We start from the raw sequence: 56649 nt of genomic DNA, 5'->3' as shown, positions 1-56649 counted from the left end.
CCAGCGTCAGCGCAATGTTCTTCAGGCCCAGCGGCAACTTGTCCATATTGGACGTCCATTGCTTGACCGTCAGCGTCGAGCTGCTCGTGGAGGACTCCGCGGTGCCGGACAATTCATGCGACACCGCCAGATCATCGAGGGTCAGCGTGTTGGGATTGCCCCTGATCACTTCGGTCAGCGAGGCCTTGTTGACGGCAAGTGACATTGTGTCGTGCGAGCCGTCGCCGGCATGTTTGACCTGCATCTGCAAGCCCGAGAAGTCGAACGTGATCGGAGCGTCGGCATACTTCACCGGCGCCAGCGCCAGATCGCCCGAGAAGTCGCGGTCATACGCGATCAGGAAGTTCGCCGTCAGCGGCGCCGACCCACCCGCGGCCGCAAACCAGGCGGCTGCGTCGGGCGTCTCCGTCATGTGCAACCGGCCCGCCGCCATCACGGGCGCGACAGCGCCAGACGCAAGCCGAGAGGCAGGAAACGGACCGTGTTCGATGTGGCTCGTGAACGCGAATGTCTTCTCGGCCGGCTTGCGTCCAGACTGCACATTGAGCTTCACCCCGAACCGCGCATCGGAAGAAAACACGCCGCGTTCGAAAGATTGCAGTTCGAGCGTCACGGGCACGCCCAGCTTTGCACTCAGGCGCTGCGCCTCAGCATTCAACGCCTGCACGTCTTGCGCCAGCCGGGCTTCGATCTGCTTGCCGGTGTACCACGCGGTGCCGACCCACGCCGCCGCCACCACCGCCACCAACACGCCACCCGCCACGATCCGCTTGTTCATGATGCCTCTGTCCGTTTGAGATACGCCGAGATTGCCGCAAGGGCCGATCATAAAGAAAAACGGGCTGTCGCAAGGACAGCCCGTCGCAGGCGGCGCCGAGAAGATCGCGGCGTGCCAATCGTGATGCGGCAGCTTAGCGCATGCCGCCCAACACGCCGCCCATCGCCATCATCAGGAACTGCTGCAGCGGCATCTTCTTGCCGTTGAAGTCGACCTGGCCGTCGGCGTAGTTCAGGTAGGAGACGATGTTGTTGTTTTCGATCTTGCCCAGGCCCATTGCCGTGGCCATGGTGCCGACCATTTCAACCTGACCCTTGGCAGTCTGCACGGCTTGTTCGGCCGCCACACCGCGCATTTGCGGTTCGATGGCCATCAGGTCCGTCAGGTTGCCCTTGGACAGCACGAGCTTGGCATCCAGCTTCTTCAGGGCCTGCAACGCCATGTCGGAAGCGTCGCCTTCCAGCGCGGCCGGCTTGACCAGCGCCATGTTCAGGTTGAACGTCGACGTGCCATTGGCGGTGCGCACTTCCAGCGGCGACACGGCCAGCGTCGGGTTGCCGGCCAGCAGTTGCTCGAAGTTCGTCTTGAGCAAAGCCTTTTCTTCGTCCGTGAATTGCGGCGTCTGTTCTTCGCCCTTGCTTTGCAGCATGCGGCGCGAGCCGGCCTCATAGACGTCGTTCAGCGACTTCAGCGCCTTGGAGTCCAGATTCTGCGCGTCGATGACCAGCTTCATGCCGGCCATGTCCTTGGCCTGCACGTTGATCATGCCGAAGTCCACGGCCATCTTGGCGCCCATGGCCGAACCGTTCTCGGTCATGTCCACGGCGATCGACGTGTCCTTGAGCTGGACGGGCGGCTTTTCGCGGGACGTGATCGTCCAATCCTTGAACGTCACCTTCTGGCTGCCCACGTACATGTCGTTGGCGGCCGGCTTCAGGTCGCTGACCAGGGTGATGCCCTTGACCGCCATGGCGGTGATGTCGCTGTTGTCGGACGGGCCCGACAACTCAAGGCTGTCGACGGCCACGTCGAAGATGCCGCGCTTGGTGGAAGTGGCGTAATCAAAGTCGCCCTTCATGCCCGAGAACACCAACTTGGTGGTGTCCTTGGCGACTTCGACCGGGGCCAGGTTGAACTTGCCGCTGATGTCCTTGCCGTAGCTGACGCTGTAGTGGCCCGACAGCGGCACGGCGCCCTTGGCGGCGGCGAACCACTCCTTGACCGTGTCGGTCTCTTCCAGCGCGAAATCGCTGGCCACCATGGCCGGCAGGAACTTGCCCACCTTCAGGTTGGAGAACGGCAGGGGACCGTGGCTCAGGTGTTCAACGAAGACCACGTCGCGCTCCTGCGCGGGCTTGCCTTGCGCCGCAGGCGTGGTGAACTTGATGCGGTAGCGCGAGACGGACGAGAACACGCCGCGCTCGAACGACATCAGTTCGGCAACCCCGTTGATGCCCCACTTGTCGCCGGCCTTCTTGAGTTCGACGTTGGCGTCGACGATGGCCTGCTTGACGAATTCCTCGGCCTTTTGGCCCGTGTACCAGGCCGTGCCGGTCCAGACCGCGCCCAGCGCGACGACGATGCCAACTAATGCCGATTTCTTCATTGCATCCCTTTTATTTTGAATAGATGAAAGCCGACGGATTATAGGGAGGGCCGACTAGGGAAAACACTTATTTTGTTCGAATATAATACAAAATATTGCTGAATGATTCTATAGAGACCTTTCGAGCGCTTGCTGCGCCGCCACATCAGCTACAATTCGTTCCGTGCGCCAAGCCAATCTGCGCACGTCCGCTCGGCCCTTCGCCGCCAAGCTTCGCCCTGATGGGCGCTTCCCCTTTTCTCCTTATTCGACCGCCTGGATTGGAGTCTCTCAAATAGAGCGACAGGCTGCCGCTGGAGCTGTTTTGACTACCAATTCCCCTTTCGCCGACCTCGGGCTGGCTGATTCGCTGTTGCGCGCCATTGCCGACACCGGCTACACCGCGCCCACGCCCATTCAAGCCCAGGCCATTCCGCAAGTGCTGAAAGGCGGCGACCTGCTCGCTGCCGCTCAGACCGGCACCGGCAAGACCGCCGGCTTCACGCTGCCGATCCTGCACCTGTTGTCGCAGAAAAAGCCCGAGGCCCGCAAGCCCGGCCGCCCCCGTTGCCTGATCCTGACCCCGACGCGTGAACTGACCGCGCAGGTGGCCGAATCGGTGCAGACCTATGGCAAGTACTCCTCGCTGACGTCCATGGTGATGTTCGGCGGCGTCAATATCAACCCCCAGATCTCCGCGCTGCGCAAGCCGCTGGACATCCTGGTCGCCACCCCCGGCCGCCTGCTGGACCATTGCGGCCAGAAGACGGTGGACCTGTCGGGCGTCGAAATCCTGGTGCTGGACGAAGCCGACCGCATGCTGGACATGGGCTTCATCCGCGACATCCGCAAGATCCTCGCGCTGCTGCCCAAGCAACGCCAGAACCTGCTGTTCTCGGCCACGTTCTCCGACGAGATCCGCACGCTGGCGCGCGGCGTGCTGAACAATCCGGGCGAAGTCTCGGTCACCCCGCGCAACACCGCCACCGAGCTGGTCACGCAGACGGTTCACATCGTCGAGCAGCATCACAAGCGCGACCTGATCAGCCACATCATCCGTGAAAGCGGCTGGCATCAGGTGCTGGTCTTCACGCGCACCAAGCACGGCGCCAACCGCCTTGCCGAGAAGCTCGTCAAGGACGGCCTGACCGCCGCGGCCATCCACGGCAACAAGAGCCAATCGGCCCGCACGCGCGCGCTGGCCGGCTTCAAGGACAGCACCGTGACCGTCCTGGTCGCCACCGACATCGCCGCCCGTGGCCTGGACATCGACCAGTTGCCGCAGGTCGTGAACTTCGAGCTGCCCAACGTGCCGGAAGACTACGTCCACCGCATCGGCCGCACGGGCCGCGCGGGCGCCACGGGCGCCGCGGTCTCGCTGGTCGACAACAGCGAAATCAAGCTGCTCAAGGACATCGAGCGCCTCATCAAGAAGACGATCGAACGCAAGCCGGTGGAAGGCTGGACGCCTCCCGCCACCAGCGCAGCTGCGTTCGAACGCCAGGAACGCGACGAAGACTCGCGCAGCATGCGCGGCGGTCCCCGCAATGGCGGCCGCGGCGGCAACGGCGGCTCGGGCCGCTCCTCGCGTCCCGCCCAAGGCCAGCCGCGCGCAGCGGCAGGCGGCCGTGCCCCCGCACCGGCACGTGCCGGCGAAGGCCGTGGCAACGGCGGTTCGCGCGATGGCAAGCCCGCCGACCGTCCGGCTCACGCCGGCCGCAACGAGGGCCGTCCGCAGCAGAACCGCCGTCCCGAAGGGTCGTCGCGTCCGGCCGGCAATGCCGGTTCCGGGCGTCCGGCCGAGGGACGCTCCGGCCAGGGTCGTCCGGCCGGCGCGCCGCGCGCCGCGTTGCTGAGCAAGTAATATCTCCCGCAACCCCGACACTGCGATCCACGGACCCGCGCCATCATGCCCTTATCCACCTGGTTGACGTTCTTCCTGGCCTCCTGGGCCATTTCGTTCTCACCGGGCGCCGGCGCCATCTCGGCCATGTCGTCCGGCCTGAAATACGGCTTTGCGCGCGGCTACTGGAACACGGCAGGCCTGATCATGGGCATCCTGTTCCAGTTCGTCGTGGTCGCCGTGGGGTTGGGCGCTGTGCTGGCGACGTCGGAAATGGCGTTCAACGTGGTCAAGTACCTGGGTGTGGCCTACCTGATCTACCTGGGCGTGCGCCAGATCCGCACGGACGCCGCGCCGGTCGCGGTGGACGCCGGCGATCCACGTCAGGCGTCCATCCGGGACCTGGTCCTGCGCGGTTTCCTGATCAACACCATGAACCCCAAGGGCACCGTGTTCCTTCTGGCCGTGGTGCCGCAGTTCGTGGATCCGGCGCTGTCGCTGACGCCGCAGTACGCGGCATTGGCGGCCACGCTGGCGTTCACCGACCTGGTGGCGATGGGCGTGTACACGCTGCTGGCGGCGCGCGTATTGCGCCTCTTGCGCGACGCCAAGCACATCCGCTGGATGAACCGCACCTTCGGGTCGCTCTTCATCCTGGCCGGCGTGTTCCTGGCGACCTTCCGCCGCCACAACTGAATCAAAAAGCGTGGGGCACGGGCCGGCAACGGCGCGTGCCCCACATGTTTTCGTGCATGACACCGGACCGCACCGGCCTGAAAAGCGGCGTTAAGTAGAATCCTCCGATCATGAGCATTTCCAACGAAGTCGCACGGCGCCGTACGTTCGCCATCATTTCCCACCCTGACGCGGGCAAGACCACGCTGACGGAAAAGCTGCTGCTGTTCGCAGGCGCCATTCAGATCGCCGGCAGCGTGAAGGCGCGCAAGGCGTCGCGCCATGCCTCGTCCGACTGGATGGAAATCGAAAAGCAGCGCGGCATCTCGGTGGCGTCCTCGGTGATGCAGATGGAGTACCGCGACTGCGTCATCAACCTGCTCGACACCCCGGGCCACCAGGACTTCTCCGAAGACACGTACCGGGTGCTGACGGCGGTCGACGCCGCGCTGATGGTGATCGACGCGGCCAACGGCGTCGAGCCGCAGACCATCCGCCTCCTGCAGGTTTGCCGCGCGCGCAACACGCCCATCATCACGTTCATCAACAAGATGGACCGCGAAGTGCGCGAGCCCCTTGAACTCCTGTCCGAAATCGAAGGGCACCTGGGCATGGATGCCGTGCCGTTCTCGTGGCCGGTGGGCATGGGCAAGTCGTTCGGCGGCGTGTTCGACATCCGCCGCGACCGCATGCGCGTCTTCCGCCCGGGCCAGGAACGCCGTTCCGACAACGACGACTTCATCGAAGGCCTGACCAACCCCGAGATCGCCAAGCGCTTCGGCGGGGCATTCGACCAGGCCAGCGGCGAGATCGAGCTCATCAACGAAGCGGCGCCCGCGTTCGACCGCGACCAGTTCCTGGCCGGCAAGCAGACGCCCGTATTCTTCGGTTCGGCCATCAACAACTTCGGCGTCCAGGAAGTGCTGGACGCGCTGGTCGATCAGGCGCCGCCCCCGGGCGCGCGCATGGCCCTGCAACGCGAAGTGAAGCCCGAAGAACCCAAGTTCACCGGCGTGGTGTTCAAGGTGCAGGCCAACATGGACCCCGCCCACCGCGACCGCGTTGCATTCGTACGCGTGAGCTCCGGCCGTTTCGAGCGCGGCATGCGCCTGAAGGTGGCGCGCACCAACAAGGAAATGCGCCCCAACAACGTGGTGTCCTTCCTGTCGCAACGCCGGGAATTGCTGGACGAAGCCTATGCCGGCGACGTCATCGGCATCCCGAACCACGGCGTGCTGCAACTGGGCGACGTGCTGACCGAAGGCGAAACCCTGCAGTTCACCGGCCTGCCGTTCTTCGCGCCGGAACTGTTCCAGGCGGTCGAAGTGAAAGACCCCCTGCGCACGAAGCAATTGCGCACCGGCCTCACCCAATTGGGCGAGGAAGGGGCCATCCAGGTGTTCCGTCCCGAGGTCGCCGGCGGCTCGCTGCTGCTGGGCGCGGTCGGCCAGCTGCAGTTTGAAGTGGTCGCGCACCGCCTGAAGACGGAGTATGGCGTGGATGCCCGGATGCTGCCTTCGCGCTACACAATGGCACGTTGGATTACGTCTGAAAACCCCAAGGCGCTGCGCAAGTTCATGGATGCCAATGCCGCCCATATCGCCTATGATGTCGTCGATGCTGCGGCGTTTTTGATCGGTTCTCCCGCGCAGTTGCGCGTCGCCGAGGAACTGTATCCCGATGTGAAATTCCACGCCATGCGGGAGCACGGCGGCAAGGTTTTCGGAGACAAGGCGTAGACCCGTTCGGGTTCCGCACGGCAGATTGAGGGTAGCAATGTCTTGGCGTTTTTTATTCGCAACGCTCCTAATCGCGCTCGGCGCGTCGGCATGGGGCGGCATTCAACTGGGTGACTGGCTGGTGGCGCATGCGCCGGCGGCCGCGCCCGCTCCTGGGCAGGACGCAGCCGCGTCCCAGCAGCCCGTACTGGACGCCAATGGCCGTCCGTATGTGGCGCAGCCGCCGCAGCCGCGCATCGACGGCACGTTGGGCGTGCCCGACAAACCGTCCGATCGTGAATGGCAGGTCAATACGGTGTCGCTGTTCGACACCGTCAGCGATCCCGCCGTCCAGATCTCGCGTGAACGCATCAGCCCCGAACAGGCGCGCGAAATCGCCGCCTCGTCTCAGGTGCCGCTGCCGTCGGGCAATTCCGATGTCAGCACGATGGACCTGCTGGTGCCCGGCACCTCCACTGCCATCAACGGTGGCGTAGCCGCCGGCGGCAGCTACGGCACGCCGCAGATGGTGCAGGCGCCCCCGCCGCCCCCCAACACCGCGCCAGCGGCCGGCGCGCAGGGCTGGCAGGATGCGCTGCGGCGCGAACTGGCCCAATGCGCCACGCAAGGTTTCTTCGAGCGCCCCTCGTGTTCCTGGAATGCGCGCAACAAGTACTGCGCGCCTAACCGCGCCTGGGGCACGATGGCCGAATGCCCGGCCCGTCCGCAGTAAGACGTCTGTAATAAAGACGTAGCATCGCCGGCTGCACACGCAGAATCATGGCAAGAAAAATGGCGCCCCGCGGGGCGCCATTTCTTTTGCAGCCAACAGCCTTATTCAGGCACGGACATCTGGCTTTGCAGGTAGTTCTGGATGCCGACCTTGTCGATCAGGTCGATCTGCGTTTCCAGGTAGTCGATGTGCTCTTCGGTGTCGTCCAGGATGTCCTGGAACAGATCGCGCGACACGTAGTCCCGCACCGATTCGCAATAAGCAATGGCTTCCTTGACGGTCGCTTGAGCAGCCGTTTCGAGCTTCAGGTCACAGGCCAGCAGTTCGGGCACGTCTTCGCCGATCAGCAGCTTGTGCAGGTCCTGCAGGTTGGGCAGGCCGTCCAGCATGAAGATGCGGGCGATCAGACGATCGGCGTGCTTCATTTCGCCGATGGATTCTTCGTACTCGTGCTTGCCCAGCTTGTCGAAGCCCCAATGGTTCAGCATGCGGGCATGCAGGAAATATTGGTTGATGGCCGTCAGCTCGTTGGTCAGTTGCTTGTTGAGAAACTGGATGACGGTTTTATCGCCTTTCATGATGGACTCCTTGCAGTCAGGCGCGACGCGAGCGCATCGCGACAAAGGAGCGCACGATGCCGCGCGTACGCAACCCATGCAGACTACCATTCGGCGCGGGGCCGCGACTACCCTTGCGCTGCATTTGGTAAACGGCTTTAGGAGCGCAACAAGAAAGCGACAAGCTAATGAGAATGAGTATGTGTGTCTGATGCCTTGCATGCTTGGCAACGCAACGGCGCGGGCTGCGGACGCGAGTCGCGCTGAATCGGCTTCGCGATTGCCACCATTTGTATTCCGCTGCGACCCTTGCGCCGCGCCGTTCTGCATGGCAAACGCATCCTGCCCGCTCGTTGCATATCAGCAACCGCATCAGTGCGTGTTGAGCATCCTCAACTCAAGCCGTGCGCCGCGTCGCAAGCCAGATGCCGAATGCAATGGGCACGATGCCCAACAGGTCCAGCCACGAAACGGGTTCGCTCAGCACCAGCCAGCCGAACAACAGGCCAAGCGGCGGCATCAGAAAATGCAGCGCGCTGGCCGACGTGGCGCTGGCGCGGCCCAGGATCATGAACCAAAGGTAATAGCCGCCCATCGACACCGCGACGATCATGTAGGCCATGCTCCAGATCAGGCTGGACGTCAGGCGCGCATCGCCGAGATTTTCGGTGGCCAGCGCGAATGGCAACAATGCCGCGGCGCCTGCCAGCGACTGGATGCCGGTCGAGGTCCAGAGACCGGAGGTGGGCTTGAGCATCTTGTAGAGCAGGGTGCCGGCCACCAGCGCCACCAGGCCGCCGGTCACGAGCAGCGTGCCATGCAGGTCCTCCTGCATGCCGGTCAGGCGCGATCGCAGCACCAGCGCGACGCCTGCCAATCCAAGGCATAACCCCAGCAGCTTGCGCCAGCTCAGCCGCTCGCCCAGCAGCGGGCCGGCCAGCACGCCGATGAGCAGCGGATTGGTGCTGATGAGCACGGCGGTGAACGCGGACGACACCGTGGTCATGCCCGACCAGCTCAAGCCCAGGTACAGCGCGTTGTTGAGCACGCCCAACAGCACCAGCGCGGCGAGGTCGCGGCCGGAAGGCAGCTTCCAGCGGCCGCTGGCCGCCGCCAGGCCCAGCATCAGCGCGCCCGCGATGAGGAATCGGATCGTCAGCAGCGTCAGCGGCGGACAGTCGCGCACCGCGATCTTGGCCGCGGCAAAGGCGGAACTCCACAGAAAGCAGAACGCGGCGATCGGCGCCAGGCTGATGCCGGGGCGGGCGGTCGCGGGCAAGGCAGAGGCAGGGGTTGAAAGCGCCTTCATGGATGGTCCGTCAACGTGGATCTGCAGCCGCATTCGCGGCGGGATGGGAGGCATTCTGCGCGCCAGGCCATCCATTGACAAACTCTTTATTCGGATCGAAAGTATTTGAAATTCAAATGGCTGAGTGCGTCGTCATGCTCGATCTCGATCTCTTGCACAGCTTTGTCTCGGTGGTTGACGCCGGCGGCTTCACCGCCGCCGGCGAACGCGTGCATCGAAGCCAGTCCACCGTCAGCCAGCAGATCCGCAAGCTTGAAGACACGCTGGAGTGCCCGCTGTTCTTGCGCGAAGGCCGGCAGGTCCAGCTAACCGAGGAAGGCGAGCGCCTTCTGGGCTATGCACGCCGGATGCTGGCGTTGTCCACCGAGGTCCGGGAGGCCGTCAGCGGCCGCAAGCGCGTGGACGTTATCCGCCTGGGCATCCCGGACGACTTTGCGGTCGACGCGCTGACTGCCGTCGTCGCCGCCTTCGCCCGGACGAGGCCAGCCGTGCAGCTGTCGGTACGTTGCGACCTGACGGCGGTCCTGACGCGCAGCCTGGAGCGTGGGGACCTAGATGTGGCCCTGCTCAAGCGCGAGCCGGGCGCGGGCACGGCGCTGGCCGCGTGGCCCGAACGGCTGCACTGGATCGGCAGCGCCTCGGTGGAGGCACCGCTGACGCCGGATGCACCCGTGCCGCTGGTGGCGTTTCCGCAGGGCTGCATCTACCGCAATCGCGCCATCCATGCGCTGGAGTCCGCCGGACGCCGTTGGCGTATTGCCTACGAAAGCCCGAACCTGTCGGGCGTGCAGGCCGCGCTCGCGGGCGGGCTGGGCATCGCGCTGCTGGAACGCCGCTGCATTGCAGACGGGCACCGGATCCTGGACGTTGGATTGCCCGCGGTGCCGCCGTCGGAACTGGCGCTATGCGTGGCCGGCAACGCGCGCGAGCCGGCACGTCAGTTGGCGATGGATATCAGGGAATTTTGCGAGAAGGAAATGACGCGGCTCGCCGCATGAAGGCAGCGAGCCGGAAGTGACACCAATGCTCAGGCGCTGGCGACCAGCGGAATCGGGAAGCTGCTGTTGGCAGCGGGCGAGGCCGATTCAACGAGGGCGGGAGCATTGACCGGAACTGCGATGGAGCGCACGTCGCACACGCTGGAGCAGCGGCCGCCCGGCAGATACTCGGCGGCGGTTGCCGCGCAGCAGCCGCAGCACGTGGCCACGCCCAGCTCGAACTGCAGGTCGGAAAGCGTCGTCGCGCCCGCGTCCACGCTGGCGCGGACTTGGCGTTCGGTGATGGCATTACATACGCAAATGTACATGCGAATGATTATCGAAAATTATTCAAGCCCTGGCAAGTCCCGTGCGCAAATAATTTTGCAACCGATATGTCACGCAAGCCGTTGAAAACAGGGACAAATTTGCCGAAGCATGTCCCTTATTTCAGCGTGCAGCGGCTTGCGCCTTGCGCAAAGCGGCCGGGGCAATCCGCAGCGCTTCGCGGTACTTTGCCACCGTCCGGCGGGCGATCACTATCCCCTGATCGGCCAGTTTTTGCATGATCTGGCTGTCCGACAACGGCTTGGCGCGGTTCTCGTCGGCCACCATCTGGCGGATGTAGGTCTGCACTGCCGTTGCCGACGTGGCGTCGCCGCCTTCGGTCGAAACACCCGAGCCGAAGAAGCGCTTGAGCTCCAGCGTACCAAACGGAGTGAGCATGTACTTCTGCGTTGTGGCGCGTGAAATGGTCGACTCGTGCAAACCCAGTTCACCGGCGATGTCTTTCAGGATGAGCGGTCGCATGGCCGCCGGGCCCTGGCTGAAGAATGCGGTCTGGCGTTCGACGATGGCCTGCGACACGCGCAGGATGGTGTCGAAACGCTGCTCCACGTTCCGGATCATCCATTTGGCCTGCTGCAACTGGGCCTGCAGCCCGGCGTGCGCGGACTCCTTCTGATTGCTGAGCATCTGCGCGTACAGGCCGTTCACTTGCAGCCGCGGCACAGCGGCACTGTTGAGCGTGGCCTGCCAGCCGCGCCGGGTCTTGCGCACGATGACGTCCGGCACGGCGTATTCGGCCGCCGGCACCGTCCATGCCCGCCCGGGCCGGGGCTCCAGACGCAGGATCAGCGAATGCGCCGCGCGAAACGTGGACTCATCGCAGCCGAGCGCTGCACACAGCCGCGCGGCGTTGCCGGTCGCGAGCAGGGGCAGGTGTTCGGCGCAGATCCGCCGCGCACAAGCCAGCACAACGGGGTCAGCGGCCTCGGGCAGGCGGGCGAGGTCGGGATTGCGCAACTGAAGGTGCAAGCAGTCGGCCATGTCGCGCGCGCCGATGCCAACGGGATCAAACGACTGCAGCAGCGACAACGCGGCCCGCAACTCGTCCATGTCGGGCTCCATCTCGGCAGGGAGCCAGCCCAGGATTTCATCCAACGGCGATCCGAGGTAGCCGTTTTCGTCCAGTTCGTCGATCAACAGGGACGCCAGCGCGACATCGCGCGGGGCCGCCCGGGTCAGGGCGAGCTGGCCCAGCAGGTGCTCGCGCAAGGTGTCCGGACGCGCCGCCTCGGGCAGGCTGGCGTCGTCATCGGGGTAGACGCCGCCCGAACCCGGCATTTCGTCGATGGGCGTCTCGCGCTCGGCCGCCGGCTCGTCGTCCTGCACGGAGGATTCGCGCTCGGACTCGGAACGCGACTCCGCCTCGGCCGACGACGGCTCGTCCTCCCGATCCAGCAGGGGATTCTCGGCCAGCACTTGCGAGATTTCCGCTTCAAGGTCGAGCGTCGACAACTGCAGCAACCGGATCGATTGCTGAAGTTGTGGGGTCAGCGTCAGGTGCTGGCCAGGCCGCAGTTCTAAAATTGGACGGGTCATAGGTACAATATTTTGCATGATGAATCTGACTTCGCCCGCAAGCGTTCGCCAGGACTGCCGATTGATCGGTCAGACCCTGCTCAAACTGGCGCTCCCCCGACTCGTTTTGCGCGCGATCGTTATCGCTGTCGCGATCGTTGTCTGGTATCTGGTTGCCTCCTGGATACTCGATTTCGGCAAGCGCATGAACTACGACTTCCTGCACACGCTGGGCCAGCCCACCCAGGACATGGCGCAGCGCATCAACCCCTATCTCTGGTGGGTGGTTGCCGGCATCTGGACCCTGATCGTCTTCTTCTCGGTGCGCGCCTGGTTCTACGCCAGCCTGGCCTCGGGCGCCGCGACGCCGGTCGGCACGGATACGCTAGCCGAACTGGCGCCAAATCTGTCCGAAGAATCGCTGGGCGTGCTGCGCTGGACCTGGGGCGACCGGCAGGAACCCTTCACCGTCGGTGACCTGCGCCGCTCGTTGTCCGAATTGCGCCACAACCGTATCGGCAAGATCGACATGGTGGCAGAGCAGGCCCGGATCCTGGAAGCGGGCGCCAACCGCCCCACCCGCGATCCGCGCGACGACGGCCGTCGTGACGACCGCCGCGCCGACACCCCGCGCGAACCGCGCTACGTCGAACCTCGCATCGGCCCGGCCCGCTAGGCCGTGCTCAGCACTGCTTCAAGGCCGCCGCAAGGCGGCCTTGCTGTTTCAAAAGGCCTGCCGGGCGGCAATCGGAAAAGGCCACAGCCTGATCCGTCCCTTGCTCTTTCCGTTTGCGCTTCCCGAAAAAGTGTGTTTGACTAGCACCCCATGGCCGCTTACCGCACCCCCCTCGCGATTGCCACCGGACGCTCCGCCGCTCCGGTCGCCGGCCTGCGCGCTCAAACCGCCTTCATCGCGCTATCGCTATTGCTACCGATCGGTTGCCGGGCCTAGTGTCCCCGTGGTAGCTCGGCAGCCACGTTTGCCACACGCGATTTCCCCTTTTTATCTCTGAATCCTGCCGGCCATCCCGGCAAACCCTGGCACAAGACCGTCATCCGGTTGCGATGCCGACGAGCGCAAGACGCGCCGGGATTCAAAAGAAACCGATCGAGGTGTAGTGATGATGCTTGCCAACCCCGCCACCAAATACGTCCCCTTCGCGCCCTTTACCCGCGATTTCTCTGAACGCACCTGGCCCAGCCGCCGCATCACGAAGGCGCCGATCTGGATGAGCACGGACCTGCGCGACGGCAACCAGGCGCTGATCGAGCCGATGAGCGTGGAACGCAAGGTCCGCTTCTTCGAACAGCTCGTGAAGATCGGCTTCAAGGAAATCGAAGTCGGTTTCCCGTCCGCGTCGCAGACCGACTTCGACTTTGTGCGCAAGCTCATCGACGAGAAGCGCATTCCCGATGACGTGACGATCATCGTGCTGACCCAGTCGCGCGAAGACCTGATCAGCCGCACCGTGGAAGCCGCCGCGGGCGCCAAGCAAGCCATCGTCCACATGTACAACGCTTGCGCACCGGCCTTCCGCAAGGTCGTGTTCAACATGTCCAAGGACGAGATCAAGAACATCGCCACCACCGGCACGCGCCTCATCAAGCAGTACACGTCGCAGCGTCCCGAAACCAAGTGGGGCTACGAATACTCGCCCGAAGTCTTCAGCACGACCGAACCCGAATTCGCGCTGGAAGTCTCGGACGCCGTTGCCGAGGTGTGGCAGCCCACGCCCGACAACAAGATGGTGCTGAACCTGCCCGCCACCATCGAGGCGACCACGCCCAATCTGTACGCCGACCAGATCGAGTGGATGCACAAGAATCTGGCCCGCCGCGACAGCATCGTGCTCAGCGTCCATCCGCACAATGATCGCGGCACCGCCGTGGCCGCCGCCGAGTTTGCGGTGATGGCCGGCGCCGACCGTATCGAAGGCTGCCTGTTTGGCAGCGGCGAGCGCACCGGCAACGTGGACCTCGTCACGCTGGCCCTGAACCTCTATACGCAAGGCGTGCACCCCGGCCTGGATTTCTCGGACATCGACGAAGTGCGCCGCTGCGCCGAGTACTGCAACCAGTTGCCGGTCCATCCGCGCCATCCGTACGCGGGCGACCTTGTATTTACCGCGTTCTCGGGCTCGCACCAGGATGCGATCAAGAAGGGTTTTGCGTTGCAGAAGGCGGACGCCGTCTGGGAAGTGCCGTACTTGCCGATCGACCCGGCCGACCTCGGCCGCAGCTACGACGCCGTGATCCGCGTGAACAGCCAATCGGGCAAGGGCGGCGTGTCGTACCTGCTCGAGCAGGAACACGGCCTGGTGTTGCCGCGCCGCCTGCAGATCGAGTTCAGCCGCGCCATTCAGCGCGTCACGGACGAGACCGGCCGCGAAGTCACCGCCGACGACGTGCACACGATCTTCAACCGCGAATACCTCGAGCAGAAGGCGCCGTGGAAGCTGATCCGTCATCGCATCGACGGCGATCCGTCGGCCGGCGAAGGCCAGCACTTCAGCATCGAAGCCGAACTTGAATACAACGGCGAACGCCGCATTGTGCGCGGCAAGGGCGACGGCGCAATTTCCGCGTTCGTGGCCGCGCTGGACGTGCCCGTGCGCATCATGGATTACCACGAGCACGCCATCGGCACCGGCACCGGCACGCGCGCCGCATCCTATGTCGAACTGCGCGTCGGCGAATCCGCCACGGGCTTTGGCGTGGGCATCGACCGCGACATCGTGACGGCCTCGTTCCAGGCCGTGCTGAGCGCCGTGAACCGCCACATCAATTCCGGCGCCGTCACCGCCGAACAGGAAGCCGCCGAAGCCGTGTGATCCACGACCAGGCCTCACGCCCCCGACAACGGGGCACAAAACGAAGCCCGCCTTATCCGGCGGGCTTTTTCATTGCGGGTGAATTGTCTTTGCGTGGCAAGGTGTCAGACACCCATGCCGCGCCTTGTCAGCTTGGCGGTTTTTTCTGTTGGGTGTCAGACACCTTGATGCGGAGGCCGGCCTTGGTGTCCGACACCCCCTGAATAGCTGTCGGCCTAGGTGTCTGACACCCAATGATCCGCTGTCACGCGCTGACGATCCTCTTGCCCGGGTGTCTGACACCATCCCACACCGAAAGCATTGAAGTCAGCCCCGCGGCCACATGTCGGACGCGCCGATATCCGGCGCATTCGCGGCCAACAGGCGCGCGTGGATCCATGCACCGATGGCGAGCAGGCGATGGTCCTCATGCCGCGCGCCGACCAGCTGCAAGCCCACCGGCAAGCCCTGCGGCCCCGTGGCGAATGGCAGGTTCAGGCAAGGCAGTCCGAACAGCGTCCACGCCCGCGAGAACTGCGGATCGCCCGTGCCCAGGTCGGCGAAGGGCGCCTCGCCGCTGGCGCTGGGGGCAATCAGCACGTCGTACTGCTGAAACCATGTGTCGACCCGCGCGCGCGATTCGGCGGCGCGTTCCAGGTTCTTGATGTGCTGTTCCGCGCTGATCTGCGCGCCGGATTCCAGGATTGCCTGAAGCTTGGGACTGAGCTGCACGGCGTGTTCCAGCCGTTCATACGCAAGCGCCTGCGAAGCCTCGAACGCCATGATGTCCGAATGCAGCTGCACCAGCACGCAATGCTCCGGCGGCAGCGGCACTTCTTCGACCTTGGCGCCTGCCCGCGACAGGATCGCCGCGGCCTGCGCGAAGGCCTCTTTGGTTTCGGGCTGCGCATGGCGCCATTGCAGGCTGCGGTACATGCCCACGCGCGGCGCGTCGTGATAGGACAGGTCCAGCATGCGCGGATCGCGCATCAGGACCGACGAGAACAGCGCCACGTCTTCGACGGACCGCGCAAATCCGCCGACCGTGTCCAGCGATTCGGCCAGATTTTTTACACCCGCGCGGGAGATCGCGCCGAAGGTGGGCTTGAAGCCGACCACGCCGCAATAGGACGCCGGCCGGATGATGGAGCCCGCGGTCTGCGACCCCAGCGCAAAGGGCACCATGTCGTCGGCGACCGCGGCGGCCGAGCCGCTGGACGAGCCGCCCGGCGTGTAGGCCTCGTTGCGCGGATTGCGCGTGGGGCCGGCCTGGTATGTGGCGAATTCGGTGGTGACCGTCTTGCCGATGACGATGGCGCCCGCGCCACGACACAGCGCCACCGACGCGGCATCCAGGCCGGGACGGTGGCGGTCGTAGATGGGAGACCCGTAGCGGGTGGGCAGGTCGGCGGTATCGAACAGGTCTTTCACGCCAATGGGCAGGCCGTGCAGCGGACCGCGCAACGCACCGCGGTCGAGGGTTTCGGCCTGATCCAGCGCGGCCTGCTTCTGCAGGGCCGTCCAGGCATGGACGGTGTTCTCGCGCTGCTCGATGCGCGCGAAGCAGGCGCGCACCAATTGCACTGCGGTCAATTCGCGCCGTTGCAGCTTGCGCGCGGCTTCAACCGCGCCCAGTCTGTTCAAGGCAGTAGACATGATTCTTTCCTCTTTGCCGGTGCCGCGACGAGCGCGGAAAAACATACTGCGCACCCGGTCCCCTTGACCGAGGGTATGCCCGGCGTGGCTGCCTGCCCAAGAAAGCAAGCGTCATGCCCGGCAAACCGACCTTGCCATTGTGCGCGTTGCGTCAATTGGGAAAAACACCGAAAGAACGGGTTTTCCGCGGAATAACGCGCCGCGCCATGGCTTTGTGTTGTTGCGTTCGCACCAGCATAGCGCAAACCCGTGCAATACAAAGTTCATATTCCTCAAGTAAAGTGAAATCGTTTTCAGCAAACTTGCAGTGATTCCATCAATGGCTACGCGCCCGTCGCCCCGCTTTTCCATCATCGAAGTGGCTCGCAAGGCGGGGGTGTCGCCGGCGACGGTGTCGCGCGCGTTCAACCAGCCGGAGATCGTGCATCCCGACACGCTGGCGCACATCCGCAACATCGCCAAGCGCGCGGGCTTTCGGCCCAACCGCGTGGGCCGCAGCCTGCGTTCGGGCAGCACGCGCACCATTGGGCTGATCCTGCCCACGCTATCCAACCCCGTGTTCGCCGAGTGTTTCGAAGGCGCCGAACGCCGCGCCCGTGAATCGGGCTACAGCGTCATGCTGACCGCCACCGGCTACGACCCCGCCGTTGAATCGGCCGCTGTGCAGGGTCTAATCGACCATCAGGTCGATGGCCTGATCCTGACCGTGGCCGACGTCAGCAAGAGCGCCACGCTTGACGACCTGGACGGCAGCGGCATCCCTTACGTGCTGGTCTACAACGAGTCCAACGATCACCCCTTCGCGTCGGTCGACAATCGCGCCGCGGCAAGCGACATGGTGGCGCACCTGGCCGCGATGGGGCACAAGCGCATCGCACTGGTGACCGGCCCGCTGACCGCATCCGACCGCGCGCGCCGTCGCCTGATGGGCGCCCGCGCCAGCGCCAAGAAGCTGGGCCTGGACGCGATCCAGCACATCGCCATGAGCTCGCACACCGGCAGCGACGTGGATGCGCTAAGGGCCGCCTTGCGCGGCAAGCAGGCGCCCACGGCACTCTTCTGTTCCAACGACCTGCTGGCCACCGCCGTCATCGCCGACCTGGTGGGACTGGGGCTGTCCGTGCCGACCGACATTTCCGTGTGCGGTTTTGACGGCATGCGCTTTGGCGCGTTGCTGACCCCGCCGCTGACCACCGTCGCGCAACCCAGCGACGGCATCGGCCAAACGGCGTGCTCGAACCTGCTGGCGCAGATTCATGGCCAGCCGCCGCAATCGAACCGCCTGCCCCATTGCATCGTCGTCGGCGGCACCGCGGCGTCCGTGCGCCGCTAAGCCTGCTACCCACCATTCCGACAACTTCCAGATCGCCATGCTCATCGCACAAATCACCGACCTCCACATGCGCACCCCGGGAGACAAGGCCTACGGCATCATCGACCCGGCGGCGTTTCTGGCGCCCGCGGTGCGCGCCTTGAATGCGCTGACGCCGCGCCTTGACTGCGTGCTGATCACCGGCGATCTGACGGACTTGGGCAAGCCCAGCGAATACCAGACGCTGCGCGACCATCTGCAGGCGCTGGAGATTCCGTATTTCCTGCTGCCCGGCAACCACGACGACCGCGCCCAGTTGCGCGCCGCGTTCCCCGACCACGCGTACCTGCAGGAAGGCGGACAATTCGTGCAGTACGCCATCGAGACCTATCCGCTGCGCATGCTGGCGCTGGACACCGTGGTGCCGATGAAGAGCCACGGCGAACTCTGCCAGACGCGCCTGGATTGGCTGGCCGAACGCCTGGCCGAACAGCCCGGCCGGCCCACGCTGGTGCTGATGCACCATCCGCCGTTCCTGACCGGCATCGAACACATGGACGACATCGGCCTCTTGGCCGGCGCACCGGAACTGGAACGCATCGTCGCCCGCTATCCCAATGTCGAGCGCGTGTTGTGCGGCCATCTGCATCGCACGATCTTCCAACGCTTTGGCGGCACCATCGCGTCGACCTGTCCCGGCACGGCCCACCAGCTTGCGCTGGAACTCGGTCCGCGCCCGACGCTGCAATACATCATGGAACCGCCCGGCTATCAGCTGCATTGGTGGCAGGGCGGCAATCTGGTCACGCATCACGCCGTCATCGGGGATTACCCCGGCCCGTATCCCTTTGGTTGAAACCGGCGCGGGGAACCCACGCATTGCCACATATCCGTCATGTTTGCGCTGCACAATGAAAAGGTTTTCATAACAGGCAACAATGCGGATCTAACAATTAGATCTTCGAGACAGCATGTCATCCATCGTTCTGGATAACCTCACCAAACAGTACGCCGGCGCGGCGGCGATCCAAGGCGTTAGCTTTACGGTTCCGGCCGGCAGCTTCACCGTCCTCCTGGGTCCGTCCGGTTGCGGCAAGTCGACGACGCTGCGCATGATCGCCGGCCTGGATACGCCCACGTCGGGCACCATCCGCATCGGCGACCGCGACGTCACGCAATTGCCGCCGGCCAAGCGCCGCATCTCGATGGTGTTCCAGTCGTATGCGTTGTTTCCGCACCTGTCGGTGCGCGAGAACATCCTGTTCGGCCTGAAGGTGCGCAAAGAGCCCGCCAAGGACTTCGACCGGCGCTTGAAGCGCGTGGCCGACCTGCTGGGCCTGTCGCACCTGCTGGACCGCAAGCCGTCGCAACTGTCCGGCGGCCAGCAGCAGCGCGTGGCGCTGGGCCGCGCCGTGATTTCCGAAGCGCCGGTCTGCCTGATGGACGAGCCCCTTTCCAATCTGGACGCACAGCTGCGCCACGAGATGCGCCGCGAGATCCGCGCATTGCAGCAAAGCCTGGGCATCACCATGGTCTACGTCACGCACGATCAGACTGAAGCTATGAGCATGGCCGATCAGGTGGTGCTGCTGCGCGGCGGCCAGATCGAACAGCACGACACGCCCGATGGCCTGTATGCGCGTCCCGCCAGCGAGTTCGCGGCGCGCTTCATCGGCACGCCGCCCATGAACCTGATCAGCCTGACGCAGCAAGCGGGCGCCACGGTGATCGCCGGCACGCAAGGTCCCGCCATCGCGAATGCGCCCGCGGGCGCCGTGAAGCTGGGCGTGCGGCCTGAACATATACGCATCGACGGCGACGGCATCGCGGCCACCGTCGAGAGCGTGGAGTACTTCGGCGCGGACTCCATCGTGGTGTGCCGCATCGGCGACACGGGCGGCGTGGCCGTCCGGGTAGGCGGCCATCTGCGCGCAAGCGCCGGCGAGCCGCTGCGCCTGTCCTGGCCGGACGGGCAACAGCATTTCTTTGCCGCCGATTCGGCGGTCATCAACACCGACGGGCGCTAGGGAATGGCCCCACCCACAGGAAGGAAACACAACATGCGACGCATCGTACTGAAGACCCTGGCCGCCAGCCTGGCCGCCGCCTGCCTTTCTCTGCCTGTGCAGGCGCAGAACAAGCCCGTCGAGGTCGAGTTCTATTACCCGGTCGCCGTCGGCGGCCCGATCACCAAAATCGTCGACGACATGGTGACGGATTTCCAGAAGGAAAATCCCAACATCAAGATCAAGCCGATCTACGCCGGTTCGTACCAGGACTCCATCGCCAAGGCGCTGACCGCGCTCAAGGGCGGCACCCCGCCGCAGCTGGCCGTGCTGCTGTCCACCGACATGTTTACGCTGATCGACGAGGACGCCATCGTCCCGATCGACGGCCTGGCCAAGACCGACGCCGACAAGAAGTGGCTGGGCGGCTTCTATGATGCCTTCATGCAGAACAGCCGCAGCGGCGGCCACACCTGGGGCGTGCCGTTCCAGCGTTCGACGATCGTCATGTACTACAACAAGGATCTCTTCAAAGCCGCCGGCCTGGATCCCGAAAAGCCGCCCAAGACCTGGGCCGAGCTGGTGGAATACGGCAAGAAGCTGACCAAGCAGGACGCCTCGGGCAACACGACGCAGTGGGGCATCGAGATCCCGTCGGGCGGCGCGTTCGCGTACTGGCTGTTCCAGGCGCTGACCACGCCCAACGGCGCGATCCTGATGAACGAAGCCGGCAACGAGGTCTACCTGGACAAGCCGGCGGTGGTCGAAGCCGCGCAGTTCTGGCGTGACCTGTCGGCCAAGCACAAGATCATGCCGACCGGCACGATCGACTGGGGCACCACGCCCAAGGACTTCCTGGAAAAGAAGGCGGCCATGGTCTGGACCACCACCGGCAACCTGACCAACATCCGCAAGAACGCCGACTTTCCGTTCGGCGTGGCGATGATGCCGCAGCAAAAGCGCGGCGGCAGCCCCACGGGCGGCGGCAACTTCTACATCTTCAAGAGCGGCACGCCGGAGCAGCAGGCGGCGGCGCTGAAGTTCGCGCAGTGGGCCACCACGCCCGAGCGCGCGGCCGACTGGAGCATCGCCACGGGTTACGTGGCCGTGACGCCGGCCGCCTGGCAGACCGAGAAGATGAAGAAGTACGCGCAGGAAGTGCCGGCCGCCACGGTCGCGCGCGACCAGCTGGAAGTCAGCGTGGCGGAATTCTCCACGCATGAGAACCAGCGCGTCACCAAGACCCTGAACGACGCCCTGCAGGCAGCGCTGACGGGCTCGAAGACGCCGCAGCAGGCCCTGACCGACGCGCAGCGCGAGTCCGATCGCATACTGCGTTCCTACAAGTAAACCGACCGCACGCACGATGAGCCGCTCTTTGAATGCGCTATATGGCTGGCTGCTTCTGCTGCCAGCCATCGTGCTGCTCGCCGCCTTCACGCATTACCCGGCGGTGGCGACGCTTTGGCACAGCTTTTTCTCCACCCCAAAGGGCGCGCGCCCAGCCCGCTTCGTCGGGCTGGACAACTACGCCGTCATGCGCGACGACCCCGTGTTCTGGCAGTCGTTGTGGAACAACCTGTGGTTTGCGCTGGGCACCATTCCTACCTCGATCGGCATCGCGCTGATCATGGCGCTGTGGGTCAACCGCAACCTCGCCGGGCGTGGGTTCCTGCGCATGGCGTACTTCACGCCGACCGTGCTGCCGATGGTGGCAGTCGCCAACATATGGCTGTTCTTCTACACGCCGCAATACGGGCTGATCGCGCAGGTAATGGGCTGGTTCGGCGCGCCGGGTCCCAACTGGCTGGGCAACCGCGAGACCGCGCTGCCCGCGCTGATGCTGGTCACCGTGTGGAAAGAGGCCGGCTTTTTCATGATCTTCTATCTGGCGGCGCTGCAGACGGTGTCGCCGTCGCTGCGTGAAGCGGCCATGCTGGAAGGCGCCTCGCGCTGGCAGTATTTCCGCCGCATCCTGTGGCCGCTGCTCATGCCCACCACGCTCTTCGTGCTGATCAATGCGCTGATCAACGCGTTCCGGCTGGTCGACCATGTGGTCGTGATGACGCGAGGCGGACCGGACAACGCCAGCACCTTGCTGCTCTATTACATCTACCAGGTGGGATTCAGCTTCTGGGACACGGCTTACGCCGCGACCCTGACCGTCGTGTTGCTGGTGGTGCTGGCGCTGACCGCGCTGATCAAGTTCCGCTGGCTGGACCGCAGGACGCACTACCAATGAAAGACAAGCTCGATACCCTGGGCGCGTGGGCGCTGGGCCTGTTGTGGATTCTGCCGCTGGCCTACGCGATGTGGGCGGCGTTCCATCCGCCGGCCTACGCAACCCGCTTTGATCTCTTCGCGCCGCTGACGCTGGATAACTTCGTGCGCGCCTGGAACGCGGCGCCGTTTCCGCGCTACTTCCTGAACACGTTCGTGCTGGTCACGATGGTGCTGGCCGCGCAACTCGTGCTGTCGACGCTGGCCGGCTACGCGTTTGCGCGCTTCGAGTTCCGCGGCCGCGATTTTGTCTTCATGCTGGTGCTGTTGCAGCTGATGATCATGCCGGACGTGCTGCTGGTGGAGAACTACCGGTCGATGAGCCTCTTGGGCGTGCGCGACACGGTGTTCGCGATCGGCCTGCCGTACTTTGCCTCGGCCTTCGGCATCTTCCTGTTGCGCCAGACCTTCAAGACGGTCCCGCGCGAACTGGAAGAAGCGGCCCGCATGGAAGGCGCGAATGCGCTGCAGATCCTCTGGAAGGTCTACGTGCCGCTGGCCAAGCCCATCTACGTCGCCTACGGGCTGGTGTCGGTCAGCCACCACTGGAACAACTTCCTGTGGCCGCTGATCATCACCAATTCGGTCGAATCCCGGCCGCTGACGGTGGGCCTGCAGGTGTTCTCGTCGACGGACCAGGGCATCGACTGGTCCGTGATCACCGCCGCGACCCTGATGTCGGCCGCGCCGCTGCTGATCGCGTTCCTGCTGTTCCAGCGCCAGTTCGTGCAGTCGTTCATGCGGGCGGGGATCCGCTAGGACCCTGACGACCTGCCGCGCCGCAACAAAAAACCCCGCCTCGGCGGGGTTTGTTGCGCATGGGGACACGTGGCGGGGATCAATACCCGACGGTCAGGCCCGGCAGGTCCACCGTGATGCGCGGACGCTCCAGCGCCAGCGCCAGGTGCTCGGCGAACTCCCGGGCTTCTTTTTCGTCGGTGGACAGCGTGTCGTAGCCCAACGCGTCGGCCACGCCCAGCACCTTGTCCAGCAACAGGACCTTGCCGCTGGGGCGCAGCGGCTCGCAGCCCAGGGTTTCCCAGGCGCTGTCAAACCAATCGCGCGCATCGGCCTGGCGTTGCGGAGAGGTGTCGACGTTCGCGGAAAGGTCCAGCGAACGCCGGGGGTCGAAAACGATGGTGATGTCGCTGCGCATGGGAATGGGGCTCCGTCAGAGGGCGTCAGGCCAGTAGAGTAGGCAAAAAACGCCGGACAGATTGTCCGCCCGGCGACATATTCCTACCAGCCCCGCGACACTTCCCAGGTGACCTCGGCGCCGGCGGCCTGCGACTGGCGCATCATGTCCAGCAGGGGGAAGGCACGTTCCTTCAGGCCTACCGCGCGCGCCATCGGGGCGGCGGGCGCTTTGTCCTCGTCGTCCTCGTCCGGGATTTCGTGGGCATGCTGGTATTCGTCGATCGCGCGTTCGATGCCGCTGATGGCCGGACCAAGCTGCTCCACGGTGAAGACGCCGCGCTCGGGGATCTTGTCGCCGACCGGCTTGCCAGCCGCCTGCAACAGGGCGCCGGCGTGGTCGGTCAGCATCAGGACTTCGGCCACGACCTTGGAGTGAAAAGTGATCAGCATATTCCGGTCTCCTACATTGTTTACCTTAGCTCCGTACACTACCCCAACGCCCCCATGATGCCAACTGGCGCCCCCAAATCAACTATGATTCAGGGGTTTCCCGTGACAGCAGGCGCCGCGCCGGCCCTGACTCCGGCACGCGCGCACCGGCTTGCCGGCCGCCGCCGGACAGCACCGTGGGCTCGCCTGCGGGCGTAGCGCGAATTGCCGGCAAGCCGCAAGTCGGCTCCAAGCGCCGTGCCGCCATCGTCACTCACACAGAACCTCGCCAGACGCCCATGCTCCTCGAGCAACAAAAACAGCTTATCTCCCTGATCCAGGCCGCCGTCGCGCAAAGCCTGCCCGACGCCCAGCCCAACGTGCTGCTGGAGCGCCCCAAGGTTGCCGCCCACGGCGACGTCGCCACCAACGTGGCCATGCAGCTCGCCAAGCCCGCGCGCCGCAATCCCCGCGAACTGGCCCAGGGCATCGTCGACGCCGTGATGGCCAATCCCGACGCCGCCGCGCTGGTCGAGAGCGCCGAAGTGGCCGGCCCCGGCTTCATCAACCTGCGCATCACCCCGGCGGCCCGCCAGGCAGTGATCGCCGCGGTGGCCGAGCAGGGCGACACGTACGGACGCGCCGCGCGCCTGGGCGAAAAGATCCTGGTCGAGTTCGTGTCGGCCAACCCCACCGGCCCGCTGCACGTGGGCCATGCCCGCCAGGCCGCGCTGGGCGACGCGCTGTGCCGCCTGTACGACGCCGTCGGCTGGGACGTCACCCGCGAGTTCTACTACAACGACGCCGGCAACCAGATCCATAACCTGGCGATCAGCGTGCAGGCCCGCGCCCGCGGCCTGACCACGGAATCCCCGGACTGGCCCGAAGACGGCTACAAGGGCGACTACATCGCCGACATCGCGCGCGACTTCCAGGAAGGCAAGACCATCCAGGCGTCCGACGGCGAGCCCGTCACCGCCACGGGCAACATCGACAACCTGGACGACATCCGCGTCTTTGCCGTGGCCTACCTGCGCCGCGAGCAGGACCTGGACCTGCAGGCTTTCGGCCTGGCGTTCGACAATTACTACCTGGAAAGCTCGCTCTACACGTCCGGCCGCGTCGAAGCGACGGTCAAGGCGCTGGTCGCCGGCGGCCATACCTACGAAGAGGGCGGCGCGCTGTGGCTGCGCACCACCGAACTGGGCACGGGTGACGACAAAGACCGCGTCATGCGCAAGAGCGAGGGTGGCTACACCTATTTCGTCCCTGACGTCGCCTACCACAAGGCCAAATGGGAGCGCGGCTTTCACCGCGCCGTGAACATCCAGGGCAGCGACCACCACGGCACCGTGGCCCGCGTGCGCGCCGGCCTGCAGGCGCTGGAAGAGGGCATCCCGAAGGACTACCCGTCCTACGTGCTGCACAAGATGGTCAAGGTGATGCGCGGCGGCGAAGAGGTCAAGATCTCCAAGCGCGCCGGCAGCTACGTCACCATGCGCGACCTGATCGACTGGGTGGGCCGTGACGCGGTGCGCTACTTCCTTATCCAGCGCCGCGCCGACACGGAATTCGTGTTCGACGTGGACCTGGCCCTGTCCAAGAGCGACGAGAACCCCGTCTATTACATCCAGTACGCCCACGCGCGCATCTGCTCGGTCATCAACAACGCGGGCATGCCCGCCGCAGACGTGGCCCAGGCCGACGCCTCGCTCCTGACCGCGCCGACCGAATTCGCGCTGATGCAGCGCCTGGCCGAGTTCCCCCAGGTGGTGGCGCTGGCCGCCCAGGATCTGTCGCCGCACCACATCGCGTTCTGGCTGCGCGACTGCGCGTCGGACTTCCACGCCTGGTACAACGCCGAGCGCGTGCTGGTCGACGACACTGCCGTGAAGCTGGCCCGCCTGCGCCTGGCCGCCACCACCCGCCAGGTGCTGGCCAACGGCCTCGCGCTCTTGGGCGTTTCCGCGCCCGAGCGGATGTAACATCGGTTCATGGCAACCAAGCGCAAATCCACCCGCCGTTCCTCCGGCGAAAGCGGCAGCACCCTGTACGGGGCGCTGGCCGGTCTGCTGATCGGGCTGATCGTCGCCGCCGTCGTCGCGTTCTATGTCACCAAAGCGCCCGTTCCCTTCGTGGACCGGGCCAGCCGCCAGGGCGATACGGGCAAGCTGCCCGATCCGCGCTCGGCGCCGGACCCCAACGCCGGCCTGTACGGCCGCGACGGGGCGGCGGGCGCGCCGCCCACCGGTCCCACCGCCACCGCGCCGGCCCCGCTGCCGGGTGCAGGCGCACCGGCCAAGGGCGACGAAACCCCCTCCAAGCTGGACGACCTGGGCGCGCTGATCGCCACGCTGCCGACCTCCCGGGCGCCGGCTGCTGCGCCGTCGGCCCCGCCCGCCACGGCATCCGCGCCCACGCCCATCTCCAAGGCCGCCCCCACGGCGACGGCAGCCGCCAAGCCGTCTGCGCCCGCCGCCACCGGCACGTACTACCTGCAAGCCGGCGCCTTCCGCGGCGAGAACGACGCCGAATCGCTCAAGGCACGCATCATCCTGCTGGGCCTGCCCGTCGCGGTGCAGAAGGCCGAACTCAACGGCAAGCCCATCAACCGCGTCCGGGTCGGTCCGTTTGCCCGCCTGGACGACATGAACCGGGCGCGCGGCCGCCTGGGCGAGAACAAGATCGAAACCGCCGTAGTGCGCCAATAGCGCCGCGCGGCGGATCGTTTTGCATTGAACTAATCCGGCCCCGGGCCTGTCTGTAGCCTTTTATTCAGGAACCTCACCCATGCTGTCCCCCAAGCTCATCCGCATCCTGGCAGCCGCCGCGCTGACCGCCACGGCGTTCTTCAGCCCGGCCAGCCACGCGCAAGGCGCCCAGCAGTACGTGCCGATCAACCCGCCGCTGCCGTCGGACACCCCGGGCAAGGTCGAGGTCCTGGAATTCTTTGCCTACACCTGCCCGCACTGCGCCGCCATGGAACCCATGGTCGAAGACTGGGCCAAGACCGCGCCGTCCGACGTCGTGCTCAAGCAGGTTCCCATCGCCTTCAACGCCGGCATGAAGCCGCTGCAGCAGCTGTACTACACGCTGCTGGCCCTGGACCGTCCCGACCTGCACCCGAAGGTCTTCACGGCCATCCACGGCGAGCACAAGCGCCTGTTCGACAAGAAGGCCATGGGTGAGTGGATTGCGACCCAGGGCGTGGACCGCGCCAAGTTCGACTCGGTGTTCGATTCGTTCAGCGTGCAGACCCAGGTGCAGCGCGCCAACCAGCTGGCCGAGGCCTATCGCATCGAAGGCACGCCGTCCTTCGCCGTGGGCGGCAAGTTCATGACCTCGCCGGTCATGGCGGGCAACAGCTACGAAGGCGCGCTGAAGGAAGTCAACGCGCTGATTCCGATGGCGCGCGCGAAGTAATCTGCGCAAGGATCCGCATGGCAAACGCCCCGTGCCTTTTCAGGCCGGGGCGTTTTTGTTTCGGGTTCCGTTCAGCCGGCCAAGCCGCATGCGAACGCGGCGGCTGCCAGGGTACCGAGCGCGGCTATTACTTGACCGCCGCAGCCTGCTCAAAAGCCTGCTTCAGGTCCGCAATGATGTCCTCGGGCGATTCCAGCCCGATATGCAGGCGCACGACCGGGTTCTCGCCTTCGCCCCAATAGCCGTGCTTGGACAGATCCTTCGGCGATACGAGCTGCACCAGGCTTTCATAGCCGCCCCACGAGAAACCGATGCCAAAGAGCGTCAGCGCATCGACAAAGCGGCGCGCGGCGGCCGGGGACAGGGCCAGTTCGGCCGACAGCATGCCGTTCGAACCCGTGCAATCGCGTTGCCACAATTCGTGGCCGGGATCCTTGGGCCAGGCCGGATGGAACAGGCGCACGGTCTCGGGACGGGAATCCAGGAACTCGCACACCTGCATCGCGTGACGCGCGTGCTGCGCCATGCGGATGGGCATGGTGCGCACGCCGCGCAGCGCCAGCCACGCGTCGTCGGCGCTGATCGAATACCCCATCGCGTACTGCGTGCGGTTCAGCTTGCGGGCGATGCCCTCGTCGTTGGTGACCACCGCGCCCAGCATCAGGTCGGAGTGCCCGCCCACGTACTTGGTGCCGGCAATGACCGAGACCTGCGCGCCCAGCGTCAGCGGCCGGTAGATGTAGCCGGAACCCCAGGTATTGTCGGTGGCCAGCACCAGCCCGTGGCGCTGCGCGATGGCAGCCATGGCGCCCATGTCCAGCATCTCGAACAGCAGCGAACCGGGCGATTCCACGTACAACAGCTTGGTGTTGGGCCGCACCAGTGCATCGATGTCTTCGCCAGCGGCAAAATACGTGATCTCGATGTTCATGCGCTTGAGCACCGCATCGTCCAGCTCGCGCATCGGGCCATACACGCTGTCGGAGATCAAAGCGTGATCGCCCGCCGAGCACAGCGCCATCATCACCATCGTCATGGCCGACAGGCCCGAGGACGCCAGATAGCAGTGCGTGCCGCCTTCCAGCTGCGTGAAGACCTCTTCCAGCGCGGCATGGGTGTCCATGCCCATGCGCCCGTACGTGGACGCGCGGCCGCCGGCCGCCTTGCTGCGCTGCGCGTTTTCCAGCGCGGCGATGTTGGCAAAGCGCACCGTGCTGGCCCGCATGGGCGGCAACGGCACCGGCGCCGTGCCGGTCTCGGGATTGAACGGGGCGGTGCCCGCGTGCTGGAGAACCGTATCGATGTGTTTGGTAGGCATCTTGTAGAGGTGCGTCAAAACCGGGAAAGCCAAACCATATCAGGACGCGGCGGGAATTTCAGCCGATCCATTGAATCGTCTCGGACAAATCCGCACGCCGGGTGCGGTAGCTGTTGGCCGGATGCGCCGTGTCCTCGAAGCCGAACGAGATGCCGCAGACTACGCGCCGGCCGGGTGCGATGCCCAGTACTTCGCGCAATACCTCGGGATACATGGCCAGCGATGCCTGCGCCACGGTCGCGACGCCGTTGGCCTGGGCCGCCAGCAGAAAATTGGCGACGTACCCGCCGCAATCCATCGCGCCGTACTCGCCCAGTGCCTCGTCGGTCGTGATGATGGCGACGTGCGGCGCGTCAAAGAGGGCGAAGTTGCGCATCTCCTGGCGCCGGTAGGCTTCGCGGTCGCCGCGCGGCACGCCCACTGCGCCGTACAGCTGAAAGCCCGATTCGCGGCGGCGGGCCAGGTACTCGTCGCGGTATTCGCGCGGAAACGGGAAATCAGGCGTAAAGCCCGCGACCTGCGCGCGGCGCTCCAGCGCGTCGCGCAGCCGCCGGGTCCCTTCGCCCTCGGTGATCGCCACCTGCCACGGCTGGCAGTTGCACCAGGACGCCGTGCGCTGCGCCAGCGTCAAAATGCGCTCGACGGTCGTGCGAGGCACGGGCTTCGGCAGGAAGGCTCGGCAGCTGTGGCGGGCAAGCAGCCAGTCCTCGAGCGCGGCATCGGGCAGGGCGTCGGTGGCGTTAATGGCGTTCTGAGCGGCAACGGTCATGATCGGTCTGTCTCCTGTCGTGGTCGGCTTTGCCCTTATCATGCCACTTGCTATCCGCCACCGTCCCGCCCCATGCTGCCCCTCGACACCCTCATCGCATTCTTTGGCATTGCCGTACTGCTGGCGCTGACGCCGGGGCCGGACAATCTATTCGTGTTGATGCAGTCCGCCATCTGGGGACGCAAGGCGGGCATGTTCGTGGTGCTGGGGCTGTGCACCGGACTGCTCGGACACACGGCGGCGGTTGCGGTCGGGTTGGCTGCCGTCTTCGCCGCGTCGCCCATCGCGTTCACGGTGCTCAAGCTGGCGGGCGCGGCCTATCTGGCGTACCTGGCCTGGCAGATCCTGCGCGCCCCCGTCGAATCCGAAGACGGCAAACGTCCTGAACCCATGCGCCCCGGCGCGCTGTACCGCCGCGGCATCGTCATGAACCTCACCAATCCCAAGGTGCTGCTGTTCTTCTTTGCCTTCCTGCCGCAATTCACGTCGCCGCGGCTGGGATCGGTGGGCGTGCAGACGATGCAACTGGGCGCAGTGTTCATCGTGTCCACGCTGCTGGTGTTCGGCGCGATCGCGTTCTTCTCGGGCGCATTTGGTGAACTGCTGCAGCGCTCGGTGACGGCCAAGCGCTGGCTGAATCGCATTGCGGCACTGGTGTTCGTGGGGCTGGCGGTCAGGCTGGCGACGGCGTCGCGCTAGTTTGCGCGCGCCTTGAACCGCACGATGCCATCGGCATCCTGCGCCCGAGTCAGCTTGCCTTCAAAATACAGCGCATGCAGATGCGCCAGCGCCTCGCCCATCGCGAACGTCAACTGGTGCAAATCCAGCTTGCGCTTGAACAGCACCGGCACGATATCCGACGTCGATTGCGGCGTCACGGCACAGGCTTCCAGCACTTCCGCCAGCCGATCCCGATGATGCTCGTGCTGCTGCGCGATGCGCTCATGCAGACCCTTGAACGGGCGGCCATGCGACGGCAGCACCAGCGTGTCGTCCGGCAGGCCGTCGTACCCGTCCAGTGAACGCAAATACAGGGGCAGGGGATTGGCGTCGGGTTCGTAATCGAACACGCTGACGTTGGTCGAAATGCGCGGCAGGACCATGTCGCCGGAGATGAGCACGCCCAGGTCGGGCGAGAACAGCGACGCGTGTTCCGGCGCATGGCCGTAGCCCACGATGACGCGCCAATCGCGCCCGCCGATCCGCACCTGATCGCCGTCCATGATGCGCGTATAGCGCGACGGCACGGCGGGCACCAGGTTAGGGAAATAGTTGGCGCGCTGGCGGATCTGTTCCTGCGCGTCCGGGTCCGTCAGGCCGTGGCGGGCAAAGTGCTCGACCGCCGATTGGCCGCCCGGCCCCGCGCCGGCATCGGTGCGGCGCGACGACCACAGCGACGCCACCATGAAGTCCGTCATCGTCATCCACAGCCGCGCGTTCCAGCGCTCGCACAGCCAGTAGGCCAGGCCGATGTGGTCCGGATGCATGTGGGTGACCAGCACGCGCAGCACGGGCAGGCCGTCCAGCTCGTTCTTGAACACGTCTTCCCACAGCGTCTTCACTTCGTCGCGCGAAATGCCGCAGTCGACGATGGTCCAGCCGTCCTGGCCGTCGATGTTGTCGCGCAGCAGCCAGAGGTTGATATGATCCAGCGCGAACGGCAGCGGCATCCGGATCCATTTGACGCCCTCCGCCACCGCATGCGCGCGGCCGGCCTCGGGCTGAAAATCGGCCCAGGGATACTGAAGCTTCTGTTCGTTGGGGTTCATTGCCTCTCGCTCCACGCTTGACGATCACGTCAAGTCATCATAATTTACGTTTACGTAAACTGCCACACGTCGCATGCCCTCGTCAACCTGGACCATCTCCGAGCTCGCCCGCGAGTTCGACGTCACGCCCCGCACGATCCGCTTCTACGAAGACCAGGGGATCGTCAGCCCGGCGCGCGAGGGCCGCAACCGCATCTTCGGACCGCGCGACCGCACGCGCCTGAAGCTGGCCTTGCGCGGCAAGCGGCTGGGCCTGCAACTGTCCGAGATCCTGACGCTCATCGACATGTACGACGGGCCCGGCGACACCGACGTGCAGTTGCGCCAGTACCTGGCCGTGCTGGAACAGCATCGCGTCACGCTCGAGCAGCAGCGCCGCGACATCGACGACACCCTGCAGGAAATCAGCGAGCAGGAACGCCAGTGCCGCGTCCTCTTGGCGCAGAAGCCGTAGTTCGCATGGCCGTTTTTCAAACCATAGGGCTCTTCGTCCTGACCGCGCTCGCGGAAATCATCGGCTGCTATCTTCCCTATCTGTGGCTGCGCAAGGGCCATTCCATCTGGCTGCTGGCGCCCGCCGCGGTGAGCCTGGCGCTGTTCGCCTGGCTGCTGACCCTGCACCCCACGGCGTCGGGCCGGGTCTATGCCGCGTACGGCGGCGTCTACATCGGCATGGCGCTGCTATGGCTGTGGGCGGTGGACGGGGTGCGTCCCAGCGCGAGCGACTGGATCGGCGTGGGCCTGTGCATCGCCGGCATGCTGGTGATCATGTTCGGGCCGCGCGGGACGTGATCCGGGCCGTCTGACCGGCACAAACGAAAAAGCGCGCGTACCCTTGAAGGGCCGCGCGCTTTTTGTTGCGGGGCGCTCATTTCTGCCCCGCCGATCACTCCGCCTTGATGTTGCCGTCCTTGATTAGACGGGCGTTGTTCGTGAACTCGGCCTGCACCTGCTTGGCAAAGGCCTCGCCCGACGCCGTGCCCGGCTGCAGGAACGACTTGGCCAGCAGCTCCTGAAACTCGGCGCTGGCCACCGCCTTGGTCAACGCCGCCTGCAACGGCTGCGACACCGTGGGCGGCAGGTTGGCCGGCGCGAAGATGCCGAAGTTCGAGTAGTACTGCGCCTGCGGCAGCTTCAGCTCGGCCATCGTCGGCACATCCGGCCACGCGGCCAGACGCTGCGGCGCCATCACCGCCAGCGGCTTGAGCGCGCCATTGGCCACGTGCGGCAGCACGACGTCGCTGTTGACCACCAGCAGTTCCACCACGCCGCCCAGGCCGTCGGTCAGCGCCTGGCTGTTGCCGCGATACGGCACGTGCAGCATCTTGGTGCCGGTCTGCGCGGTGACCGCCGCCATGCCGATATGCGCGACCGTGCCCTGGCCCGGCGTGCCATAGCGTACGCCTTCGGGATGCGACTTGGCGTATTCCACCAGGCCCGCAAAATCCTTCACCGGCAACGCCTTGGTCGCCACGATGGCCACCGGCGCCACGGCCACGCTGGCCACCGGCGTCAGGTCCTTCATCGGGTCGTAATTGGTCTTGGCCAGATGCGGAAAGATCGTCAGCGGGCTGGTGGAGGCCAGCAGCAGCGTGGTGCCGTCCGGCTGCGCGCGCGCCACGTAGTCGGTGCCCACCGACGCGCCCGCGCCCGGCTTGTTCTCGACGATGACCGTGATGTTCGCTTCCTTGCGCAACGCGTCGCCCAGACGCCGCGCGATCGCATCGGCGCTGCCGCCGGCGGTGTAGGGCACGACTACGGTGACGGGCTTGGCCGGCCAGCTCTGCGCCATCGCGCCGCTCGCCATGATTGCCAGGGCCGCCCCCGCGGCCTTGGTCAGCAATGTCTTCTTTTTCATATCGTCCTGGTGATGTTGCGTAGCACTGCGTTGGTGAAACGGATTGCGGTAAAGCCCATCAAGCGAGGTAGCGTTGCGCCAAGCGAACCCAGTACGACGCCCCCGCCGGAATCAAGGAATCATTGAAGTCATAGCTGGCGTTGTGCAGCATGCACGGGCCCAGACCGTGGCCCGCCATGCGGTGTTCGCCGTCGCCATTGCCCAGGAACACGTAGCATCCGGGCTTTTCCTGCAGCAGGAAGGCAAAGTCTTCCGATGCCATGGCCGGTTCGATGGTGAGTGCGCGATCCTCGCCCACGACCTCGCGCATCACGCCCATGCAGAATTCGGTCTCGGCCACGGTATTGACCAGCGCCGGGTAGCGACGCTCGAAGTACACCTCGGCTTCGCAGCCGTGCGCCGCGGCAATGCTGGGTGCGATCTCCTGCATGCGCCGTTCGATCAAATCCACCACATCGGTGCTGTACGCGCGCACCGACCCGCCCAGCCACGCGGTATTGGGAATCACGTTGATGACGCTGCCGCCCGCCTGCACCTGCGTGATCGACAGCACCGCCGCATCCAGCGGACGCTTGCTGCGCGTCAGGATCGTCTGCAGCGACTGGCCGATGGCAAAGAGCGCCGGCACCGGATCGTTGCAGTCCTGCGGCGCGGCGGCGTGGCCGCCCTTGCCCTTGACCGTGATCTTGAAGCCGTTGGCCGCCGCCATCATGGGACCGGCACAGACGCCGAACGCGCCGGCCGGCAATCCCGGCCAGTTATGCATGCCAAACACGGCCTCGCACGGAAAGCGCGTGAACAGGCCATCCTGGATCATCGCCCGGCCGCCCGCACCGCCTTCCTCGGCCGGCTGAAAGCACAGGTAGACCGTGCCGTCGAAGCCGCCCGCGGTCTGCAAATGCTGCGCCGCAGCCAGCAGCATTGCGGTATGGCCGTCGTGGCCGCAGCCGTGCATCTTGCCGTCGTGGCGCGAGCGATGCTCGAACTGGTTTTCTTCCTGCATGGGCAGCGCATCCATGTCGGCGCGCAGCATGATGGCCCGGTCCGACGTGCCCCGCTTGATCACGCCCACCACGCCCGTCTTGGCAATGCCCGTGTGCGTTTCGATGCCCCAGCCGCGCAGCGTATCGGCCACCACCTTGGCCGTGCGGTGCTCTTCGTAGCAAAGCTCCGGGTGCATGTGGATGTCGCGGCGCAACGCCACGATGTCGTCCAGGTTGGATAGTTCGAGCACAGCAGACTCCATCGGATATTTCAGGATTAAAGGGTCATATCAAGTATTGCCCATCGTCACCGCCGCAACGGCGCGCAGGGCGCTAGGGATAACCCTTATCCAATTTACGTTTACGTAAACGTAATATTTGCACTGCATCATTGCGCAGCGCCGGACGATCGGCGCATCATGGATCACCCCCGCGACGGCGGCCAAGACACGCCCGCGCAGATCCATGAATGTAAGCACCTACTATCACGGAGACACTGATGAATCTTCCCGGCCTGAACTTCGACCTGGGCGAAGACCTGGACATGCTGCGCGACGCCGTACGCAACTTCGCGCAGGCCGAGATCGCGCCGCGCGCCGCGGAAGTCGATCGCAGCGACCAGTTCCCGATGGACTTGTGGCGCAAATTCGGAGACCTCGGCGTGCTGGGCATGACCGCCGACGAGGAATACGGCGGCGCCAACATGGGTTACCTGGCCCACATGGTCGTCATGGAAGAAATCTCCCGCGCCAGCGCCTCCATCGGCCTGTCGTACGGCGCGCACTCCAACCTGTGCGTGAACCAGATCAACCGCAACGGCACGGCGGCCCAGAAGGCCAAGTACCTGCCCAAGCTGATCTCCGGCGAACACGTCGGCGCGCTGGCCATGAGCGAGCCGGGCGCCGGGTCCGACGTCGTCAGCATGAAGCTGCGCGCGGAAAAGAAGGGCGACCGCTACGTGCTGAACGGCACCAAGATGTGGATCACCAATGGCCCGGACGCCGACACCCTTGTCGTCTACGCCAAGACCGACCCCGAAGCCCACCAGCGCGGCATCACCGCCTTCCTGGTCGAAAAGGGCTTCAAGGGTTTTTCCGTCGCGCAGAAGCTGGACAAGCTGGGCATGCGCGGCAGCCACACCGGCGAGCTGGTGTTCCAGGACTGCGAGATCCCCGAGGAAAACGTGCTGGGCCAGGTCAACGGCGGCGTGAAGGTGCTGATGAGCGGCCTGGACTATGAACGCGCGGTGCTGTCCGGCGGCCCGCTGGGCATCATGCAGGCCGTGATGGACGTGGTGGTGCCTTACATCCACGACCGCAAGCAGTTCGGCCAGGCCATCGGCGAATTCCAGCTCATCCAGGGCAAGGTCGCCGACCTGTACACCACGCTGCAAGCCAGCCGCGCCTTCTGCTATCAGGTGGGCAAGAACCTGGACAAACTGGGGTCCGACCACGTGCGCCAGGTGCGCAAGGACTGCGCCGCGCTCATTCTGTACACCGCCGAAAAGGCCACCTGGATGGCGGGCGAGGGCGTGCAGATCCTGGGCGGCAACGGCTACATCAACGAATACCCGGTCGGCCGCCTGTGGCGCGACGCCAAGCTGTACGAAATTGGCGCCGGCACCAGCGAAATCCGGCGCATGCTGATCGGCCGCGAACTCTTCAACGAAACCGCCTGAAGCCTTATCCACAGCCCTCGCCATGATCCGCACGTCCGACATCCAGCACATCGAGCAGGCTCCCGCGCCGGGACCCTCGCCGCTGGAGGTCGCGCGCCTGATCCTGGCCGGCTTTGACCGGCACTACGCGCTGTTCCGCTACAGCGCGCAGCGCGCCAAGGCGCTGTTTGAATCCGGCGACTGGCACGGCATCCAGCACCTGTCGCGCGAACGCATCGAGTACTACGACATGCGCGTGCGCGAATGCGCCACGCAACTGGAAGGCGTGCTGCGCGGCCGGCCAGAGGGTGCGGTCGGCGGCACGGGCAACGGCGCCGAGCACGCCGCCAAGAACGGCAACGGCGCCGCCGCCCCGTCCCTGACCGACGCGCAGACGGCGTACTGGCAGCAGATCAAGCAGGAGTTCGTCGGCCTCTTGGGCGAACACCGCCAGCCCGAATGCGCCGAGACCTTCTTCAACTCGGTCTCGTGCCGGCTGCTGCACCGCGACTACTTCCACAACGATTTCCTGTTCGTCAGGCCGGCGGTCGCCACCGACTACCTGGACAGCAGCGTGCCGTCCTACCGCGTGTACTACCCGGTGACCGACGGCCTGGAAAAAAGCCTGATCCGCATGGTGGCCGACTTCGGTCTGGCGCTGCCTTTTGAAGACCTGCCGCGCGACACCCGCCTGCTGGCGCGCGCCGCCGTCTCCAAGCTGCGCGCGGTGCTGCCGCGCCACGTCGGCCGGCGCATCGCCACCGACTGCCAGCTCCACGCGCTGGGGTCGCTGTTCTTTCGCAACAAGGGCGCGTACATCGTCGGCCGCCTGATCAACCAGACCACCGTCTATCCCTTTGCCATCGCGCTGACGCGCAATCCGGCGGGGCAGGTGACGCTGGACGCGCTGCTGCTGGGCGCGGACGACCTGAGCACGCTGTTCAGCTTTACCCGCGCGTATTTCCTGGTGGACATGGAAACGCCCGCGGCCGTGGTGAATTTTCTGTCGAGCCTGTTGCCGCGCAAGCCCAAGGCCGAGCTCTACACCATGATCGGCCTGCAAAAGCAGGGCAAGACGCTGTTCTACCGCGACTTCCTGCACCACCTGGCCCACTCGCGCGACGCCTTCGACATCGCGCCCGGCATCAAGGGCATGGTGATGTGCGTGTTCACGCTGCCGTCCTATCCGTACGTGTTCAAGCTCATCAAGGACCGCATCGACAAGGACGGCATGGACCACGCCACCGTGCGGCGCAAGTATCAGATGGTCAAGCTGCACGACCGCGTGGGCCGCATGGCCGACACCTGGGAATATTCACAGGTCGCCCTGCCGCGCGCCCGCTTTGCGCCCGCGCTGCTGGACGAACTGCGGCGCCTGGTGCCCAGCCTTATCGAGGAAACCGGCGACACCGTCGTCATCCGCCACGTCTACATCGAACGCCGGATGACGCCGCTGAACCTGTATCTGCAGCAGGCGCCGGACGCGCTGCTGGACCACGCCGTGCGCGAATACGGGGACGCCATCCGGCAACTGGCCGCGGCCAACATCTTCCCCGGCGACATGCTTTACAAGAATTTCGGCGTCACGCGCCTGGGCCGCGTCGTCTTTTATGACTACGACGAAATCCAGCGCATGACCGAGATGAACTTCCGGCGCATCCCGCCGGCCCCGAACGAAGAAGCGGAGATGGCTTCCGAACCCTGGTACGCCATCGGCCCGAACGACGTCTTCCCCGAGGAATTCGGCCGCTTCCTGCTGGGCGACGCGCGCGTGCGCGGCGCCTTCATGCGTCACCATGCCGACCTGCTGGAACCGGACTGGTGGCAGGCCTGCCGCGCCCACGTGGCGCAAGGCCGGATCGAAGAATTTTTCCCTTACGATAAGGACAGACGCCTGCGTGCAGACCGCCCTTCAAACGGCAACGCGGTGTTGTAACCCAATCGCTGTCCCGACCCTCACAGGAGCAAGTCATGTCAGATCCCATCGTCATCGTTTCCGTCGCCCGCACGCCCATGGGCGGCATGCTGGGCAACCTGTCCGGCCTGGCCGCGCACGAGCTGGGCTCGGTCGCCATCAAGGCCGCCGTCGAACGCGCCGGCATCAAACCCGAGCAGGTCGACGAAGTCATCATGGGCAACGTGCTGCAAGCCGGCCAGGGCCAGGCGCCCGCCCGTCAGGCCGCGCTGGGCGCCGGCCTGCCGCTGGGCGTGGCGTGCACCACCATCCACAAGGTTTGCGGCTCGGGCCTGAAGGCCGCGATGTTCGGTCATGATCTGCTGGCCTCGGGCAGCGCCGAGATCGTCGTCGCCGGCGGCCAGGAAAGCATGAGCAACGCACCCTACCTGCTGCTCAAGGGCCGCCAGGGCTACCGCTACGGCCACAACACCGTGTACGACCACATGGCGCTGGACGGCCTGGAAGACGCCTACGACAAGGGCAAAGCCATGGGCGTGTTCGCCGAGGACTGCGCCTCCAAGTACTCGTTCACGCGCGAACAGCAGGACGCGTTCTCGCTGGAATCGCTGCGCCGCGCGCGCGCCGCTTCGGAAGACGGCAGCTTCAAGTGGGAAATCGCCCCCGTCACCGTGGCTGGCCGCAAGGGCGACACCGTGATCGACACCGACGAAGCGCCCACCAAGGCCATGCCGGAAAAGATCCCGACGCTCAAGCCCGCGTTCAAGAAGGACGGCACTGTCACCGCCGCGAACTCGTCGTCGATCTCCGACGGCGCCGCCGCCATGGTGCTGATGCGCGCGTCCACCGCCGAAAAGCTCGGCGTCAAACCGCTGGCCCGCATCGTCGCGCACTCGCAGCACTCGCAGGAACCCAACTGGTTCACCACCGCCCCCGTCGGCGCGCTGAAGAACCTGTTCAACAAGACCGGCTGGAAGGCCGAGGACGTGGACCTGTACGAGATCAACGAAGCCTTCGCAGTGGTCACCATGGCCGCCATGACCGACTTCAAGCTCTCGCCTGAAAAGGTCAACATCCACGGCGGCGCCACCGCGCTGGGCCACCCGATCGGCGCCTCCGGCGCACGCCTGATGGCCACTCTGATCGGCGCCCTGCGCAAGACCGGCGGCAAGCGCGGCGTGGCCACGCTGTGCATCGGCGGCGGCGAAGCCGTCGCGATGGCTATCGAAATGGTCTAAGCAGCTGCCTGCTTGAGGTGCGGGCTTCGGCCCGTTCCTTGAGCAGGATTCCGCTGCGCCTTTCTGGCATGGCAACCACCGCGACGGGTCGGTCGCGGGCCAAGCAGGAAAGGCGCAACGAAATCCTGATTTTTCCAATCGACAAGAATGCCCGGCCCACCGGGCAGCGAGACAACCCGCTCACACCGAGCGCCTTCAAATTCCAATCAAGCAGGACGGGTGGTACCCCATGCCCATCATCGAATCCCGCATCAATCCGCGGTCGCAGGACTACATCGACAACGCCAGCGCCATGCAGGCGCAACTGGACGATCTGAACCAGCAACTGGCGCAGACGGCCTTGGGCGGCAGCGAATCCGCTCGCGCCAAGCACACGGCGCGCGGCAAGCTCCTGCCGCGCGACCGCGTGGAGAACCTGATCGATCCGGGCACCCCGTTCCTGGAACTGTCGCCGATGGCGGCGCACGGCATGTATGACGGCGACGCGCCCGGCGCGGGCGTCATCACCGGCATCGGTCGCGTGTCCGGCACCGAGTGCGTCATCGTCTGCAACGACGCCACGGTCAAGGGCGGCACCTACTATCCGATGACGGTCAAAAAGCACTTGCGCGCGCAAGAGATCGCCGCGCAGAACAACCTGCCGTGCGTGTATCTGGTGGACTCGGGCGGCGCCAACCTGCCGCAGCAGGACGAGGTCTTTCCCGACCGCGACCACTTCGGCCGCATCTTCTACAACCAGGCGCAGATGTCGGCGCAAGGCATCGCGCAGATCGCCGTGGTGATGGGTTCGTGCACCGCCGGCGGCGCCTATGTGCCCGCCATGAGCGACGAGTCCATCATCGTGCGCAACCAGGGCACCATCTTTCTGGGCGGCCCGCCGCTGGTCAAGGCCGCCACCGGCGAAGAAGTCAGCGCCGAAGACCTGGGCGGCGGCGACGTGCACACGCGCCTGTCCGGCGTGGTCGACCACCTGGCCGCCAACGACATGCACGCGCTGCAACTGGCTCGCAATGCGGTAGCGCGCCTGAACCGCAAAAAGCCGCAGCCGCTGGCCACGATTCCCGTGCGCGAGCCGCGCTTCGATCCCAGCGAACTGAACGGCATCATTCCCGCCGACACCCGCAAGCCCTACGACGTGCGCGAAGTCATCGCGCGCATCGTCGACGGCTCCGAGTTCGACGAGTTCAAGGCGCGCTTCGGCCCCACGCTGGTCACCGGCTTTGCGCACATCCACGGCATGCCCGTCGGCATCGTCGCCAACAACGGCATCCTGTTCTCCGAGTCCGCGCAGAAGGGCGCGCACTTCATCGAACTGTGCGCGCAACGCAAGATCCCGCTGGTCTTCCTGCAGAACATCACCGGCTTCATGGTCGGCCGCAAGTACGAAAACGAAGGCATCGCGCGCCACGGCGCCAAGATGGTGACGGCCGTCGCCACCGCCAACGTGCCCAAGTTCACCGTCCTGATCGGCGGCTCGTTCGGCGCCGGCAACTACGGCATGTGCGGCCGCGCCTATTCGCCGCGCATGCTCTTCATGTGGCCCAACGCCCGCATCTCCGTCATGGGCGGCGAGCAGGCGGCAAGCGTGCTGGCGACGGTGAAGCGCGACGGCATCGAAGCGCGCGGCGGGCAATGGTCGGCGGATGAAGAGACGGCGTTCAAGGCCCCGATCCGCGACCAGTACGAGCGCGAAGGCCATCCGTATTACGCCACTGCGCGGTTGTGGGATGACGGCATCATCGCCCCCGCCGACACGCGCCGCGTGCTGGGACTGGCGTTGTCCGCCGCGCTGAACGCGCCGATTGAAGACACCAAGTTCGGTGTCTTCCGGATGTAGGTCGCACGCATAGGCCGCACCCCACTTCTACGCGCTTCGCGCCCTTTCCGAACACTTCAGCTTGGATAACGCAATGTTCGATACTGTGCTGATTGCCAACCGCGGCGAAATCGCCTGCCGCGTCGCCGCCACCGCCCGCCGCATGGGCCTGCGCACCGTCGCCGTCTATTCCGACGCGGACGCCAACTCGCGCCACGTCGCCGCCTGCGACCAGGCCGTCTACATCGGCGGCTCCGAGCCGCGCGCCAGCTACCTGCGCGCCGACGCCATCCTGCAGGCCGCGCGCGACACCGGCGCCGGCGCCATCCATCCCGGCTACGGCTTCCTGTCCGAGAACGAGGCCTTCGCTCAAGCCGCGCAAGATGCCGGCATCGCCTTCGTCGGCCCGCCCGCATCGGCCATCGCCGCCATGGGCAGCAAGTCCGCCGCCAAGACCCTCATGGAAAAGGCCGGTGTGCCGCTCGTGCCCGGCTATCACGGCGACAACCAGGACCCGCAGTTCCTCAAAACGCAGGCCGACGCCATCGGCTATCCCGTCCTCATCAAGGCCAGCGCGGGCGGCGGCGGCAAGGGCATGCGCATCGTCGAATCCTCCGGCGCGTTCCTCGACGCACTGGCCTCGTGCCAGCGCGAAGCCGCCTCCAGCTTTGGCGACGACCGCGTCCTGATCGAACGCTATCTGCAAAAGCCGCGCCACATCGAAATCCAGGTGTTCGCCGACACGCACGGCAACTGCGTGTACCTCTTCGAGCGCGACTGCTCCGTGCAGCGCCGCCACCAGAAGGTCATCGAAGAAGCCCCCGCCCCCGGCATAACCGAAGAACGCCGCCGCGCCATGGGCGAAGCCGCCGTCTCTGCCGCGCGCGCCGTCGGCTACGTGGGCGCGGGCACGGTGGAATTCATCGCCGAGCCCGACGGCCGCTTCTACTTCATGGAAATGAACACGCGCCTGCAGGTCGAGCACCCGGTCACCGAAATGATCACCGGCCACGACCTCGTCGAATGGCAACTGCGCGTCGCCGCCGGCCAGCCGCTGCCCGCGCGCCAGGAAGACCTGCGCATCAACGGCCACGCCATCGAGGCCCGCATCTACGCCGAGAACCCCGAGAAGGGCTTTCTGCCGTCCATCGGCACGCTCGCCTACCTGGGGCTGCCGCCGCACACCGCGTTTGCCAACGGCGACATCCGCGTCGACGGCGGCGTGCGCATGGGCGACACCATCACCCCGTTCTACGACCCGATGATCGCCAAGCTCATCGTGCACGGCGCCGACCGCGATCAGGCCCGCGCCCGCATGCTGCAAGCGCTGGCGCAGACGCAGGCTGTCGGTGTGCAGACCAACGTCGCCTTCCTGGCGCGGTTGATGAAGGACAGCGCCTTTGCGGCCGCTGATCTGGACACCGGCCTCATCGAGCGCCAACGCGCCACGCTGCTGCCCGACCCGCAACCTGCCGACGCCGACGCGCTGGCGCTGGCCACCGCCGCCGTGCTGGTTCGCCAAGGCCTTGCCCAACCGGGCGCGCAAGGTGCAGGCAAAGGCCCCGCCGACCCGTGGGACGCGCGCGACGGCTGGCGCTTGGGCGGCCAGTATCGGCGGCAACTGCAATGGACCGACAACGGCGAAGCTCGTCACGTCACCGTCGCCCGTCAGGGCGGCGCGTGGACACTGGACACCGGCGACGGCGCGCGCCCCTTCCTGTGGCGTTCACACGCCAGCGCCAACCCCAACCTGGCCTATGGCCTGCGCATCACGCTGCAAGGCCATGAAAGCGCCGGCACCGTCGTCCTGCACGGCGACCGCGCCTACGTCTTCCGCGAAGACGGCTCGCACGTCCTGGAGCTGTATGACGCGCTGACGCATTCGCAGGACACGCAGGGCGACCACGGCGCGGGTCTGGCCGCGCCCATGCCCGGCAAGATCATCTCGATCTCGGTCAAGGCGGGCGACAAAGTCGAAAAGGGCCAGCCGCTGCTCGTGATGGAAGCGATGAAGATGGAACACACCATTTCTGCCACGGCGGACGGTACGGTGGGGGAAGTGTTCTACGGGGTGGGGGATCAGGTGACCGAAGGCGCCGAACTGGTGTCGATCGAGTAACGGCCGGTTGAGAACGTACCCGACGGCTTCCGGCGGTATCGCCGGGAGCCGTTTTGCTTTGCGCCACGCCGTGACCCCAGCCCTCACCGCTACGCCTCAATGCGACACGCGATCGGCGCCTCAAAAGGCCCGTCCGGCCGCGCGCTGGCGCTTCTGGTCCCGGTTTAGCTGTCCGTCAGCGCCCCTCGCCTAGAATCGGCGCTTCCCCCCGCGCCACGCCCACCATGTCCGCCGCCGACACGCCCAGTCCGCTTTCCCGTCCGCCGTTCCTGCATTTCCTCTGCGGCCGCGTCGCCGCATCGCTGGCATTCCAGATCGTCTCCGTCGCCGTGGGCTGGCAGATCTACGCGCTGTCCGGCAGCGCGCTCGACCTCGGCCTCATCGGCCTTGCCCAGTTCCTCCCGATGGCCGCACTCACGCTCGTCGTCGGCCACGTCGCCGACCGCTACGACCGCCGCAAGATCGTCGCCATCTGCATGGCGCTCGAAGCCCTGGCCACGCTGGTCCTCGCCATCGCCGCGCTGCACGGCGTCGGCGGCAAGACGCTCATTTACGCCACCATCATCATCATGAGCTCGGCCCGCGCCTTCGAAGCGCCGACCCTCTCCACGCTCATCCCCGCCGTCGTCCCCCGCGAATGGCTCCCGCGCGCCACCGCGCTGTCCTCCTCCGGCGGTCAGATCGCCCAGATCGCCGGCCCCGCGCTCGGCGGCGTTGGCTACAGCCTCGGGGCAGGGTGGATCTACTGCGTCGCCGCCGCGTTGTATCTGACGGCCTTCATCGCCATTGCCACCCTCGTCATCGAACGCGCGCCGCCGCGCAAAGAGCCCACGACGTGGCACACGCTGTTTGGCGGCATCACCTTCATATTCCAGCGCCGGTTGCTGCTGGGCACGCTGTCGCTGGACCTCTTTGCGGTGCTGCTGGGCGGGGCGACTGCGCTGCTGCCGATCTTTGCGAAGGACATTCTCAATGCGGGGCCGTGGGCGCTTGGTGCTTTGCGTGCGGCGCCTGCCTGCGGCGCGGCGTTGATGTCATTGACGCTGGCGCGATTGAGCCTCGGTGAGAACGTTGGCCGGCTGCTGTTCGGCTCGCTGATCGTGTTCGGCTTGGCGACCACGGTGTTTGGACTGTCGACCTCGATACCGCTCTCGATCGCCGCACTGGTCGTGCTGGGCGCGGCCGACGCCGTCAGCGTTGTCGTGCGGTCATCGCTGGTGCAGTTGAATACGCCCGACCACATGCTGGGGCGGGTCAGCGCGGTGAACACCTTGTTTATCGGCGCGTCGAATCAGCTTGGGGAGTTTGAGTCTGGGCTCACCGCACAGTTTTTCGGTGCGGTGCCCGCCGTGGTGATTGGCGGGGTGGGGACGATTGCGGTCGCAGCGCTTTGGATGCGGTGGTTTCCGGAGTTGAGGCGGCTTCGGACGTTGAATGGGAATGAGGTGGCGCAGACCTAGGCGCTATTTCCAGCTTTCCTTACTCATCTCAAACCGATTAGGTGCCCCAGCCGCCGGTTCGAAATAGTACTTAGGTTCCCGATAAACCAGCTCCTTCAACGCGGCATCCAGCTTCGGCAGCTGGAAACTGGCAGCACTACGCGCCTTCCGAAAATCCTCGACGCTGGCGGGCAGACGTTCGAGCGTCATCGATTCCAGCAAACACACCCATTCCCGGGCCAACACCCCGCACGAATCCTTGACCATGACCGGCTGGTCGTCCGGCAGCTTGAATCCATCCATCAGCACCACGTCGCCCGCCTTCAGCGTGATCGTGGCCAACGGCGTGAAGAGCAGCTCGGTGTCAACGCCCGCAACCGGCACCATCTCCGCCGTGCGTTCGTGGAATGCGCGCTTGGCGTCCTCGACCCAGCGATACTCCCGCGCGGCCTCATTGCAGCCTTCCCCGAAGCGCAACATGACCTGGCAGCCTTCGCCCAGCCCATCCTCGCCGGGTGCAAGCGGCGTCCAGGGTCCTGTCTTCTTGAAGTCGACATCCGCCGTCTCCGTCAGCGTTGCCATGCCCAGATCTTTCTGAAAGTCCATCGACTTGGCGCGCGCGTCCGTGTCCGGCAAGGCCGTCCGCGGCTGGTGATAGGTAATGCGGTTGAGCCGGTATTCGCCGGGCCAGACCGGAATCACCTGATACGTCAATCCGCCGCGCGTCGTCTGAAACATCGGCCCGAGGTCGGCGGCATCGAACTTGTGCTTGCCTTGCCCCACCGTCATCGCGTATCCCTTCTCGGTCACATGCTGCCAATGCAAAAGCGTGCTGCTCTGGCGTGTGAATTGGTCCCGCGTGGCGGCATCATCAAAATCGCGCTGCGGCTGCGCATCGAAATTGACGGTCGGCATCACGACCAGCGCCATATCCTCGCGGGCTTGATCCAGCAGCTTGTCGGTATTCGCGCGATGTCGCTCCCTCAGGGCCGCGGCCTCGGCGTCCAGCGCGCGATCCGTTGGCGACTGTGCCAACACAGCGAGCGGGGCGAACAGGGCAGACATGCATACAAGGGCAACCACGCGGCGAAACAGGGTCATCGGTCTTCGTTCCTCTGTGAGTTCGGGTGTTGAGCAAACAGGCGCCTGCCACCATCGGGCTGAATCCTGCCAGCGCGAAATCGGGCGTGACGGCCAGGGCATCATATCGCGGCAAGTGTCAGGGAATGCGCCAAGCCGCATCGCGCTATTAGCCGCGCCGCACACACGCCCGTGCCCATGCTGCCGCACAGAGTAGACTGGCAGCCTCTCTCAACATTCCGAGTCCCCCTTCATGCTCGTTAAAGCCCTACGTGTCGGCCTGGGTCAAATCATTGTCCTGGGCGACGCACTGACCCGTCCGCGTCCGCAGAAGCGCTCGCCGCAAGGCCAAGCCGCCGTCAACGCGGACGCCGCCGCGCTCTCGCTGTATCAATTCCAGGCCTGCCCCTTCTGCGTGAAGACACGCCGCGCCATGCATCGGCTCAACGTGCCGGTTGCATTGAAGGATGCCAAGCATGATCCCGAAGCACGCGCCGCGTTGCTGGCGGGCGGCGGCAAGGTGAAGGTGCCTTGCTTGCGCATCGAAGACGCCGAGGGCACGCGCTGGATGTACGAGTCAAACGACATCATCGCGTACCTGGAAAAGCGGTTTGCCAACGTCGCCTGATTGAGCCGCACGATCATGATGCCTGCCGTGATTCGGATGACCATTGCGCTATGCGCCACCAGCCTGCTCGCCGCATGCGAACCGTCGCTGCCGCCACCGCCGGCCGGATCCAAGCTCACCGCCGAAACCATCGCAACGCGCGAGGCGCCGGCTAAACATCAGTTCAAGGGCGTGCTCGCTGGAAAACCCATTCATCTGCTTGCGCATAACTGCAAGGTGTATCGGGTCGATCCTGCCGAAGGGGAGAACGTGAGTTGGACGCTGGTGCTGGAAGGCGATTTCTATCCCTTGCCGACGTCGTGCTTGAGTCAATCGCTTACGGAAGAAAAGGGCGGCGTCACGGCGTTTATTGGCCGGCAGGCGCTTGGGGCGGGGGGATGCTGCACGGGCACGCCGGAGTATCGGACGAAGGATGGGGTGACTTGGAAGCCGAATTGAATCCGTGTCACCCCGGCGCTCGGGTCACGGAGGCCATGAAGATTGCCTCGCATGGCCCCATTCCTGATTCAGCGCGATGACACCGAACGACCCCGCGTCATCGATTCCAGCACGCCATCCCGCCGCACCCAGCCATGAAACAACGCCGCGGCCAGATGCAGCAGCACCGTCGCAAACAGCAGGAAGGCCAGATAGCGATGCGCGCCCCGTAGCCAACTGAACAACGCCGCATCCGCAGGCACAATCGGCGGCAACTGCCAACCGCCCGCCACGACCGGATAACCACCCGCCGACAGCATCGCCCAGCCAATCAGCGGCATCGCGAACATCAGCGCGTACAGCAGGACATGAGAAGCCAACGCCGCATGACGCTGCCAGGCCGGCAGATCAACCGGCAACGCAGGCGCACCCTTGAACACGCGCCTGGCCAGCCGTATGCACACCAGCGCCAGCAGCGCCAAGCCCAACGGCTTATGGATCTGCACCAGCCACTGATGCCGCTCGGACACCGACGCCACCATGCCCACACCGATGAACAGCATCGCGAGTATGCCGGCCGCCATCGACCAATGCAGCACGCGTGCGAACAGGCTGAACGTGGCGGGCGGCCGGCGGATTTTAGTAGGCGACGGGTTCATTGGGCGCGCTCCGGTTGGGTGGAATGGGATGGCGCCGCGGCGGCCTGAGGCGGCCCTTCGCCCGTGCGGCGTTCATAAGAGGCCGCATAAGCCGCGGAACGCGCCGCCAGCAGCGGGTCGTCGGACACGGCGATCCCTTGCGGTAATACGGTCGGGTCGTAATTCACGTCGCGGCAGGGGCCGTCGCTTTGCGGCGCGCTGCTTGTGATCACCACGGTGCCGGCATCAATGGTCGGCCGGTCCGCCGGCCACTGGCGAGTTGCGTCGCTGGTGGGATCGCCGGGCTGGCCCAGCGTAAGCAGCAGACGCCAGCGCAACGGCCCTTGCGTCAGTCGCTGTTGCAGGTCGATCTGCAGATAGTCCGCATCGTGTCCCGGCTGCGCCGCCGGCGCCGCCGCCGCGTCCACCGGCGCCAACTGCCAGCGCACCGGCTGCCGCTTTCCGTTCGCGTCGATCAGGTAGAACGCGTTCAGGCCGTAATAGTCTTCGGTGGCGTAACTGGCCGACGGCTTGGCAGTCTTGGCCCACGCGCGGAATGCGCCTGTTTCCGGATGTGCCGCGAAAAACGCCTGCATGCGCCGCGGATCGGGCTTGCCCGTTTTGGGGTCGGGGCGACCGGCCAGCTGCTGATCGTAGAACGCCTGCGGGGTCGACAGCGGGAACACCGGCATGCTGTTCATGCCGGTTCGCCACTGTTCGCCGTTTGCCGACGTGAACATCAAGGCAAAGCTGCGGATCGGAACACTGGAGTCCGACGCGTAGGGATTGCCGCCGGGCAGAGCCAATCGTCCAACCACCGGCGTGCTGCCCGAGGCGAACACCGCAGCGGAGGATAACTCGTGCGCCGCGCCGCTACTTTCAAAGCGGCCGATCACACAGACGCCTTTAGCGTGGTTGCGCCGAAAGCCCTCGTGGATGCCGCTGTTGGCTTCCAGGGCGTTCACGATGCGGTCAGGCGTCAGGCGCTGCGGATCGAGCCAGCCGCCCACGTAGGCGAACGCGGCGCCGGAGGCGAGCACGATGGCGCCGATGGCGGTGAGGCGAAGGAAGGTTTGCGGGGTGGTGAGCGGCCGGGGCTTCAGGGGCCGGTCTTCGGGCGACCGGCCGTCTTGGTGTCCTGCACCCGGCGATTGGCGATTCGGCGGCAGGCGGCCCGGCGGCTGGCTTCCCGGTGGCGTTTGACCCGGCGACGGGCCGTTGCGGTCAGATCCTTGTTGCATAAGGCTCCTTGCCCATGGGGCGATGAATACCCCTGTAGGACGCCGTGCGAAAAAAGTTATTCCGCGATGGAATAAACCCGCCGGGAAGGCGTCTTACTGCATTGGCCTGTAAGCTGGCTACGCAGGCCCTCCCAGGAACCCGCCATGATTCAACCGGTCCGCGTGCCGCCCGACGCGCCGGCATCCCCCGACGACGAGATGCCAACGGAAGAACTCTCCGACGCCGTGCTGCGCCAACTACTGCCGCGCCTGCGGCGTTTTGCGCTGCGCCTCACGCGCGACGCTGTCGCGGCCGACGACCTGGTGCAATCCACCTTGGAAAGAGCGCTCACCCGCTGGCGCGGCCGCCGTCCGCAAGGCGACGTGCGCGCGTGGCTCTTCACCATCCTGTACCGCCAGTTTCTGGACTCTCAACGCCGCTCGCGCCGCTATGCGCGGCTGCTGTCATGGTTTGCCGGCTCCGACGCCGCCGCGCCGTCGGCCGAGCGTGAGGTCATCGCGCGATCTTCCCTGGATGTCTTCGAACGCCTGCCCGAGGCGCAGCGCACGCTGCTGTGGCTGGTCAGCGTGGAAGGCATGAGCTACAAGGCCGTCGCCGATGTTTTAGACGTACCGCTGGGCACCGTCATGTCGCGCCTGTCCCGCGCGCGGAGTGCCTTGCGCGAATTGCATGAGGGGCAGGCCGGCGAGGCTCGTCTAAGGATATTGAAATGAACGAACGCGCTATCGATAATCTGACGCGGAATGCGTATGTGGACGGGCGGTTGGATCCGTCGCAATTGCAGGAGCTGCAGGCGTATTTGCGGGCGCATCCTGATGAGGCACAGGAGCTGGAGGCTTGGCGTCGGGATGCGCAGCGGCTGCGGGAAGGGGCCGGCGGGGATAGTTTGCCGGGTAATCCTGCGTTGGATCCTGCTGCGGTGCGTGCGGGGCTACGCGTTCGCACACGGCGGCGGATGGTGATGGTGGCTAGTCTCGTTGTGGCGGTGGCGATTGGCGGCGTTACGGGATGGAGTGCGCGCGATACGGCCTTGGCGAATCGGGTGCTGCCGATGCAGGATGCGATGCAGGCTTATCGGTTGTTTGCGTCAGCGGATGCGCCGCAGCCGGATGTGCGTGCGGATGCTGGGGATTTGCAGGGGTGGTTGGATGCGTATTTTGCGCATGCCGAGCGGTTGCCGAATTTGAGCGATAGCGGGTTTAGGCCTGTTGCTGCGCGTTTGTTGGCTACCGATCAGGGGCCGGCGGCGCTTGTTATCTATGAGAATGCGGGGCAGCGCGCTACGTTTTATATTCGGCCGCCTGGGCCGGGGGGGCAGTTTCTGGCGCAAGGGAGCCGAAAAGACGGCGAGCTGGTGGCGCGGTATTGGTCGGGGCAGGGTTACAACTATGCGTTGGTGACGGCGGGTGATGTACGCGGTCAGAACATTCAAGTGGGTGAATCGTGACGCCTCGGAGCGATTAACGCCTCAGATCGAGCAAGTTTTCGTGGAATCTAACAGCTCGGGCCCGTCGCACATCGCGGCAGGCCCGAGCCGTTTTTGCGCCTACTGAATCGACGCGGGCGCGTCATGCGTGGGGTCGACGGAATCGGCATCTTGTGCGCACGCTCGTGCCGTTTCCAGCATGGCCTCTGTCATGACGCCCATGTGCTCACACAGTCCTTCCACGCCGCCCAACAACGCGGCAACGGTCCATGCGTCCAGCGGCTGCGCGCCGGTTGCGTCTGGTTCGGAGGCGCTGTTGCCGACAAGGCGGGCGATCGACGCGATGGCATACCGGGCGCGGTCGATGTTGTAGAGGTGGGAGAGGGAAATCAGGCCAAGTTCGGGATTGGAGTCGACGAACCAGGGGTCTTGGGTAAGGGAGTGCTGCGTCATGGACAATCTCCTATAGCGGCGAACAAACCCGCACCCCACTTCCAAATGGGGAGGACGGGCACGAGTCGAGGTTGGAAGACCGGAGCTATAGGACCCGGCGTGCGCAAGCGCACCCCCGCCAAGGCCCGTCCATAGGGACGAACAGAGACGCGCGGACATAAACAAGCCGCCTTAGCGGCGGCTGCCCGCCTATAGCTGACCGGCTTCCAAACCGGACTACCGTTGGTGCGGTAGTGGGGGGAGTATACGGCAGGGAGCTAGGAGGAAAACAACGAGACTGACCGTTTTGGCTCGGTGCGATGATCAACTCCAATGTCAGCTTTCGACCAAGGTGTGAAAACCCTTTGACGCTGCTTCGGTTGTGTAGATAGAGTTTTGGTATCTCGATCCCAGGAGTCGGCATGCCCTGATTCATCGAAGATCCGGACCGGTAGCAGGTAGCGTTGATCCCGGATTGCCTGGATGACTTCATCGCCGATGGCAACCCGGTGCGCATAATCGACGCATTCGTCGACGAGCTCAACCTGGAGTCGCTAGGATTTGAGAAGGCAGCGCCAGCAGCTACCGGCCGCCCGTCGCATCACCCGGCTGTGCTGCTGAAGATCTACACCTAAAGCTGCCTAAATCGGGTCCAGTCCAGTCGTCGACTCGAGCGAGAGTGCCAACGCAACGTCGAACTGATGTGGCTCGTCGGCCGTCTGGCGCCAGAATTTAAGACCCCCGCTGAATTTCGCCGTGACAATGGTTCGGGCATTCGCAACGTTTGTTGGCGCTTTTGTTGCCGTATGCCGAGATCTCAAGCTATTCGGCCAAGCCCTGGTTGCCGCGGATGGAGGCAAGTTCAAGGCAGTAAACACGCGCGACAAGAACTTCACAGCCGCCAAGATAGACAAACGTCAGCAGCAGATTAAAGAGAGCATCCGTCGCTATCCGGCGGCGCTCGACACTGCGGACCGAACGCAATCTGTCGAGCTCGAGGCCCGGACCAACCGGCTCAACGACAAGATCGAGCGCCTGCGCAAGCAAATGCGTGCGCTGGATGACGTCAAGGATAAGCTGAAAGATAGTCCAGACGGTCAACTGTCGGTGACTGCCCCAGATGCCCGCTTGATGGCTACCAGTGGCCGGGGCTTGGGGATAGTCGGCTACAACAATCAGATGGTTGTCGAAGCCTAGCACCATCTGATCGTCGCGCACGAAGTGACGAACCGAGGACATGACTGGGGTTCATTGGCATCGATGGCACAAGCCGCGCGGGAGCCGATGGGCAAGAAGCGACTGCGTGCGATTGTCGATCGCGGCTACTACAGCGCGCCTCAGATCAAGGCGCGTCCAGAGACCGGTATTGATGCGATCTTGCCCAAGCCGACCACTTCCAATGCCAAGGCCGAAGGCCGCTTCGACCGTTCGGACTTCATATACAACGCGAAGGACGATGAGTACCAGTGCCCTGTCGGCGAGCGCGCCATCCAGCGGTTTACGCGGGAGGAGAATGGCCTTCAATTGCGGCGCTATTGGAGTAGTGCCTGCCCGCAACGCGCTTTGAAGGAGCGATGCACACCTAGCGCGTATCGGCGCATCAGTCGAAGGGAACAAGAGGCCGTGCTTGAGGCGGCGCGGCGCCGTCTAGACCGAATGCCAGAAGCGATGAAGTACAGCGGCGCACGGTGGAACATGTGTTCGGCACGTTCAAGCATTGGACGGGCTATACACACTTGCTAACTCGTCGCTTGGGCAATGTGAACACGGAAATAAGCTTGATGTACTGGCCTATGACCCCAAGCGGGTTATGCGCATCCTAGGCTTCCAACCAACGATGAAAGCCATGCTGTCGATGGGAAGCTGAGCTCTTCATGCGACCATTGACGCGCTTCAAATCCCTATCGCACCGCTCAAACGGCCTTCAGGAAGGCTCGTGTCAAGAAATCGAAGTGAAGACCGCCTAAGTTGCGGCGGTCCGGGCGCATGCGCTGTAGTCGTTAGAGTTAATGGAGTTTCCACATAGCCTCGACCCTAACCAGTCGTACTGGCCTAATGTCCCAACGCAGTCGGCCTGCTCAATGCCAGCACATTCTGTTACACTTTTCACATTCCAGTCTTTGGCCCAAAGTGGTCTCTACGCAATTCAAATTGACTTGGATTTCACAATAAACGAAGAGGTAGGAGAAAATGGGCTTCGGCGAAGATTTGCTGTTTGAAAACGAAGTGCGAAGAATTGCTCGAGCACGATGGCCCCAGGCTCAGTTTGATGGGGCGACTATTAGGGGCGGAAAGGAGCGCGACGGAGTTTTTGAAACAGACGACGTAGTCCACTACGTCGAGGCCACAACGTCTCGTCGGGCAGATAAGGCCAAAGACGATACGAAGAAAATCTTCGGCGCAATGGCTGAGCAACAAAGATCTGGTTCCATGAAAGGCGCAGTGGGTTGGTTTGTGACAAAAGAAGAGCCTACCGCAGATCAACGGGAGGAGGTCAAGATCCACGGAAAACAGCAAGTAAAGGCAGTATCTTTCTCACAGTTTCAGCAGGCATTGGTTGACGTCCCCGCTTATTTTGATCGTCGGGAAAATCACATGTTTGGGAGCGTGTTAGACCCGGTAACGCAGACGATAAAACCTTCTGTCAACTACATTCCGCTCGATCTACTTAATCTGGAAAGCGGAGAGCAACTGAGTATTGACTCAATCGCCTCCAGCCTAGCAAACGGCGGAAGTTTTACGATTCTCGGTGATTACGGCGCCGGCAAGAGCATGACGTTGCGCCAACTGTATTTCGCGTTGCGTGACAAATACAGAGCAGGGGGGACACCTCAGTTCCCGCTCTATATAAATCTCAGGGAGCACTCGGGCCAGGACGACCCTTCGGAATTGCTTGAACGTCATGCAAGACGAATCGGTTACGAAAAGCCTTACAGCTTGGTGAGCGCGTGGCGGGCGGGCTTTGCGATACTCATAATTGATGGGTTTGATGAGATCACAACACTTGGCATATCCTCAGCAAGATCAAAGCTAAAAGAAGCAAGAAGACGGTCGCTTGAAGCCACTAGAAAGCTAATTGAACAAACCCCTGCATCGACTGGGTTTATTGTTGCAGGTCGAGACCATTTCTTTAGCACCCCACAGGAAAGAAAAAGCGCTCTCGGAATTAGATCCGACACAATTACAATAGCAGTTGGAGAGTTCACGAGAAAGCAGATCCAACAATATCTAGAGAGAGTTTCCGGAAAAAATATTCCGTTTCCAGCATGGCTTCCCACACGTCCACTTCTTGTGGCGTACATTGCGACGAGAGGACTCCTTGATAATAACGGAATACTCGCCGATTCAATAGATTCAACCGACGGCTGGCATTATCTTCTTGACCAGATTTTTGATCGGGAATCAAAAATTAGCCCGAATCTGGACGGTCAGACTCTTAGACGTATTCTCGAACGGCTGTCGACTGTTGCTAGGGCTTCCGTAGACGGACTTGGGCCTCTCACACAACAACAAATTCGAAACTCGTACATTCAAATTTGCGACTCAGAGCCTGATGAGCAAGCCAACTTATTGCTGCAGCGATTGCCGGGCCTAGGGGTTTATCGCGACGAAGATGACTCCAGAACTTTTGTAGATTTAGAGTTAGCAGAGGTCTGTCGAGCAAGGGATGTTACGGATTTCATTGTTAACCCATATGGAATGCTTCAAGATGACGGATGGCGCTCGGCAGTTTCGCTTGCATCAGCTTTCGTAGGCCAAACGGCTGTCACGAGAATTTGTCGAAATCTCAAACTGATCCCCCATTTTTCTAAAGCATCTATTGACAGCGCTTTTGATTCCACATCGGACATCGGAGATATTGGCAGCTTGAGAGCCGATATTGCTGCTTTATGTATTGAATATCCGTACGCGCCAAAGGCTGCTACCAATATTGAAGGCGAAATATTTGAAAACTACGTGCTTACATGCTGGTCATCTGACGTCGACTTCTCTAACTTAATGTTCAAGGATTGCCTGCTTGAGACTATAGAGCTATCTGAATCAAGCCAAGATAACCTGCTGCCTAGATTTCAAAGTTGCGTCCTAATGTCGATCAAGGGGCGCTCTAACAAAGCGGATCTTCCGATAGACAAATTTGATGATAAATGCACATACGAGAACTTTTCGGATTCATCAAACACTCAGGCAGCAATTTTGAGCTCCGCTTTAAGTCGCGGAGAAAAAGTGGTGCTCACAATTTTACGAAAACTCTTTGTCCAAAGCCTAAGCGGCCGTGCAGAATCAGCCTTGTTTAGAGGGCTTGACTTGAATGATCGTCAGCTTATACCCGAGGCGATAAAGTTGCTTCAAAACCACGGCCTCATAGTTCTTTATAACCGTGGCGATGGAAACGTATGGATTCCGGTTCGAAAAGAGATAAATAGGGCACGGAAGATTCTTGCAACCCCTAATGCTTGTGATGACCCCGCCATGTCAGAGGCCAAGACATTAGGGAGGTAGCTAACGTTCATTTTGAGCAACGATGCTCAATTGGCGATTCATCGTAGAGGCAAAAAGCAGAGGAGCACTCAGGTTCTTCCTGTCCGCTTTTTGTCCTTTACGCGCTTCGCCCTCCGTCACCGGTCAACTTGAGCGCTGAGCAGCCTTTTTTCGCTGCGGCCACGGTCTGTTTCTGGCCGGCAAGCGACCGCCCGCGGTCCGGGATGCATCAAACCTCTGTATGTTCAGCCATCTCAAGAGCATCATTGACCTCGATGCCAAGGTAGCGACTGTGCTTCCCAGCTTCGTAAAATAGGCCCCGTTTCGGCGCGATACTAAGAATGTCGACCTAAGGCGAAAAAAAATGGACCTCGATCTGAACACAATCCCTCCGGCAATATTTTTGCTTATAACTGAGGTCGCTCTAAAGTCGTCTGGCCCGCCTGAAGCGTTGGCTAATCTTAAAAGGCTGCTGCCAGAGCTTAAGGCACAGAGCCGCTTTTATCAGGAGAAGAGCATAAGTGACTCTCCTCCCTCTGGACTTCCCACAGATCTAAGGATATTTGCAGATGGCGCGCTCAATTTATTTGATGAACGAATCGGGTGTGCAGACTTAATATGTCGCGTCGGGGCGGCAAAGAGGTTCGTGCGCAGCTTGGGACTGTTGGGCGATACCGTCTGGATAACGGATTATCTTACCGAACAGTTTGTAGATGATGACGTACTAGACGACGCGCGGCTTCAGAAGGTCTTGGAAGATATGCTGGTTTTAGCCGAACTGTTTCCGCTAATTCTTGGCGGCGTTATAAAATTTCGGTCCCCCTGGAAACCCGTGTGTGGTGGATGCCTGCCAATTTTTGAGGAGCGCGTCAGCAGTATTACCGATCAACTAATTGAGGAATATTCGTCGGAGTTTACTGTAGAGAATACGGAAAATGGTTTAAGCCTCAGCACGGGAAGTGTCTATTCTCCGCAATTGATTCTTCGCGTTCGTCCCGCAAAGTGGTTAGGAGCATATCGAACTCCGCTGCCGCAAGAAGTAATTCGGCGCGTGCTTTATACGGCGGTACGCTCCGCGCTTTGGTCGAGCAGTGAAGCGTCAGTAGGAAATGGAGTGGTTTTCTCGAACTCAAAGCTTGGGATGACAGCTCTAGCTCGTCAGGAGGGCTGGGTGCGAGACCGTCGGGACGTGCGGGTCTTCGACGAGCGCCGCAATGTCAACCTCCCGTGGGTCAGCGAATTGAACGCAGAGCAAATACTTCAGCTTAGAATGGAAGCATCTCGAGCCTTGCCGGCCTTGCGTGAGTTAATGTCTCGCCACCTTTCATTCTCTGAGATCAATGGGGCCAATGAAGCGGATATAGTCGGCGAACTGCGGGAACAGGCGGTAGAGGTCCGGAACGAACTTGATGCGACGAAAAAACATGCTGCGAGGTACTGGAAGGTTGCCTATGCCACCCTCGGGCTAGGAATATCTGCATATGGGCTTGGAAGTGGTCAGGTCGCGGCCTCTCTTGGCGGGCTACTTCCCATCCTGCAATTATTAATTCAGCACGAAACCACCACAGGACATCAGCTTGGAAAGGCGCGTCATAGACCCGGTTACGTGCTCCTGAAAGCAAGTGAACTATTGCAGCATACTCATAAATAAATGCTAGCTGCGAGTGCAGCCGAACCCGACGCGACCAGCTGTCGCGAACGGCTGGCACCACAGTTAAGCTGGTTGTGGCCGCAGTGAGTACCCGAGGTTCGTATTGACCGCTCCCGGCCGAAAGCTGACCTTACTGATAACCATTACGAAACTGAAATTCGTCTACAACCGCTGCCACCATCCCGATGACGTCCCACGCACCGATGCCCGGCCCGAAACCGCTCCGCGTCGGGAAACCTCTCCTGCTGTTAAATCCACAGGTTCATCTTCGGGTTCGGATTCAACAGCCTGAAATCCCTCTTCCCCCATCCCGGGAATTGAGACACACACAGTGCGCAGATTCAGGTTGCCAGCCCGCGCATCCGATAGTGCAGCAAAGCCTTCCGCAATCTCGGCATACAAATTCCTCGTCTTCATCGTCGATACTTCTTTGCGCGTTCGCCCATGGCCTAGAGCGCGTTGTGCGAAATGAATCGTTCATTCAGCGGCTCAGTGAGTTGCTCATTATGGTGAGTCACTCCTCAACGATGAATTCTGTAGGCCCAATATCAGACAACGTAACAGAACTGCCCGGTCATCAACTCGTCCGTTTTTGATGCGCACCCCCATTTGATTCAATCCTCGCGACGTTGCCAGCAAGTCACGCCTCATCCCCACCCCGTTTCGCCATCCACACCGTCGCCC

The 56649-nt window shown here is 64.0% G+C and carries 49 protein-coding genes and 1 pseudogene (1 of these 50 only partly in view); 32 read left to right on the top strand and 18 right to left on the bottom strand.

The window, feature by feature from the left end:
- Positions 1-778 carry the 5' portion of a YdgA family protein gene (locus AC6LJW_RS00250; protein WP_498086148.1) on the bottom strand. 674 nt of this gene lie to the left of the window's left edge, so 778 of the gene's 1452 nt are visible here — the first part of the coding sequence; its start codon is at positions 776-778; its stop codon lies off the left edge, out of view.
- Between the two features lie 133 nt (positions 779-911).
- Entirely contained in the window at positions 912-2384 is a 1473-nt protein-coding gene (locus tag AC6LJW_RS00245) for a YdgA family protein (protein WP_498086147.1), read from the bottom strand.
- Positions 2385-2688: 304 nt separating this feature from the next.
- Here AC6LJW_RS00245 and AC6LJW_RS00240 point away from each other — a divergent pair, with 304 nt between their 5' ends.
- From AC6LJW_RS00240 to AC6LJW_RS00225, 4 genes are all read left to right on the top strand, one after another.
- Entirely contained in the window at positions 2689-4227 is a 1539-nt protein-coding gene (locus tag AC6LJW_RS00240) for a DEAD/DEAH box helicase (RefSeq protein WP_498086146.1), read from the top strand.
- A gap of 45 nt (positions 4228-4272) precedes the next feature.
- The gene (locus AC6LJW_RS00235) at positions 4273-4902 is read left to right on the top strand and encodes a LysE family translocator (RefSeq protein ID WP_056565698.1); all 630 of its coding nucleotides are present in this window, start codon (positions 4273-4275) and stop codon (positions 4900-4902) included.
- 110 nt (positions 4903-5012) lie between these two features.
- Positions 5013-6620 carry a peptide chain release factor 3 gene (locus tag AC6LJW_RS00230; RefSeq protein WP_056565700.1) on the top strand — a complete coding sequence of 536 codons (1608 nt, stop codon included), beginning with the start codon at positions 5013-5015 and terminating at the stop codon, positions 6618-6620.
- A gap of 37 nt (positions 6621-6657) precedes the next feature.
- Complete coding sequence (locus tag AC6LJW_RS00225) at positions 6658-7332, top strand: hypothetical protein (protein WP_056565702.1); 675 nt, start codon at positions 6658-6660, stop codon at positions 7330-7332.
- A gap of 101 nt (positions 7333-7433) precedes the next feature.
- On the opposite strand, the gene bfr is transcribed toward AC6LJW_RS00225, so the two are convergent.
- Positions 7434-7910, bottom strand: a complete 477-nt coding sequence (gene bfr, locus AC6LJW_RS00220) for a bacterioferritin (RefSeq protein ID WP_056327755.1) — start codon at positions 7908-7910, stop codon at positions 7434-7436.
- Between the two features lie 376 nt (positions 7911-8286).
- Positions 8287-9198 (bottom strand): DMT family transporter, encoded by a 912-nt coding sequence (locus AC6LJW_RS00215; protein WP_498086145.1) that lies wholly within the window; start codon positions 9196-9198, stop codon positions 8287-8289.
- Between the two features lie 134 nt (positions 9199-9332).
- Between AC6LJW_RS00215 and AC6LJW_RS00210 the strand changes: the two genes are divergently transcribed.
- Positions 9333-10196, top strand: a complete 864-nt coding sequence (locus AC6LJW_RS00210) for a LysR substrate-binding domain-containing protein (RefSeq protein ID WP_056566972.1) — start codon at positions 9333-9335, stop codon at positions 10194-10196.
- 29 nt (positions 10197-10225) lie between these two features.
- Here the strand turns inward: AC6LJW_RS00210 and AC6LJW_RS00205 are convergent, their stop codons facing one another.
- Both AC6LJW_RS00205 and rpoN read right to left on the bottom strand, forming a co-directional pair.
- Positions 10226-10504 (bottom strand): (2Fe-2S)-binding protein, encoded by a 279-nt coding sequence (locus tag AC6LJW_RS00205; protein WP_056565706.1) that lies wholly within the window; start codon positions 10502-10504, stop codon positions 10226-10228.
- A 121-nt stretch (positions 10505-10625) separates the two neighbouring features.
- Positions 10626-12059, bottom strand: a complete 1434-nt coding sequence (gene rpoN / locus AC6LJW_RS00200) for an RNA polymerase factor sigma-54 (RefSeq protein ID WP_498086143.1) — start codon at positions 12057-12059, stop codon at positions 10626-10628.
- A 16-nt stretch (positions 12060-12075) separates the two neighbouring features.
- On the opposite strand from rpoN, the gene AC6LJW_RS00195 reads away from it, so the two are divergent.
- Both AC6LJW_RS00195 and leuA read left to right on the top strand, forming a co-directional pair.
- A complete protein-coding gene (locus AC6LJW_RS00195) occupies positions 12076-12714 on the top strand; it encodes a hypothetical protein (protein WP_056565711.1) in 639 nt (212 codons plus the stop codon).
- A 445-nt stretch (positions 12715-13159) separates the two neighbouring features.
- On the top strand, positions 13160-14869 hold the full coding sequence (gene leuA, locus AC6LJW_RS00190; protein ID WP_056565713.1) for a 2-isopropylmalate synthase: 1710 nt from the start codon (positions 13160-13162) through the stop codon (positions 14867-14869).
- A gap of 306 nt (positions 14870-15175) precedes the next feature.
- Here the strand turns inward: leuA and AC6LJW_RS00185 are convergent, their stop codons facing one another.
- Entirely contained in the window at positions 15176-16504 is a 1329-nt protein-coding gene (locus AC6LJW_RS00185; protein WP_056565716.1) for an amidase, read from the bottom strand.
- A gap of 319 nt (positions 16505-16823) precedes the next feature.
- On the opposite strand from AC6LJW_RS00185, the gene AC6LJW_RS00180 reads away from it, so the two are divergent.
- The 6 genes from AC6LJW_RS00180 (at position 16824) to AC6LJW_RS00155 (ending at position 22861) form a co-directional block, all read left to right on the top strand.
- The gene (locus tag AC6LJW_RS00180) at positions 16824-17837 is read left to right on the top strand and encodes a LacI family DNA-binding transcriptional regulator (protein ID WP_056565719.1); all 1014 of its coding nucleotides are present in this window, start codon (positions 16824-16826) and stop codon (positions 17835-17837) included.
- 37 nt (positions 17838-17874) lie between these two features.
- Positions 17875-18672: a phosphodiesterase gene (locus tag AC6LJW_RS00175; RefSeq protein ID WP_498086142.1), complete on the top strand. Its 798-nt coding sequence runs from the start codon at positions 17875-17877 to the stop codon at positions 18670-18672.
- 115 nt (positions 18673-18787) lie between these two features.
- A complete protein-coding gene (locus AC6LJW_RS00170) occupies positions 18788-19843 on the top strand; it encodes an ABC transporter ATP-binding protein (protein ID WP_498086141.1) in 1056 nt (351 codons plus the stop codon).
- A 33-nt stretch (positions 19844-19876) separates the two neighbouring features.
- Positions 19877-21172 (top strand): ABC transporter substrate-binding protein, encoded by a 1296-nt coding sequence (locus tag AC6LJW_RS00165; RefSeq protein ID WP_105236888.1) that lies wholly within the window; start codon positions 19877-19879, stop codon positions 21170-21172.
- Positions 21173-21188: 16 nt separating this feature from the next.
- Positions 21189-22064, top strand: a complete 876-nt coding sequence (locus AC6LJW_RS00160; RefSeq protein WP_056565734.1) for a carbohydrate ABC transporter permease — start codon at positions 21189-21191, stop codon at positions 22062-22064.
- Entirely contained in the window at positions 22061-22861 is an 801-nt protein-coding gene (locus tag AC6LJW_RS00155; RefSeq protein ID WP_056565737.1) for a carbohydrate ABC transporter permease, read from the top strand. Before AC6LJW_RS00160 ends, AC6LJW_RS00155 begins: the two co-directional genes overlap by 4 nt.
- A 79-nt stretch (positions 22862-22940) precedes the next feature.
- Here the strand turns inward: AC6LJW_RS00155 and AC6LJW_RS00150 are convergent, their stop codons facing one another.
- Both AC6LJW_RS00150 and AC6LJW_RS00145 read right to left on the bottom strand, forming a co-directional pair.
- Positions 22941-23258, bottom strand: a complete 318-nt coding sequence (locus tag AC6LJW_RS00150; RefSeq protein ID WP_056565739.1) for a hypothetical protein — start codon at positions 23256-23258, stop codon at positions 22941-22943.
- An 83-nt stretch (positions 23259-23341) separates the two neighbouring features.
- On the bottom strand, positions 23342-23689 hold the full coding sequence (locus AC6LJW_RS00145; RefSeq protein WP_427985963.1) for a DUF1840 domain-containing protein: 348 nt from the start codon (positions 23687-23689) through the stop codon (positions 23342-23344).
- A 278-nt stretch (positions 23690-23967) separates the two neighbouring features.
- Between AC6LJW_RS00145 and argS the strand changes: the two genes are divergently transcribed.
- The 3 genes from argS to AC6LJW_RS00130 all read left to right on the top strand — a co-directional run bounded on the left by argS (position 23968) and on the right by AC6LJW_RS00130 (position 27091).
- Positions 23968-25653 (top strand): arginine--tRNA ligase, encoded by a 1686-nt coding sequence (gene argS, locus AC6LJW_RS00140; protein WP_056565745.1) that lies wholly within the window; start codon positions 23968-23970, stop codon positions 25651-25653.
- Positions 25654-25662: 9 nt separating this feature from the next.
- Complete coding sequence (locus AC6LJW_RS00135) at positions 25663-26379, top strand: SPOR domain-containing protein (protein WP_056565747.1); 717 nt, start codon at positions 25663-25665, stop codon at positions 26377-26379.
- A 79-nt stretch (positions 26380-26458) separates the two neighbouring features.
- Positions 26459-27091, top strand: coding sequence for a thiol:disulfide interchange protein DsbA/DsbL (locus tag AC6LJW_RS00130; protein WP_056565750.1), 633 nt, complete (start codon positions 26459-26461; stop codon positions 27089-27091).
- Positions 27092-27218: 127 nt separating this feature from the next.
- Here the strand turns inward: AC6LJW_RS00130 and metC are convergent, their stop codons facing one another.
- Positions 27219-28409 carry a cystathionine beta-lyase gene (metC, locus tag AC6LJW_RS00125; protein WP_427985960.1) on the bottom strand — a complete coding sequence of 397 codons (1191 nt, stop codon included), beginning with the start codon at positions 28407-28409 and terminating at the stop codon, positions 27219-27221.
- Between the two features lie 58 nt (positions 28410-28467).
- On the bottom strand, positions 28468-29178 hold the full coding sequence (locus AC6LJW_RS00120) for a nitroreductase (protein ID WP_498086140.1): 711 nt from the start codon (positions 29176-29178) through the stop codon (positions 28468-28470).
- A 72-nt stretch (positions 29179-29250) separates the two neighbouring features.
- On the opposite strand from AC6LJW_RS00120, the gene AC6LJW_RS00115 reads away from it, so the two are divergent.
- Positions 29251-29877 carry a LysE family translocator gene (locus AC6LJW_RS00115; RefSeq protein WP_056565755.1) on the top strand — a complete coding sequence of 209 codons (627 nt, stop codon included), beginning with the start codon at positions 29251-29253 and terminating at the stop codon, positions 29875-29877.
- Here the strand turns inward: AC6LJW_RS00115 and AC6LJW_RS00110 are convergent.
- Positions 29874-30947 (bottom strand): MBL fold metallo-hydrolase, encoded by a 1074-nt coding sequence (locus AC6LJW_RS00110; protein ID WP_056565758.1) that lies wholly within the window; start codon positions 30945-30947, stop codon positions 29874-29876. The genes AC6LJW_RS00115 and AC6LJW_RS00110 overlap by 4 nt on opposite strands.
- A 73-nt stretch (positions 30948-31020) precedes the next feature.
- On the opposite strand from AC6LJW_RS00110, the gene AC6LJW_RS00105 reads away from it, so the two are divergent.
- Positions 31021-31401: a MerR family transcriptional regulator gene (locus tag AC6LJW_RS00105; RefSeq protein ID WP_056565761.1), complete on the top strand. Its 381-nt coding sequence runs from the start codon at positions 31021-31023 to the stop codon at positions 31399-31401.
- A gap of 5 nt (positions 31402-31406) precedes the next feature.
- Positions 31407-31739 carry a YnfA family protein gene (locus AC6LJW_RS00100; protein WP_056565764.1) on the top strand — a complete coding sequence of 111 codons (333 nt, stop codon included), beginning with the start codon at positions 31407-31409 and terminating at the stop codon, positions 31737-31739.
- Positions 31740-31833: 94 nt separating this feature from the next.
- On the opposite strand, the gene AC6LJW_RS00095 is transcribed toward AC6LJW_RS00100, so the two are convergent.
- Entirely contained in the window at positions 31834-32805 is a 972-nt protein-coding gene (locus AC6LJW_RS00095) for a Bug family tripartite tricarboxylate transporter substrate binding protein (RefSeq protein ID WP_056565767.1), read from the bottom strand.
- A gap of 58 nt (positions 32806-32863) precedes the next feature.
- Positions 32864-34039 carry a M20 aminoacylase family protein gene (locus AC6LJW_RS00090; RefSeq protein WP_082578974.1) on the bottom strand — a complete coding sequence of 392 codons (1176 nt, stop codon included), beginning with the start codon at positions 34037-34039 and terminating at the stop codon, positions 32864-32866.
- Between the two features lie 248 nt (positions 34040-34287).
- Here AC6LJW_RS00090 and AC6LJW_RS00085 point away from each other — a divergent pair, with 248 nt between their 5' ends.
- The 6 genes from AC6LJW_RS00085 (at position 34288) to AC6LJW_RS00060 (ending at position 43993) form a co-directional block, all read left to right on the top strand.
- Positions 34288-35466, top strand: a complete 1179-nt coding sequence (locus AC6LJW_RS00085; protein WP_056565773.1) for an isovaleryl-CoA dehydrogenase — start codon at positions 34288-34290, stop codon at positions 35464-35466.
- A 22-nt stretch (positions 35467-35488) separates the two neighbouring features.
- On the top strand, positions 35489-37381 hold the full coding sequence (aceK, locus tag AC6LJW_RS00080; RefSeq protein WP_498086139.1) for a bifunctional isocitrate dehydrogenase kinase/phosphatase: 1893 nt from the start codon (positions 35489-35491) through the stop codon (positions 37379-37381).
- Positions 37382-37416: 35 nt separating this feature from the next.
- Complete coding sequence (locus AC6LJW_RS00075) at positions 37417-38598, top strand: acetyl-CoA C-acetyltransferase (RefSeq protein ID WP_056565778.1); 1182 nt, start codon at positions 37417-37419, stop codon at positions 38596-38598.
- A 229-nt stretch (positions 38599-38827) separates the two neighbouring features.
- On the top strand, positions 38828-40435 hold the full coding sequence (locus AC6LJW_RS00070) for a carboxyl transferase domain-containing protein (RefSeq protein WP_175137021.1): 1608 nt from the start codon (positions 38828-38830) through the stop codon (positions 40433-40435).
- A 73-nt stretch (positions 40436-40508) separates the two neighbouring features.
- A complete protein-coding gene (locus AC6LJW_RS00065; protein ID WP_498086138.1) occupies positions 40509-42533 on the top strand; it encodes an acetyl/propionyl/methylcrotonyl-CoA carboxylase subunit alpha in 2025 nt (674 codons plus the stop codon).
- Between the two features lie 224 nt (positions 42534-42757).
- A complete protein-coding gene (locus tag AC6LJW_RS00060; protein WP_498086137.1) occupies positions 42758-43993 on the top strand; it encodes an MFS transporter in 1236 nt (411 codons plus the stop codon).
- A 3-nt stretch (positions 43994-43996) separates the two neighbouring features.
- On the opposite strand, the gene AC6LJW_RS00055 is transcribed toward AC6LJW_RS00060, so the two are convergent.
- Positions 43997-45073 (bottom strand): hypothetical protein, encoded by a 1077-nt coding sequence (locus AC6LJW_RS00055; protein WP_498086136.1) that lies wholly within the window; start codon positions 45071-45073, stop codon positions 43997-43999.
- A gap of 232 nt (positions 45074-45305) precedes the next feature.
- Here AC6LJW_RS00055 and AC6LJW_RS00050 point away from each other — a divergent pair, with 232 nt between their 5' ends.
- Together AC6LJW_RS00050 and AC6LJW_RS00045 are read left to right on the top strand one after the other, a co-directional pair.
- Positions 45306-45680 (top strand): glutaredoxin family protein, encoded by a 375-nt coding sequence (locus tag AC6LJW_RS00050; RefSeq protein ID WP_056565791.1) that lies wholly within the window; start codon positions 45306-45308, stop codon positions 45678-45680.
- Between the two features lie 15 nt (positions 45681-45695).
- Positions 45696-46118, top strand: coding sequence for a hypothetical protein (locus AC6LJW_RS00045; protein WP_056566977.1), 423 nt, complete (start codon positions 45696-45698; stop codon positions 46116-46118).
- A gap of 68 nt (positions 46119-46186) precedes the next feature.
- Here AC6LJW_RS00045 and AC6LJW_RS00040 read toward each other — a convergent pair whose 3' ends face one another.
- Positions 46187-46756, bottom strand: coding sequence for a cytochrome b (locus tag AC6LJW_RS00040; protein WP_498086135.1), 570 nt, complete (start codon positions 46754-46756; stop codon positions 46187-46189).
- Positions 46753-47838, bottom strand: a complete 1086-nt coding sequence (locus AC6LJW_RS00035) for a catalase family peroxidase (RefSeq protein ID WP_498086219.1) — start codon at positions 47836-47838, stop codon at positions 46753-46755. The genes AC6LJW_RS00040 and AC6LJW_RS00035 overlap by 4 nt, the downstream gene beginning before the upstream one ends.
- Before the next feature lie 336 nt (positions 47839-48174).
- Here AC6LJW_RS00035 and AC6LJW_RS00030 point away from each other — a divergent pair, with 336 nt between their 5' ends.
- Both AC6LJW_RS00030 and AC6LJW_RS00025 read left to right on the top strand, forming a co-directional pair.
- Positions 48175-48690, top strand: coding sequence for a sigma-70 family RNA polymerase sigma factor (locus AC6LJW_RS00030; RefSeq protein ID WP_205736559.1), 516 nt, complete (start codon positions 48175-48177; stop codon positions 48688-48690).
- Positions 48687-49424, top strand: a complete 738-nt coding sequence (locus AC6LJW_RS00025) for an anti-sigma factor family protein (RefSeq protein WP_498086134.1) — start codon at positions 48687-48689, stop codon at positions 49422-49424. Before AC6LJW_RS00030 ends, AC6LJW_RS00025 begins: the two co-directional genes overlap by 4 nt.
- Before the next feature lie 99 nt (positions 49425-49523).
- On the opposite strand, the gene AC6LJW_RS00020 is transcribed toward AC6LJW_RS00025, so the two are convergent.
- Positions 49524-49856 carry a hypothetical protein gene (locus AC6LJW_RS00020; RefSeq protein ID WP_498086133.1) on the bottom strand — a complete coding sequence of 111 codons (333 nt, stop codon included), beginning with the start codon at positions 49854-49856 and terminating at the stop codon, positions 49524-49526.
- 443 nt (positions 49857-50299) lie between these two features.
- On the opposite strand from AC6LJW_RS00020, the pseudogene AC6LJW_RS00015 reads away from it, so the two are divergent.
- From AC6LJW_RS00015 to AC6LJW_RS00005, 3 genes and pseudogenes are all read left to right on the top strand, one after another.
- Positions 50300-51702, top strand: a pseudogene (locus tag AC6LJW_RS00015) (IS1182 family transposase).
- 323 nt (positions 51703-52025) lie between these two features.
- The gene (locus AC6LJW_RS00010; protein ID WP_498086132.1) at positions 52026-54335 is read left to right on the top strand and encodes an NACHT domain-containing protein; all 2310 of its coding nucleotides are present in this window, start codon (positions 52026-52028) and stop codon (positions 54333-54335) included.
- Positions 54336-54678: 343 nt separating this feature from the next.
- Positions 54679-55965, top strand: coding sequence for a hypothetical protein (locus AC6LJW_RS00005; RefSeq protein WP_498086131.1), 1287 nt, complete (start codon positions 54679-54681; stop codon positions 55963-55965).
- The last annotated feature ends 684 nt before the right edge of the window (positions 55966-56649 follow it).

This window comes from Achromobacter sp. 1012554356 (genome assembly GCF_059760815.1).
The sequence above is the reverse complement of the archived record's forward strand: the minus strand, read 5'-3'. Positions and strand labels throughout refer to the sequence as shown.

What these genes read in the sequence shown, in the direction of transcription:
- AC6LJW_RS00245 (WP_498086147.1), bottom strand. Translation starts at nt 2,384, where the DNA reads ATGAAGAAATCGGCATTAGTTGGCATCGTCGTCGCGCTGGGCGCGGTC.
- AC6LJW_RS00235 (WP_056565698.1), top strand. Translation starts at nt 4,273, where the DNA reads ATGCCCTTATCCACCTGGTTGACGTTCTTCCTGGCCTCCTGGGCCATT.
- AC6LJW_RS00230 (WP_056565700.1), top strand. Translation starts at nt 5,013, where the DNA reads ATGAGCATTTCCAACGAAGTCGCACGGCGCCGTACGTTCGCCATCATT.
- AC6LJW_RS00225 (WP_056565702.1), top strand. Translation starts at nt 6,658, where the DNA reads ATGTCTTGGCGTTTTTTATTCGCAACGCTCCTAATCGCGCTCGGCGCG.
- bfr (WP_056327755.1), bottom strand. Translation starts at nt 7,910, where the DNA reads ATGAAAGGCGATAAAACCGTCATCCAGTTTCTCAACAAGCAACTGACC.
- AC6LJW_RS00215 (WP_498086145.1), bottom strand. Translation starts at nt 9,198, where the DNA reads ATGAAGGCGCTTTCAACCCCTGCCTCTGCCTTGCCCGCGACCGCCCGC.
- AC6LJW_RS00210 (WP_056566972.1), top strand. Translation starts at nt 9,333, where the DNA reads ATGCTCGATCTCGATCTCTTGCACAGCTTTGTCTCGGTGGTTGACGCC.
- AC6LJW_RS00205 (WP_056565706.1), bottom strand. Translation starts at nt 10,504, where the DNA reads ATGTACATTTGCGTATGTAATGCCATCACCGAACGCCAAGTCCGCGCC.
- rpoN (WP_498086143.1), bottom strand. Translation starts at nt 12,059, where the DNA reads ATGACCCGTCCAATTTTAGAACTGCGGCCTGGCCAGCACCTGACGCTG.
- AC6LJW_RS00195 (WP_056565711.1), top strand. Translation starts at nt 12,076, where the DNA reads ATGATGAATCTGACTTCGCCCGCAAGCGTTCGCCAGGACTGCCGATTG.
- leuA (WP_056565713.1), top strand. Translation starts at nt 13,160, where the DNA reads ATGATGCTTGCCAACCCCGCCACCAAATACGTCCCCTTCGCGCCCTTT.
- AC6LJW_RS00185 (WP_056565716.1), bottom strand. Translation starts at nt 16,504, where the DNA reads ATGTCTACTGCCTTGAACAGACTGGGCGCGGTTGAAGCCGCGCGCAAG.
- AC6LJW_RS00180 (WP_056565719.1), top strand. Translation starts at nt 16,824, where the DNA reads ATGGCTACGCGCCCGTCGCCCCGCTTTTCCATCATCGAAGTGGCTCGC.
- AC6LJW_RS00175 (WP_498086142.1), top strand. Translation starts at nt 17,875, where the DNA reads ATGCTCATCGCACAAATCACCGACCTCCACATGCGCACCCCGGGAGAC.
- AC6LJW_RS00170 (WP_498086141.1), top strand. Translation starts at nt 18,788, where the DNA reads ATGTCATCCATCGTTCTGGATAACCTCACCAAACAGTACGCCGGCGCG.
- AC6LJW_RS00165 (WP_105236888.1), top strand. Translation starts at nt 19,877, where the DNA reads ATGCGACGCATCGTACTGAAGACCCTGGCCGCCAGCCTGGCCGCCGCC.
- AC6LJW_RS00160 (WP_056565734.1), top strand. Translation starts at nt 21,189, where the DNA reads ATGAGCCGCTCTTTGAATGCGCTATATGGCTGGCTGCTTCTGCTGCCA.
- AC6LJW_RS00155 (WP_056565737.1), top strand. Translation starts at nt 22,061, where the DNA reads ATGAAAGACAAGCTCGATACCCTGGGCGCGTGGGCGCTGGGCCTGTTG.
- AC6LJW_RS00150 (WP_056565739.1), bottom strand. Translation starts at nt 23,258, where the DNA reads ATGCGCAGCGACATCACCATCGTTTTCGACCCCCGGCGTTCGCTGGAC.
- AC6LJW_RS00145 (WP_427985963.1), bottom strand. Translation starts at nt 23,689, where the DNA reads ATGCTGATCACTTTTCACTCCAAGGTCGTGGCCGAAGTCCTGATGCTG.
- argS (WP_056565745.1), top strand. Translation starts at nt 23,968, where the DNA reads ATGCTCCTCGAGCAACAAAAACAGCTTATCTCCCTGATCCAGGCCGCC.
- AC6LJW_RS00135 (WP_056565747.1), top strand. Translation starts at nt 25,663, where the DNA reads ATGGCAACCAAGCGCAAATCCACCCGCCGTTCCTCCGGCGAAAGCGGC.
- AC6LJW_RS00130 (WP_056565750.1), top strand. Translation starts at nt 26,459, where the DNA reads ATGCTGTCCCCCAAGCTCATCCGCATCCTGGCAGCCGCCGCGCTGACC.
- metC (WP_427985960.1), bottom strand. Translation starts at nt 28,409, where the DNA reads ATGCCTACCAAACACATCGATACGGTTCTCCAGCACGCGGGCACCGCC.
- AC6LJW_RS00120 (WP_498086140.1), bottom strand. Translation starts at nt 29,178, where the DNA reads ATGACCGTTGCCGCTCAGAACGCCATTAACGCCACCGACGCCCTGCCC.
- AC6LJW_RS00115 (WP_056565755.1), top strand. Translation starts at nt 29,251, where the DNA reads ATGCTGCCCCTCGACACCCTCATCGCATTCTTTGGCATTGCCGTACTG.
- AC6LJW_RS00110 (WP_056565758.1), bottom strand. Translation starts at nt 30,947, where the DNA reads ATGAACCCCAACGAACAGAAGCTTCAGTATCCCTGGGCCGATTTTCAG.
- AC6LJW_RS00105 (WP_056565761.1), top strand. Translation starts at nt 31,021, where the DNA reads ATGCCCTCGTCAACCTGGACCATCTCCGAGCTCGCCCGCGAGTTCGAC.
- AC6LJW_RS00100 (WP_056565764.1), top strand. Translation starts at nt 31,407, where the DNA reads ATGGCCGTTTTTCAAACCATAGGGCTCTTCGTCCTGACCGCGCTCGCG.
- AC6LJW_RS00095 (WP_056565767.1), bottom strand. Translation starts at nt 32,805, where the DNA reads ATGAAAAAGAAGACATTGCTGACCAAGGCCGCGGGGGCGGCCCTGGCA.
- AC6LJW_RS00085 (WP_056565773.1), top strand. Translation starts at nt 34,288, where the DNA reads ATGAATCTTCCCGGCCTGAACTTCGACCTGGGCGAAGACCTGGACATG.
- aceK (WP_498086139.1), top strand. Translation starts at nt 35,489, where the DNA reads ATGATCCGCACGTCCGACATCCAGCACATCGAGCAGGCTCCCGCGCCG.
- AC6LJW_RS00075 (WP_056565778.1), top strand. Translation starts at nt 37,417, where the DNA reads ATGTCAGATCCCATCGTCATCGTTTCCGTCGCCCGCACGCCCATGGGC.
- AC6LJW_RS00070 (WP_175137021.1), top strand. Translation starts at nt 38,828, where the DNA reads ATGCCCATCATCGAATCCCGCATCAATCCGCGGTCGCAGGACTACATC.
- AC6LJW_RS00065 (WP_498086138.1), top strand. Translation starts at nt 40,509, where the DNA reads ATGTTCGATACTGTGCTGATTGCCAACCGCGGCGAAATCGCCTGCCGC.
- AC6LJW_RS00060 (WP_498086137.1), top strand. Translation starts at nt 42,758, where the DNA reads ATGTCCGCCGCCGACACGCCCAGTCCGCTTTCCCGTCCGCCGTTCCTG.
- AC6LJW_RS00055 (WP_498086136.1), bottom strand. Translation starts at nt 45,073, where the DNA reads ATGACCCTGTTTCGCCGCGTGGTTGCCCTTGTATGCATGTCTGCCCTG.
- AC6LJW_RS00050 (WP_056565791.1), top strand. Translation starts at nt 45,306, where the DNA reads ATGCTCGTTAAAGCCCTACGTGTCGGCCTGGGTCAAATCATTGTCCTG.
- AC6LJW_RS00045 (WP_056566977.1), top strand. Translation starts at nt 45,696, where the DNA reads ATGATGCCTGCCGTGATTCGGATGACCATTGCGCTATGCGCCACCAGC.
- AC6LJW_RS00040 (WP_498086135.1), bottom strand. Translation starts at nt 46,756, where the DNA reads ATGAACCCGTCGCCTACTAAAATCCGCCGGCCGCCCGCCACGTTCAGC.
- AC6LJW_RS00030 (WP_205736559.1), top strand. Translation starts at nt 48,175, where the DNA reads ATGCCAACGGAAGAACTCTCCGACGCCGTGCTGCGCCAACTACTGCCG.
- AC6LJW_RS00025 (WP_498086134.1), top strand. Translation starts at nt 48,687, where the DNA reads ATGAACGAACGCGCTATCGATAATCTGACGCGGAATGCGTATGTGGAC.
- AC6LJW_RS00020 (WP_498086133.1), bottom strand. Translation starts at nt 49,856, where the DNA reads ATGACGCAGCACTCCCTTACCCAAGACCCCTGGTTCGTCGACTCCAAT.
- AC6LJW_RS00010 (WP_498086132.1), top strand. Translation starts at nt 52,026, where the DNA reads ATGGGCTTCGGCGAAGATTTGCTGTTTGAAAACGAAGTGCGAAGAATT.
- AC6LJW_RS00005 (WP_498086131.1), top strand. Translation starts at nt 54,679, where the DNA reads ATGGACCTCGATCTGAACACAATCCCTCCGGCAATATTTTTGCTTATA.